Source organism: Carnobacterium inhibens subsp. inhibens DSM 13024 (assembly GCF_000746825.1).
Taxonomy (GTDB): Bacteria; Bacillota; Bacilli; order Lactobacillales; family Carnobacteriaceae; genus Carnobacterium_B; species Carnobacterium_B inhibens.
This window is the reverse complement of sequence record NZ_JQIV01000006.1, coordinates 1,671,154-1,728,824: the sequence shown is the minus strand read 5'-3', so window position 1 is coordinate 1,728,824 and position 57,671 is coordinate 1,671,154. Positions and strand designations below refer to the sequence as shown.

The following is a 57,671-nucleotide window of genomic DNA, read 5'->3' as shown; positions in this document are numbered from 1 at the left end:
GAAGAATCACAAGTTTTTCTTAAACAAGAAGAGGAAAGAAAAAAACGAATTATTGCAACGTTGGATAATTTTGATGAGCGCATATTTAATTTTCATTATGCTTTACTGGCATTAGGCGATACGATATCTGTGTTTGCTTGTGTTAATGAACCAGGAGCTACGCAAGAGACAATTCACCCATTCTTTAAAAAGGGTCTTTCATTATCTTCGGAACTGGGTTTAGCAGAGCCCACTATGAAACCTGTGTGGGTAGATGAACAGACGATTGCATTGGATGTTTTTCCTTTTGAAGCACCAATTACCAGTAAGTTGGTTCAAAAAATAGTTTCAAAAAAAGTTATTGCAGAAAAAGGTCTTTTAGATAGTTACGATCAAGCTGAATACGAAGAAATAACGATTAATATTCGACCAAAAGAGTAAGAGAGATTGACAACAAGAGTATAAAATAAATTCTGACGAAGTTATTGACAATTAGTTAGAGAACTTGTATAGTCTTAACGGAACAACAAATTAACTGAAACATTAAAAATTAAATAATCTTATCTGAATGATAAAAGTAGTCAAAGTGCTTTCCATTCCTTTTGTAAAGAGCAAAAGGGTGGAGTGGGCACTTTTTTCGTGCAAAAAAATAGAAGGAGTGAACGAGCTTGACATTAGAATTTGAAACAATTGCAGCCATTTCAACGCCTCCTGGTGAAGGAGCAATTGGAATAGTAAGGTTGAGTGGTGAACAAGCTATTGAAATAGCAGATCGTGTATATAGATCTGGTTCAAAAGCATTGACTGAACAACAAAGTCACACAATTCACTATGGTCACATTGAAAATCCTAAGACAAATGAAGTAATTGATGAAGTGATGGTATCGGTTATGCGTGAGCCAAAAACTTTTACTAGAGAAGATGTTGTTGAAATTAATTGTCATGGTGGTATTACATCTGTCAATCAAGTCTTGCAATGTGTTTTACAAAATGGAGCTCGCTTAGCAGAACCCGGTGAATTTACTAAACGGGCTTTCTTAAATGGACGAATTGATTTGTCTCAAGCAGAAGCAGTAATGGATTTGATACGTGCTAAAACAGATAGAGCTATGCATGTTGCGTTGAAGCAATTAGATGGGAACTTATCTCATTTGATTCGTAACTTACGTGTAGAAATATTAGATACCTTAGCTCAAGTAGAAGTAAATATTGATTATCCTGAATACGATGATGTTGAAGAAATGACGTCAAAATTATTGATTGAAAAAGCTAAAATAGTTAAAGCATCCATTCAACAATTATTGGAAACCGCTAGTCAAGGAAAGATTTTAAGAGAAGGATTGGCAACAGCAATTATTGGGCGGCCAAATGTTGGTAAATCTAGCTTATTAAATTATCTGTTAGATGAAGAGAAAGCTATTGTTACCGATATTGCCGGTACAACCCGAGATGTGATTGAAGAATATATCAGTGTTAGAGGCGTTCCGTTAAAACTTGTAGACACAGCAGGTATTCGTGAAACAGAAGATATTATTGAACGAATTGGTGTAGAACGAAGCCGCCAAGCCTTAAGTGATGCAGATCTAGTTTTATTAGTCTTTAATCAAAGTGAACCTTTAACAATAGAAGATAAAGCTTTAATTGAAGCAACGAATCACCATAATCGTATTGTTATTTTAAATAAAATCGATTTACCAAATAAATTAGATTTAAATGAATTAGAACAGTTAGTAGAACCAGAAAGTATTGTGAAAACCTCTATTTTATCTAAATCTGGTGTAGATGTTTTAGAAAAGAAAATAGCAGACCTCTTCTTTACAGGCCAAACAGGTGAGCGAGACGCTACTTATGTCTCTAATGTGCGTCATATCGCTTTATTAAACGATGCAGAAGCTGCATTAGATGAGGTTATCAGCGGAGTAGAAATGGGCATGCCAGTTGATTTGATTCAAATAGATATGACACGTTGTTGGGATCTATTAGGTGAAATCACAGGAGATAGCGTCCAAGATGAACTCCTAACTCAATTATTCAGCCAATTTTGTCTAGGAAAATAAGGATGCGGAGTGTCTCGTTTATCCTCGACAAGAAAACAGGAAAAATTCGTAGGGTTTTTTTCCCCCGAAGAAGTTTTATCTTTTTCTCGAGAGGATGAGACACGCAGCTCAACTAAAAGTCACTCAACTCAATGAATAAAACAAAAAATAAATTCGACATAAATAAACAAAGAGAAAGATACGAAAGAAAGGACTGTTTAAATGAATCATTACGAAGCTGGAGATTTTGATGTCATCGTTGTTGGTGCAGGTCATGCTGGATCAGAAGCAGCATTAGCCGCAGCAAGAATGGGAAGCCAAACGCTTTTAATTACCATTAATCTAGATATGGTTGCTTTTATGCCATGTAACCCATCAATCGGAGGTCCTGCTAAAGGAGTAGTAGTTCGAGAAATCGACGCTCTTGGCGGTGAAATGGGACGTAATATCGATAAAACGTATATCCAAATGAGAATGCTAAATACGGGTAAAGGACCCGCAGTTAGAGCTTTACGCGCTCAAGCGGATAAATTTATGTATGCAAATGAAATGAAAAAAACTATTGAAGAAACTAAAAACCTTGTTTTAAGACAAGGAATTGCTGAAGAATTGATTATTGAAGATGGTATTTGTAAAGGAATCATTACAAATACTGGTGCTATTTATCGTTCTAAGGCTGTTATTTTAACTGCAGGTACATCTTCACGTGGCCAAATCATTATCGGCGAACTGAAATATTCTTCTGGTCCAAACAATTCACAACCGTCTATTAAACTATCAGAAAGTTTATTAGAAAATGGATTTGAATTAAATCGTTTTAAAACTGGGACTCCTCCTAGAGTTAAATCCTCAACGATTGATTATAGCGTTACTGAAGAACAACCTGGGGATGAAAAACCAAATCATTTTAGTTACGAAACACCAAACAGTGCTTATTTAAAAGATCAATTATCATGCTGGTTAACGTACACGAATGAATCAACTCATCAAAAAATCCAAGACAACTTGCATCGTGCACCGATGTTTACCGGGATTGTTGAAGGAGTAGGCGCTCGTTACTGCCCATCAATTGAAGATAAAGTTGTCCGTTTTAGTGACAAACCAAGACATCAATTGTTTCTAGAACCTGAAGGACGCGACACAGAAGAAGTCTATGTCCAAGGTTTATCAACATCACTTCCAGAAGATGTTCAACAAGAGATTCTGCACTCCATTGAAGGATTAGAGAATGCTGAAATGATGCGTACAGGTTACGCAATTGAATATGATGTGGTTACGCCGCATCAATTGCGTCCCTCTTTAGAAACAAAAGTAGTTGAAAATCTATTCACTGCTGGACAAATGAATGGAACTTCTGGTTATGAAGAAGCTGCTGGACAAGGAATTATGGCTGGTATCAATGCAGCACTTAAAGTTCAAGGAAAAGAACCCTTTGTTATGAAACGTAGTGAAGGATATATCGGAGTTATGATTGATGATTTAGTGACTAAAGGAACGAATGAACCTTATCGTTTATTGACGTCTCGTGCAGAGTACCGGTTGCTTTTACGTCATGATAATGCAGATTTTAGATTAACTGAAATAGGGCATCAAATTGGATTGATTTCACAAGAACGTTACAATACATTCTTAGTGAAAAAAGCTCAGCTTGAAGGAGAACTAGAACGTTTAGGCTCTATTCGTTTGAAACCAACTACTGAGATTCAAACTTATTTAACTGAAAAAAATCAAGCGCCTTTGAAAGATGGTATTTTAGCTAAAGACTTCCTACGTCGTCCGGAAGTGTCTTACCAAGACCTTTTAGCATTTGTTCCTCGTGATTATGAACTGCCAATAGCTGTAGAAGAGCAAGTAGAAATTCAAGTGAAATACGAAGGATACATCGCTAAAGCTTCTCAAAAAGTGGATAAATTAAAACGTATGGAAAATAAACGTATACCGGAAAATATTGATTATGCTGCTATCAATGGTATCGCTACAGAGGCAAAGGAAAAGCTGATTAAAATTCAGCCTGAAACAATTGCCCAAGCTAGCCGTATTAGTGGTGTGAATCCAGCAGATATTTCGATTTTAATGGTTTATGTAGAACAAGGGAAAATAGCTAAAGTTTAATTTTTTAAGTAGCTATAAAAATGAAAAATAGCCTTACAATTAAGCAACATCTTAATTGTAAGGCTATTTTTGTATATATAATTAGTCGTGTTTTTCTATTAGTATTTCCTGGGAAATATAAATTCATAAAAATTGTTTTTGTAAATCTATATTTACGGAATGAATTATTTGAGGTATATTTATTAAAGATTGGTGTAGAAGTAAATAAAGGTTCCTTAGCTCAGTTGGGAGAGCACTACCTCGACAAGGTAGGGGTCGCTGGTTCGAGCCCAGTAGGGACCATCAAAAAAAGAGAGGAAAATCTGTAAAGGATTTTCCTCTCTTTTTACTTTTCATTGAGATGCAAATTTAGTAGTATCCATCAGATTATTCTACTACTAAAGCCATATCTCCTTTACGTAACCAACTAGCTTTTTCTAATACTTTATTCACTACTATAGTAATCGCGATAGGGACTAAACATGCAGTAATGATATAAATAGCAAAAGATCCGCTTCCTTGAGACACAAAAATGTTTAATGGAGCAATCAAAGAACAAAAACCTAATCCTCCTAAAGCACTCGGAGCTGTAAATCCTAGAGCAACAGTTGAAATAGGCGCAGCTACTGCAGCAGCAAGAGTGGGACCAATCAAAATTCGAGGGTTTTTAACAATATTTGGCAATTGTACTTTTGGCGTACAAACAAATTGGGCTAAGAATCCACCAAGGTTATTTTGACGCATAGAGACAAATGAAAAACCAATATACATACTAGTTGTTCCCACCAGCATAGCTGCACTTGAAACCGGATCAAGATTTAATGCGATAGCAATGGCAGCTGAAGAAGCTGGAGACATCAACACTAAGCCACCGACAACTGAAATAACAGCTGCACCAATAACCGGAGAATCAGCAACTGAAGCAGAGATAAAAGCACTAACGATATTTAAGAATGGAGCGATAACAAGATTTAAGTAATAACCAGCTATACCACCAGCTAAGACTGCAGTAATAGGAATAGCCATCATGTCTAATGGAGTTTTCCCTGAAATACGTTTTCCAACAAAAGTAGCGATCGTTGCGGCAAATAGACAGCCAATCGGTTCACCAGTGGCAATAGTGATCATGCCATCCGCGGTCGTTTGAATAGCTCCAGCACCGATTGCTCCAGCAGCCATAGCACTAAAGATCGTAAGAGTATTTCCCCCCAACATAACTGCAATACCAGCACCAATTGCAGGAGCCATCAACATTTTAACAGCTGTTCCGATAATAACTAAAATAGTAAGGCCAGTCATGTTTCCGATTGTTTCTAATAGTAGACCGATCCCAATCGTTACAAAAATAGCATTTGCGATCCCTGATGAAGCTTTATACATTCGATCTAATAGATAAGTTTTCATTTTTCCAGCCTCCAATAGTTTAGTTTTAATAGTCGTCTAACATTTTTTCTCTTTCAAAACAATCAAACAAAAAAGACAAGCCTTTGTATACAGGCTTGCCTCATCTAACCGATGATTGAGCCCGAGTACGCAAACGAGGACTCAACTAAATGAATAGTTCGAATCCTTTGCTAAATTAATAAGTTAATAATGACTAAAGAACCGTTCAATTGAAAACGAGTGTTGAATGAGTTAAAAGTTGTAGTTTTCATATTGAACATCTCCTTTTTATAAATTGTTTTCTGACTATTTCCAATATTCTAACAACCTTACGCGAGGATGTCAACGAATTTTATCATTTGTTTCTAATTTATTTTAACGTATTCTCATTTAATGTTTATTTTTTTAAAAGTTTATCTATTTAAGGAGCTTAAAAAGTGCGGTAAAGCATTGCACTTCTAGCCAATTTGTTATACAGTTAAAAAGATGGATTTGTGAAACATAAAAGTGTTTCACGATAGTAAAAAGGAGTTGAGTTAATGAATCCTGAAGAGTTTAAAAAAGCCCTTGAAGATAAGGGAATGACGGTTACTGAGAAGCAAATGGAACAATTTGATCAATACCTTAAACTACTACAAGAATGGAATGAAAAAATTAATTTAACTGCAATCACGCAAAAAGAAGAAGTGTATTTAAAACACTTTTATGATTCTATTACAGCTGGTTTGTATGTGGATTTTAAGAATGGGGTCCAAAGCCTATGCGATGTAGGTGCAGGTGCCGGGTTTCCAAGCATCCCCCTAAAGATTATGTTTCCTCAATTAGAAGTCACAATAGTAGATTCATTAAATAAAAGAATTCAATTTTTAACTTTATTAGCAGAAACACTAGGATTAGAAGGGGTTCACTTCTACCATGATCGAGCAGAAACATTTGGACAAAATAAACAATTTCGTGAATCATTTGATTTTGTAACAGCTAGAGCAGTAGCTCGTATGAGCGTGTTAGCTGAACTGTGCTTACCTTTAACTAAAAAAGGCGGATTATTTATTGCGCTTAAAGCAAGCAATACAAAAGAAGAAATGGACGAAGGACAAAAAGCCATTGCTACACTAGGCGGGAAATTTCGTGAAGAATTTGTATTTGAACTTCCACATGAAGCTGGAGAACGTCACATTGTATTAATTGACAAAAAGAAAGAAACACCTAAAAAGTATCCTAGAAAACCGGGAACACCAAATAAGAATCCACTATAGTAGAAACCGATAACTATCAGAGCGTTTCTATTCGGATTCAACTACTCAATAAGAACGTTTTTTGATACAATAGAATCAAAGGACTTAGAGGACTGAGGGAGAGAAAAAGAATGGCGTTGTCTGATTTATTTGGTTCAGGAAAAGCTAAAAAGAAAACTGAGAATGAAGAGGATACTCTGTTAGAGGAATTAAAAAACCAAAAACGAGTTCAACAGATTGCTGTTGAAAAGATTGTTCCTAATCGTTTTCAGCCAAGAAAAGTATTTGATGAAGAAAAATTAGATGAATTAGCTCGTACGATTCACATTCATGGTTTGATTCAACCCATTATTCTTAGGAAATATGAAGAAGACAAGTATGAAATCATTGCAGGAGAAAGACGTTTTCGCGCAATGCAAAAATTGACATGGACAGAAGTACCTGCAATTGTCCAAGAAATGTCAGATAATGAAACGGCTTCTGTAGCGTTGATTGAAAATTTGCAAAGGGAAGAATTGACTGCTATTGAAGAAGCTGAGGCTTATCAGGGGTTAATGGCTTTAAATGAATTGACGCAAGAAGCACTAGCGCAACGCATTGGTAAAAGCCAATCGTTCATAGCAAATAAATTGAGGTTGCTAAGACTAGCGGAGCCTTTAAAAGAAGCATTACTTAATAGAAAAATAACTGAGCGACATGGGCGCAGTATGTTAGCTTTATCGCATGAGGAACAAATTGCCCTATTAAGTAGTATTGTTGAAAAAAAATTAACGGTTAAAGAAACAGAACGTTTAGTAAAACAACAGTTGGCTGAGAAGAACAAGTCTCAAGAACAGCCTAAAAAACGTATCAGAAAAATCTCGAAAGATCTTCGTTTAGCTTTAAATACCATTAACAAGTCAGTTGATTTGATTAAGGAAACCGGTATGCCTTTAGAAGCAAAAGAAGAAGATCTAGGAGATGTTTACCGAATCACAATTGAAATCAAGAAAGATAAATAAATAAAGAGCGATAAATGAAACATTCATTTTGAACAAATGCGTAGGAGAAAAAATACGCATAGTGTAATTTTTCTCCTATTTTTTGTATGTTGTCGGTAAATGGACGTCAAGAAAATTAGTACAGGATACTAAAGACAGATGGAGGAAAAAGGATGGCACGAATTATATCAGTCGCAAATCAAAAAGGCGGAGTTGGGAAAACAACTACGACAGTCAACTTAGGTGCTTGTTTAGCTTATTTTGGAAAGAAAATTTTATTGGTTGATATTGATGCACAAGGAAATGCAACAAGTGGTTTAGGTGTACGAAAGTCAGATGTTGAAAAAGATATTTACGATATTCTAGTCAACGAAACACTAGTTAAGGAAGTAGTTCTGCCTTCTTCAAGAGAAAACTTATGGGTCGTTCCAGCTACTATCCAATTAGCGGGTGCAGAAATTGAATTAACTTCGCAAATGGCTAGAGAGTCTAGATTGAAACAAGCTTTAGAAAAAGTAAGAGATGACTATGATTATATTTTGATCGACTGCCCGCCATCATTAGGTCATTTGACCATTAATGCTTTTACTGCAAGTGACTCTATTTTGATTCCAGTTCAATGTGAGTATTACGCTTTAGAAGGATTGAGCCAATTGCTGAATACCGTTCGATTGGTTCAAAAACACTTTAATCCTGAATTGAAAATTGAAGGTGTCTTACTTACAATGTTAGATGCACGTACAAATTTAGGTTATGAAGTAGTCGATGAAGTAAAAAAATACTTCCGTGAAAGAGTTTATAAGACGATCATTCCACGGAATATTCGATTATCTGAAGCGCCAAGTCATGGATTGTCTATTATTGATTACGATGCACGTTCTAGAGGAGCAGAGGTTTATCTTGAATTAGCAAAGGAAGTGCTGGCAAATGGCTAACAAAAATAGCAAAGGGTTAGGAAGAGGAATCGACGCTCTTTTTGGAGACTATGCTGAATTGTCTAATATCGATGCTGCAAATGAACAAGTTCAACAAATACCATTAACGGATATCAGACCTAATCCTTACCAACCGAGAAAAACATTTGATGAAACGGCTTTAAATGAGCTAGCAGAATCTATTAGAATATCGGGAGTTTTTCAACCTATTATTCTTCGTGAGTCAAAAATCAAAGGATATGAGATTATAGCTGGAGAACGCCGTTTCAGAGCATCTAAATTGGCCGGAAAAGAAACGATCCCCGCTATTATTCGTGAATTTGATGAAGAGAAGATGATGGAAGTTGCTGTTTTAGAAAATCTCCAACGAGAAGATCTAACATCATTAGAAGAAGCAGAAGCTTACGAAATGATGATGAAAAAATTGAAATTAACGCAAGAAGAAGTGGCTACACGTTTAGGAAAAAGTCGCCCTTATATTGCGAACTATTTACGTTTGTTAGGTTTACCAGATGCTGTCAAAGAAATGCTTCAAAATGAGGATATCTCAATGGGGCAAGCAAGAACTTTGTTAGGATTGAAAGAAAAAAAACAAATTTCTAAATTAGCTAAACGAGTAGTCAGAGAACACTTAACAGTTCGTCAGTTGGAACAATTAGTGACTAAGATGAATCAACCTAAGGAAGAAGCAGAACAGCTTACAAAAAATAACAAAAAACCTTATTATATTCGTGAGAGTGAAGAACGGTTAATGGATAAATTTGGAACAAGTGTGTCTATTAACGAAAAGAATCAAAAAGGGAAAATTGAAATTGAATATCTTTCTACAGAAGATTTAACGCGCATCTTAGATATTCTTGAGATTCAATTTGATGATGAATAACGCTTAGGGAGAATGATGATGGAAAAAAATTATGCTTTGAATGATATTGTTGAAATGAAGAAACCTCATCCTTGTGGGGAAAATCGTTGGCAAATCATTAGAATGGGTATGGATATTCGAGTTAAGTGTACAAAATGTGGCCATATGGTCATGATGCCAAGAAGAGATTTTGAAAAGAAAATGAAAAAAGTTTTAGAGATAGCAGAAAAATAATTAAAAAAGAAACTATTAAAAAGGAAGAGTGAATTTAATCATGCCATTAACAGCCGGAATCGTAGGTTTACCTAATGTAGGTAAATCAACATTATTTAACGCCATTACAAAAGCAGGAGCAGAAGCTGCTAACTATCCATTTGCAACCATTGATCCAAATGTAGGAGTTGTAGAAGTTCCTGATTACCGTTTAACTCGTTTAACAGAATTAGTTTCTCCAAAGAAGACCGTTCCAACGACTTTTGAATTTACAGATATTGCTGGAATTGTAAAAGGAGCAAGTAAAGGTGAAGGTCTTGGAAACAAGTTTTTGGCTAATATTCGCCAAGTAGATGCAATTTGTCATGTTGTGCGTTGTTTTGAAGATGACAATATTATTCACGTTGAAGGAAAAGTTGACCCAATCTCAGATATCGAAACCATCAATTTAGAATTGGTTTTGGCTGATTTAGAGTCAGTTGAAAAACGCTATACTCGTGTATCAAAAGTTGCACGTACAAAAGATAAAGAAGCTGTTGCAGAATTAGCTGTATTGGATAAAATCAAACCCGTTTTAGAAGCTGGAAAATCAGCTCGTTCAATCGAATTTACAGAAGACGAAGAAAAAACCGTGAAAAGTTTATTCTTGCTAACAACAAAACCTGTTTTGTATGTAGCAAATGTTTCTGAAGACCAAGTTGCAGATACTGAAAATGATGAACTTGTCAATCAAGTACGTAAATTTGCCGCAGAAGAAAATGCAGAAGTAAATGTTATTTGTGCAAGAATTGAAGAAGAAATTGCAGAACTTGAAGATGAAGAAAAAGAACTATTTTTGGAAGAATTAGGAATTGAAGAATCAGGTTTAGATAAGTTGATTCGTTCAGCATACAATCTTTTAGGATTAGGCACTTACTTTACAGCAGGTGTTCAAGAAGTTCGTGCATGGACCTTTAAAAAAGGAATGAAAGCTCCACAAACGGCTGGAATCATCCATAGTGATTTCGAACGTGGATTTATTCGGGCAGAAACGATTTCTTATGAAGATTTTGATAAATATGAAAGCGAACATGCTGCAAAAGAAGCAGGTCGTATGCGCTCTGAAGGTAAAGAGTATGTGGTTAAAGATGGGGATATCATGTTATTTAGATTTAATGTGTAACTATCATCAATGACTAAATAAGTTTAAATCAAGGATTTGAAAGGGGCATTTCACCTGTGGAAGAAACACAAGGAAGCATAATTAAAACAAAAAAAGAAGAAAACAGTGAGTTGTTTAAAAAATTAACAAAAAGAAATGAACAATACATGATGAGTTTAAATAAAGCTCTAGTGGAAAGAAATGTATCTGAAGCTAAAAAAGAAGAAGTGTTTAATGATATGCTTCACAATCTAGTGGAGCGTCAAAAATCAGGAGAAACAGCTCGTCAATTGTATGGAACGGTTACTGAATGTGCGAATCAGTTAGTGGCTAAACCTGAGCCTTCTCAAGAAGGACCATCTGAGAATTGGAAAATCGCTTTAGACGGTGGATTAATGATCGGTGGATTGTTCTCTCTTATCACGGGGCTTTCTGGTCTATTCAACAACGTAGAAGGTTCATCAACGCTAGGCATCATCACAACTTTATTGAACTTTATCGTTGGGGGATTAGTTATTCTATGGATCTCTAAAAATATGCCGGACAGAAAAAATCCTAAAAAAGGCGGCATGTTCCGTTACATCCTGATTTCAACGATTGGAATGCTATCTTTAATGGTAGTGATGACTGGATCTATGATGGTTGTTCCATCATTTATTAATATTCCACTAAATGCTGTTGGCAATATAATAGTGGGTATTTTAGCCTTTGTCGCGAAATACTTTGCAAAACGTAAATTAAATATTCGAGGCGGATTATTCTAAAGAATTTAAAGCAACTAAATGAGAAGAACTTTCAATAGACTACAACTGATGTTGTTAATTGAAGGTTCTCTCATTTTTTTTTCATAAAAAACGCTTTAAGTGACAAAATAGTAAGGAAATAAAGATATAAAGAGTTAATTTAGCCCTATGCTCTTGACTAAGCAGGCTATCTCTGTTAATTTTGTAGATAAAATTATTGATCAAATCAATCGGTATAAAAAGGGAGCGGATGGTTGTAATGTCTAATTGGGAAACAAAATTTGCAAAAAAAGGTTTTACTTTTGATGATGTATTGTTGGTACCTGCTGAAAGCCATGTTTTACCAAATGAAGTGGATTTAAGTGTTCAATTAGCTAAAAATATTAAGTTAAATGTTCCAATAATGAGTGCTAGTATGGATACCGTTACGGATTCAAGAATGGCAATTGCAATGGCTCGCCAAGGTGGATTAGGTGTTATCCATAAAAATATGACCATACAACAACAAGCAGATGAAGTGAGAAAAGTAAAACGTTCTGAAAGTGGCGTTATACTTGATCCGTTCTTTTTAACGCCTACACATTCTGTCTCAGAAGCTGAACAATTGATGAGTCGTTACCGTATTAGCGGTGTTCCTATCGTGAATAGTATGGAAGAACGTACTTTAGTTGGGATTTTAACAAACCGTGACTTGCGTTTTGTAGCAGATTACTCAATTCAAATCGATGAAGTAATGACGAAAGAAAGCTTAGTTACTGCTCCAACAGGGACATCTTTGAAAGAAGCAGAACATATTTTACAACAGCATAAAATTGAAAAATTACCGATCGTTGATCAAGATGGACGCCTAAGCGGATTGATCACGATTAAAGATATCGAAAAGATTCTTGAGTTTCCTAATGCAGCAAAAGATTCTCATGGTCGTTTGTTAGTTGCAGCAGCAGTTGGAGTTACAAATGATACATTTGACCGCGCTCAAGCTTTGATTGATTCAGGAGCTGATGCAATTGTTATAGATACAGCTCATGGACATAGTGCAGGTGTGATACGTAAGATAAAAGAAATTCGCGAAAAATTCCCTAAAGCTACATTAATTGCTGGAAACGTAGCAACAGGTGCAGCTACTCGTGCATTATATGATGTGGGTGTGGATGTAGTAAAAGTAGGAATTGGTCCAGGATCAATTTGTACAACACGTGTCGTTGCTGGTGTCGGTGTACCTCAGATCACGGCTATCTATGATGCAGCAGAAATAGCACGTGAATACGGTCGTTCTATCATTGCAGATGGTGGGATCAAGTATTCAGGAGATATCGTAAAAGCATTAGCAGCTGGAGGCCATGCTGTTATGCTAGGAAGTATGTTAGCTGGAACAGATGAATCTCCAGGAGAATTCGAAATTTTCCAAGGCCGCCGTTTTAAAACTTATCGTGGAATGGGAAGTTTAGCTGCTATGGAAAAAGGTTCAAGCGATCGTTACTTCCAAGGTACTGTAAATGAAGCAAACAAACTAGTTCCAGAAGGTATTGAAGGTCGTGTTGCTTATAAAGGTGCAGTATCAGATATCGTCTTCCAAATGCTTGGCGGATTGCGCTCAGGTATGGGATATGTTGGAGCAGCAAACCTAGAACAACTACGTGAAGAAACGCAATTTGTTCAAATGAGTGGTGCAGGATTACGTGAGTCTCACCCGCATGATGTACAAATTACAAATGAAGCACCAAACTATTCTGTTCAATAAAATAAAAAGAAGCTCAATAAAGGTCACAATGATCTTTATTGAGCTTCTTTTTAACAAATTCTTTATTATTTTCTGATATGATAAGTAAAATCGAAAAAATACGTCTAAATGAGGGAAATAAAATGAAAATTTTAGTAGTGGATGACGATAAAGAAATTGTTGAACTCTTAAGTATCTATATTCAAAATGAAGGATATGAAGTAGAAAAAGCTTATAATGGAAAAGAAGCATTAACAAAAATCAAAACGATTAAAAATATTGATTTAATGGTACTAGATGTCATGATGCCTAATATGGATGGAAACCAAGTTTTGAAAGAAGTCCGTAAAGAATTGCAACTGCCCATCCTTATGCTAAGTGCTAAAACGACAGATATCGATAAAATAAAAGGTTTAGTGACAGGTGCAGATGATTATGTGGCTAAACCGTTTAATCCGCTAGAAGTGATGGCTAGAATCAAATCTTTATTACGTCGAAGCAATTATACGACTAATATGGAAGAACCTAATAAACTTGAGGTTGGACCATTGCTGATTGAAAAAGAATCCCATGAAGTTCGAACAATCAATGGTGAGTTTATTCAATTGACAGCTTTAGAATTTGGTATTTTATATTTGTTAGCCAGTCATCCGAATCGTGTATTTAGTGCAGATGAAATATTTGAACGAGTATGGCAACAAGAAAGTCTTGTTTCAGCTAAAACAGTGATGGTTCATGTGAGTCATTTAAGAGATAAGATCGAAGAGGCAACAGGCGGAGAAAAAGTGATCCAAACCGTTTGGGGAGTAGGATACAAAATAGGCGAACGATAATACTGTATAGAAACAATGAAAATAGGAGTTGACTGGTCAGTTGAAATTGACAAGAAAAGAAAAAAGCAAGTTGGTCATTGAAGGTTTTATTACCATTGTATTGATCTTGATCTTGTACTACGCGGCTTTTGTTATTTTTAATCGTATGCTTATGGATGCTCCTGCAATGATTCGAGAATATTGGATTTTTGGGGATGCAATCATTAGCATTCGCGGAAATCAAATTATTTCAGTCACACCATTTTTTATAATTTTTTTAACCATTATAGCTATAGCTACTATCTATTGGAGATTGAAAAGACGCTACAAGCAAATGCAGTTGAACCATATCATTAGTGAATTACACTATATTGCAGAAGGTCATTATGAACATCGGATCACTACTGTTTTTGGTGATGATATGGAAAAAGTAGTAGATAGTATCCATGTTTTGGTAGATAGTACAGTGCAAGCGATGGAAGAAGAACGACGAATCGAGCAGTCTAAAGATGAGTTGATCACGAATGTAAGTCACGATATCAGAACACCGTTAACGTCTATTATTGGTTATCTAGGACTGATTGAAGAAAGGCGTTACCAAAATGAAGAAGAATTACTGAAATACACGCATACGGCGTATACTAAAGCTAAGCAGATGAAAGTTTTGGTAGAAGATCTATTTGAATATACAAAAGTAAGGCAAACAACGACGCCTTTAAATTTAACCCAATTTGATATGGTCCAACTATTAGAGCAGTTAGTAGCCGATTTTGAACTAGAAGCTGAAAAAAGACATATGGAAATAGAAGTTATCACTTCTTATGAGACTGTCCAGATGGAAGCTGATACTGAAAAGTTAGTTCGTGTGTTCAATAACTTGCTTTCAAATGCTTTAAAATATGGGAAAGGCGGTAAAAAAGTGTACATTGAGGTTCAAAAAACTGGAAAAGAAGCCATTATTTCAGTTAATAATGATGGAGCACCAATTCCGGAAAAATCCTTGAATCAATTATTTGACCGCTTCTACCGTGTAGAAGAATCGCGTTCACAAGAAACAGGCGGCACAGGCTTGGGATTAGCCATTGCCCAAAGTATTGTAGCTCTTCATGGTGGGTATATTTATGCCTCTTCTGATGAGCGCTTAACGCGTTTTGTCATGCACTTGCCTTTAAAGCAATTAGCTGTAGAACAACTAATGAAATAGGTGGCTTTAACTAGATGTTTAATAAAACAACCGTCTTGTATTAGTTTTAAACAAAAGAGGGTTGTTTTTTTTGCTTTATTTCGCTAACATAGAAAAAGTGTGTAGTAATCGACTACTTAATAACTTTAAAAAATTAAATTAAATTTAAACTGACTGAGGAGACAATAAAAAAATGAAAAACATAAAAAGAATTAGTGCTGTATTTGCTACAACGCTAGTATTAGGAACATTTTCTCCACTAAATTTTATTAGCCCAATCACTGCAGAGGCAGCAGCAATAGAACAACCTACTATAGAAGCAGCCGCGGCATTTATTATTGAACCCACAACTGGAAAAGTTTTATTGAACCAAAATGGGGACGAAAAATTAGGTATTGCTTCAATGACTAAGATGATCACTGAATATATTTTATTGGAAGCAATTGAAAATGGCGATTTAGCATGGGATGACCAAATTTCTATTAGTGAATACGCTCATAAAATTAGTCAAAATTATGAACTGTCAAATGTCCCTTTAAGGGTAGATGAAACCTATTCAGTAGAGGAACTATACCAAGCAATGGCTATTTATTCAGCAAATGGAGCGACTATTGCTTTGGCAGAACATATTGCTGGAGATGAAAAAACATTTGTTGATATGATGCGTGAAAAAGTTGAAACATGGGGCATTACAAATTACGAATTGTATAATTCGACAGGGTTATCTAATTCTGATTTGTACGGAAATATATATCCAGGCAGTACCGAAGATAGTGAAAATACAATGACAGCAAGAGAAATGGCGATAGTTGCTCAACGTTTGTTAATTGATTTCCCTGATGTGCTAAAAACATCTAGTATTAGCGAGCAAAAATTTAGAGAAGGTACATCTGATGAAATTAAGATGACCAACTTTAACTGGATGTTGCCAGGTCTAATTTTCGAACGCGAAAATGTTGACGGATTAAAAACCGGAACGACTGATTTTGCTGGGGCTTCAATGACCGGAACAGCTGAAGAAGAAGGCATGCGTATTATTACAATCGTAATGAATGCAACGAACGGACAAGAAGACGAGAGCAAACGGTTTGTTGAGACAGACAAAATGATGGACTGGGCTTTTGAAAACTGGGAAATGGTTCCAGCTTTTGAAGAAAACCAAGTAATTGAAAACATAGATCCGGTAGCTGTAGACGATGGAAAAGAAGATATGATTGAGTTAGCTGTGAAATCAGATGTATCTCTTCTAGTTCCTAAAAATACAGACATCAAAAATACTTCTGTAACTATTCAATTGCAAAAAGATTTATTAAATGAATCAGATCATTTAACAGCACCAATTGAAAAAGGAACTGAAGTAGGAACGGCACAAGTCATCAGTGAAGGTGACGAGCTAGGGTATGTTAATGGAGAAGAAGGCGAAGAAGTTACCGTTGTAGCTGCCTCAACTATAGAAAAAGCGAATGTATTTGTTTTAGGTGGACGCTGGGTGAAAGATTTCATAAGCAACTTATTTTAATCGCAGCTTGATACTTGCGACATATACGATTGTTCAAGGTACAAAACTAAACACTTTATGTTACGAAAGGCTGGATGAACCAGCCTTTTTTTTATTGACTTAAAGGAACGGATTGGGTAGAATGTAAGCATATTAACTGAATGAACACGAACGTTAGTAATGCGAGATAGTAAATTGTATTAAATACCCAAAGAGAGTCAGTGGTTGGTGAAAACTGATGGTTTAATCTTTTGAATCCATCGCATGAAGTAAGCAATGAACTCACTACTTGTGATAAAATTGTTTCGGATCCAGACCGTTATCTGATGTAAAGTGTAGAAGATTCTAAGGCAATCTTCTAAAGTTGGGTGGTACCGCGAACGTTGAGGCCATTTCGTCCCATATTATAGGGATGGAATGGCTTTTTTTGTCCAATTTAATAAAAAATAGAGTCAGAAAGGATGATAAAAATGTTAGACATTAAACAGTTAAGAACAGATTTTGATGTTATTGCTAAAAAATTAGAAACACGTGGGGTTAATGGCGAGGTATTAGAAGACTTCATTAGTTTGGATAAAGAAAGACGTTCATTAATTGTAACAACAGAAGAATTAAAGAGTTACCGTAACGAAGTATCTGGTGCGATTGCAACATTGAAACGAAATAAAGAAAATGCAGACGAAAAAATAAAAGAAATGCGTGAAGTTGGAGAAAAGATAAAAGCTTTAGACGAACAATTAGCACAAATTGATGAAAAAATTGAAACAATCGCAACTGGATTGCCTAATTTACCACACGAATCTGTTCCAGTAGGGGCGGATGAAGCAGACAATGTTGAAGTTCGTAAATGGGGTAAACCTGTTGAAATGGACTTCGAAGCTAAAGCTCACTGGGAGATTGCAGAAGAGTTGGATATTTTAGATTTTGAACGAGGAGCAAAAGTATCTGGAAGTCGTTTTGTTTACTATAAAGGATTAGGGGCAAGATTAGAACGTGCAGTATACAACTTTATGTTGAACTTGCATACAGAAGAACACGGCTATACTGAAATGATGACACCTTATTTAGTTAATAGCGATTCAATGTTTGGTACAGGACAATTTCCGAAGTTTAAAGAAGATGTTTTCCAAATTGAAGGAACCGATTTAACATTGATACCAACAGCTGAAGTTCCCTTAACAAACTATTACCGCAATGAAATTTTAAAAGAAGAACAATTACCTGTCTACTTTACGGCCCTAAGTCCTTCATTCAGATCAGAAGCCGGAAGTGCAGGAAGAGATACGCGAGGTTTGATCCGTTTGCACCAATTCAACAAAGTTGAGATGGTTAAATTCAGCAAACCAGAAACGTCTTATGATGAATTAGAAAAAATGACAAACAATGCTGAAGCAGTATTGCAAAAATTAGATTTGCCTTATCGTGTTTTGGCATTATGTACCGGTGATATGGGCTTCTCAGCAGCAAAAACGTATGATTTGGAAGTATGGATTCCTGCTCAAGAAACATATCGTGAAATCAGCTCTTGTTCAAATACTGAAGCATTTCAAGCAAGAAGAGCAAAAATCCGTTACCGTAATGAAGAAAGTGGCAAATTAGAATACGTTCATACCTTGAATGGTTCTGGATTAGCGGTTGGAAGAACAATAGCAGCTATTTTAGAAAATTGCCAACAAGCGGATGGATCTGTAAAAATACCGGATGTATTAATACCTTATATGGGTGGCGTAACAGAGATTCGTAAACAAAATTAAAAAGACGCAAACAGATTAATGTTAACTATTAAGTTTGAGTGCTATACTTTAATAAGTAAGAAAATAAGGGGGAATCGATAGTGAGTGAACAAAAATTTGAAAAAGCAACATTTGCCGGAGGTTGTTTTTGGTGCATGGTAAAACCTTTTGAAACACAGCCAGGTATCGAATCGGTCGTTTCAGGTTATACAGGAGGTCACACGGTTAACCCAACTTATGAAGAAGTATGCACTGAAACAACAGGCCATACAGAAGCTGTTCAGATTACGTTTGATCCTGAAAAATTTAGCTATAAAGATTTAGTAGAAGTTTACTGGCAACAAACAGATCCAACCGATGCCGGAGGACAGTTTGCTGATAGAGGTTCATCGTATCGTCCTGTGATTTTCTATCATAGTGAAGAGCAAAGACAAATAGCAGAAGCTTCTAAAGAAGCATTACAAAATAGTGGTCGGTTTAAACAACCCGTGGTAACGGAAATTCAACCTGCAGAACCTTTTTATCCAGCAGAAGAATATCACCAAGGGTTCTATAAAAAGAATGCTGCTCATTATGCAAGGTACAGGCAAGGATCTGGAAGAGCAGGCTTTATTGAATCAAATTGGGCAAATAACTAAATAATAATTAAAAAAAAGAGATTCTCCACAGTAATAATGGAGAATCTCTTTTTTTAAAAATATAAAATATAGGCTTTTATTCATAAAAAAACAATATACTGCATAATGATTATTTAACTAAAGGTTAGGTTTTTGAAATAAAGTTCGGTTTTTTTAAGGTTAAACATGATTTTGTACCTTTTTTAAAAAAAATGTTCAGTTTTGAAAAAATGTTTATTTTATTTATCAAAAATGATTGACGAAACGCCAAAACCTTGGTATATTTATATACGTCGCTGAGACAGGTTGAAACAAACCGACACAGCGAAAAAGAAAATTTAAAAAGTTGTTGACAAGCGATATCGAACGTGATATTATTAGTAAGTTGTCACAAACGAAACATTCAACTTTAGACCTTTGAAAACTAAACAAAGTAAGACGAACCAAATGTGAGGGTGACTCAGCAGTGCTGAGTCAACAGTAACAAATATAGTGAATAATTATTCGCTAGCAATCAATAATGAGCTTCAAGCATCATTTTATATGAGAGTTTGATCCTGGCTCAGGACGAACGCTGGCGGCATGCCTAATACATGCAAGTCGAACGCTTTTGTTTCACCGGGTGCTTGCACCCACCGAGACAAAAGAGTGGCGGACGGGTGAGTAACACGTGGGTAACCTGCCCATAAGAGGGGGATAACATCCGGAAACGGATGCTAATACCGCATATTTCCAATTGTCTCCTGACAGATGGAAAAAAGGTGGCTTCGGCTACCGCTTATGGATGGACCCGCGGCGTATTAGCTAGTTGGTGAGGTAATGGCTCACCAAGGCGATGATACGTAGCCGACCTGAGAGGGTGATCGGCCACACTGGGACTGAGACACGGCCCAGACTCCTACGGGAGGCAGCAGTAGGGAATCTTCCGCAATGGACGAAAGTCTGACGGAGCAATGCCGCGTGAGTGAAGAAGGTTTTCGGATCGTAAAACTCTGTTGTTAGAGAAGAACAAGGATGAGAGTAACTGCTCATCCCCTGACGGTATCTAACCAGAAAGCCACGGCTAACTACGTGCCAGCAGCCGCGGTAATACGTAGGTGGCAAGCGTTGTCCGGATTTATTGGGCGTAAAGCGAGCGCAGGCGGTTCTTTAAGTCTGATGTGAAAGCCCCCGGCTCAACCGGGGAGGGTCATTGGAAACTGGAGAACTTGAGTGCAGAAGAGGAGAGTGGAATTCCACGTGTAGCGGTGAAATGCGTAGATATGTGGAGGAACACCAGTGGCGAAGGCGACTCTCTGGTCTGTAACTGACGCTGAGGCTCGAAAGCGTGGGGAGCAAACAGGATTAGATACCCTGGTAGTCCACGCCGTAAACGATGAGTGCTAAGTGTTGGAGGGTTTCCGCCCTTCAGTGCTGCAGCTAACGCATTAAGCACTCCGCCTGGGGAGTACGACCGCAAGGTTGAAACTCAAAGGAATTGACGGGGACCCGCACAAGCGGTGGAGCATGTGGTTTAATTCGAAGCAACGCGAAGAACCTTACCAGGTCTTGACATCCTTTGACCACTCTAGAGATAGAGCTTTCCCTTCGGGGACAAAGTGACAGGTGGTGCATGGTTGTCGTCAGCTCGTGTCGTGAGATGTTGGGTTAAGTCCCGCAACGAGCGCAACCCCTATTATTAGTTGCCAGCATTCAGTTGGGCACTCTAGTGAGACTGCCGGTGATAAACCGGAGGAAGGTGGGGATGACGTCAAATCATCATGCCCCTTATGACCTGGGCTACACACGTGCTACAATGGATGGTACAACGAGTCGCAAGGTCGCGAGGCCAAGCTAATCTCTTAAAGCCATTCTCAGTTCGGATTGCAGGCTGCAACTCGCCTGCATGAAGCCGGAATCGCTAGTAATCGCGGATCAGCACGCCGCGGTGAATACGTTCCCGGGTCTTGTACACACCGCCCGTCACACCACGAGAGTTTGTAACACCCGAAGTCGGTGAGGTAACCCTTTTGGGAGCCAGCCGCCTAAGGTGGGACAGATAATTGGGGTGAAGTCGTAACAAGGTAGCCGTATCGGAAGGTGCGGCTGGATCACCTCCTTTCTAAGGAATATAACGGAAACCCACACATTCGTACTTACTTTGTTTAGTTTTGAGAGGTCTAATCTTCTCAATAAATAGATGTTGTTCTTTGAAAACTGGATAAAGTTAAAAATTGTAATTCAAGTAAGAAACCAGAAACACACCGAAAAGTTTTAAAAATGAGTTTTTTTAAGGTTCTCATCGTAAGATGAGTATTGAACATTAACGATTAACCATAGGTTAAGTTAATAAGGGCGCACGGTGAATGCCTTGGCACTAGGAGCCGATGAAGGACGGGACTAACGCCGATATGCTTTGGGGAGCTGTAAGTAAGCTTTGATCCAAAGATTTCCGAATGGGGGAACCCAGCATCTTTGATAGGATGTTACTGCTAACTGAATACATAGGTTAGTAGAGGTAGACGCAGAGAACTGAAACATCTAAGTACCTGCAGGAAGAGAAAGAAAAATCGATTCCCTGAGTAGCGGCGAGCGAAACGGGAATAGCCCAAACCAGAAAGCTTGCTTTCTGGGGTTGTAGGACTGAACACATAGAGTCATAAATGGATTTGGTAGGAGAAGCGACCTGGAAAGGTCTGCCGAAGAAGGTAAAAGCCCTGTATCCGAAACCACATCCACTCTGATCAGTATCCTGAGTACGGCGGAACACGAGAAATTCCGTCGGAATCCGGGAGGACCATCTCCCAAGGCTAAATACTCCCTAGTGACCGATAGTGAACCAGTACCGTGAGGGAAAGGTGAAAAGAACCTCGGAAGAGGAGTGAAATAGCCCCTGAAACCGTGTGCCTACAAATAGTTAAAGCCCGTTAATGGGTGATAGCGTGCCTTTTGTAGAATGAACCGGCGAGTTACGATCCCATGCGAGGTTAAGTTGATGAGACGGAGCCGTAGCGAAAGCGAGTCTGAATAGGGCGAATGAGTATGTGGTCGTAGACCCGAAACCAAGTGATCTACCCATGTCCAGGTTGAAGGTGCGGTAATACGCACTGGAGGACCGAACCCACGTATGTTGAAAAATGCGGGGATGAGGTGTGGGTAGCGGAGAAATTCCAATCGAACTTGGAGATAGCTGGTTCTCTCCGAAATAGCTTTAGGGCTAGCCTCGGAATTAGAATCATGGAGGTAGAGCAACTGTTTGGACTAGGGGCCCTTCTCGGGTTACCGAATTCAGATAAACTCCGAATGCCATTGATTTATATCCGGGAGTCAGACTGCGAGTGATAAGATCCGTAGTCGAAAGGGAAACAGCCCAGACCACCAGCTAAGGTCCCAAAGTTTATGTTAAGTGGAAAAGGATGTGGAGTTGCTTAGACAACTAGGATGTTGGCTCAGAAGCAGCCATCATTTAAAGAGTGCGTAATAGCTCACTAGTCGAGTGACCCTGCGCCGAAAATTTACCGGGGCTAAACATAACACCGAAGCTGTGGATAGAACCATTGGTTCTATGGTAGGAGAGCGTTCTAAGGGCGTTGAAGCTAGATCGTGAGGACTAGTGGAGCGCTTAGAAGTGAGAATGCCGGTATGAGTAGCGAAAGACGGGTGAGAATCCCGTCCACCGAATGACTAAGGTTTCCTGGGGAAGGCTCGTCCTCCCAGGGTTAGTCGGGACCTAAGTCGAGGCCGAATGGCGTAGACGATGGACAACAGGTTGAGATTCCTGTACCAGTTTGTTTTGTTTGAACAATGGAGGGACACAGTAGGCTAAGGAATACGCGCTGTTGGATATGCGCGTCCAAGCAACAAGTTTTGAAGTGAGTCAAATGCTTGCTTCTTTAAGAACAAGTTGTGATGGGGAGGGAAATTAAGTACCGAAGTTCCCGATGTCACACTGTCAAGAAAAGCTTCTAGTTAGAAACAAACTGCCCGTACCGCAAACCGACACAGGTAGTCGAGGAGAGAATCCTAAGGTGTGCGAGAGAACTCTCGTTAAGGAACTCGGCAAAATGACCCCGTAACTTCGGGAGAAGGGGTGCTGACCAATTGGTCAGCCGCAGTGAATAGGCCCAGGCGACTGTTTATCAAAAACACAGGTCTCTGCAAAATCGTAAGATGACGTATAGGGGCTGACGCCTGCCCGGTGCTGGAAGGTTAAGAGGATGGGTTAGCTCTCGGGCGAAGCTCAGAATTGAAGCCCCAGTAAACGGCGGCCGTAACTATAACGGTCCTAAGGTAGCGAAATTCCTTGTCGGGTAAGTTCCGACCCGCACGAAAGGCGTAACGATCTGGGCACTGTCTCAACGAGAGACTCGGTGAAATTATAGTACCTGTGAAGATGCAGGTTACCCGCGACAGGACGGAAAGACCCCATGGAGCTTTACTGCAGTTTGATATTGAGTGTTTGTACAGCTTGTACAGGATAGGTAGGAGCCATTGAAGCCAGGACGCCAGTCTTGGTGGAGGCGTTGGTGGGATACTACCCTTGCTGTATGACCACTCTAACCCACAGCCCTTATCGGGCTGGGAGACAGTGTCTGACGGGCAGTTTGACTGGGGCGGTCGCCTCCTAAAGTGTAACGGAGGCGCCCAAAGGTTCCCTCAGAATGGTTGGAAATCATTCGCAGAGTGTAAAGGCATAAGGGAGCTTGACTGCGAGACCTACAAGTCGAGCAGGGACGAAAGTCGGGCTTAGTGATCCGGTGGTTCCGCATGGAAGGGCCATCGCTCAACGGATAAAAGCTACCCTGGGGATAACAGGCTTATCTCCCCCAAGAGTCCACATCGACGGGGAGGTTTGGCACCTCGATGTCGGCTCATCGCATCCTGGGGCTGTAGTCGGTCCCAAGGGTTGGGCTGTTCGCCCATTAAAGCGGTACGCGAGCTGGGTTCAGAACGTCGTGAGACAGTTCGGTCCCTATCCGTCGCGGGCGTAGGAAATTTGAGAGGAGCTGTCCTTAGTACGAGAGGACCGGGATGGACACACCTCTGGTGTACCAGTTGTTCTGCCAAGGGCATTGCTGGGTAGCTATGTGTGGACGGGATAAACGCTGAAAGCATCTAAGCGTGAAGCCCCCCTCAAGATGAGATTTCCCATCACGTAAGTGAGTAAGACCCCTGAGAGATGATCAGGTTGATAGGTTGGAAGTGGAAGTCTAGCGATAGATGGAGCGGACCAATACTAATCGGTCGAGGACTTAACCAAAGAATAAACGGTGTACGACGGTTTCTAAACGAAGAACAAACTTTTAACTTATCCAGTTTTGAGAGAACAACGTTCTCTAGATTGAAATTTGTGTGGTGGCGATGGCAAGAAGGTCACACCTGTTCCCATGCCGAACACAGCAGTTAAGCTTCTTAGCGCCGATGGTAGTGAAGGGTTTCCCTTTGTGAGAGTAGGACGCTGCCACGCAAACAAAAAGACATCATCTTCGGATGGTGTCTTTTTTTGTGTTCGAATAAGAATGTTAAATAGAATATCATAGATAAAATAATAACCAAGCCTTTCAAGAGATCTAGAATTGTGTCACGTGAAACAATTCAAAAATAAGTTGATAAAATAAAGAGCTGAAACGGTTCAAATTTTTATCTAAATATTCCAATGGTTATGCGTATTAGATAGACTTAACAATTTTTCTTCAAATGGTAAGTAAATAGAAATTAAGTCTAAGAAAAATAAAATGATTAAATAGTATTAATGGGTAAGGTTGTATTCTTAAGTATAAAAATACACTCCGAAAGTTCGAACTTTTGGAGTGTACCTCACTATATCTATTAGATAAGATAAGTAGATTTAAATTACTTAATTACTTCTTGAGTTTCTGGATCAAAGAAGTGACATTTGTTTAAGTTGAAGGATAGGTCAATAAATTCTCCAGGTTCATGGAAATCTCTAGCATCAACTTTTGAAATAAATTCAGTACCATCAACTTTAGTATAAAGCATAGTTTCAGCTCCAAGTAATTCTGATACCACTACTTCAGCATGAACGATACTATCAGGATTAGCATCTAAAACAATTTGTTCGCTATGAATATCTTCTGGACGAATACCGAAAATCAATTTCTTACCATCATAACCTTTAGATATAAGATTTTTTGCATTTCTTTCATCAACTTTGATAGACAATCCTTGACCATTAGAAATAATATTATTATTTAAAGTAACATCAAAGAAATTCATTGCTGGAGAACCAATAAATCCTGCAACAAAGACATTAACTGGTGTATTGTAAACTTCTTTAGGAGTACCGATTTGTTGAACAAATCCATCTTTCATGATAACAATACGGTCTGCCATAGTCATCGCTTCTGTTTGGTCATGAGTAACATAGATAGTAGTTGTATCTAGACGACGGTGCAGTTTTGCAATCTCTGCACGCATAGCTACACGTAACTTAGCATCTAAATTTGATAAAGGTTCGTCCATTAAGAATACTTTGGCATCACGAACGATAGCACGTCCTAATGCAACACGTTGACGTTGTCCACCAGATAATGCAGCAGGTTTACGTTTTAAGTAATCAGTTAAACCTAAAATCTCAGCAGCTTCTTCAACACGTTGTTTAATTTCTTCTTTTTTGTATTTACGTAATTTTAAACCAAAAGCCATATTATCGTATACAGTCATATGAGGGTATAAGGCATAGTTTTGGAAAACCATCGCAATATCGCGGTCTTTTGGAGCAACATCATTGACTAATTTGTCTCCAATGTATAATTCGCCTTCTGAAATGTCTTCAAGTCCAGCAACCATACGTAATGTAGTTGATTTCCCACAACCAGAGGGACCAACAAATACAATAAACTCTTTATCTTTAATATCTAAATTAAAGTCTGTTACAGAAAGAAAATCATTATTTTCATATTTTTTATTAATATTTTTTAGTGCGATTTCTACCATTTTTTTCACTTATCCTCTCTTAAATAGCTAAGTTATTATAAAACAATCATAATGTAAACGCTGTTTTAACGAAAGGGGAATCTGCACAAAACTTTTTGTAAATAGTTGTGCATGTTGCACATACAAAGAAAAATTGAGGAAAGAGGAGTAGAATATTCAATAGTAAATCGCTAGTTGAATCATTTTTTGTTATAATCAAAGAGTTAATGAATAGTATGCGAAATGAGGAAATTTAAAGATATGGAAAAGAAACGCGGATTTGAAATAGTAACAGCTTATAAAACAAAAGGTATAAACTTACCAGTAAGAGCAACCAATCATGCAGCAGGCTATGATTTTGAAGCTGCTGAAGATACGATCGTACCTTCAATTTGGAAAGTTTTGTTTAAAGGTATGACTCGAGAAATAAAACAAAAAGAAAATGAAGCTTCACTTTTAGAACAAAATAAAAAATATTTAAAACCCACACTTGTACCAACAGGCATCAAAGCGTATATGGGAGAAGATGAATACTTGCAATTAGCAAATCGTTCAAGTAATCCAATCAAACACCAATTGGTTTTACCGAATGGGGTAGGGATTATTGATTCAGATTACTACAACAATGAAAACAACGAAGGTCACATATATTTTCAATTTATTCATTTTGGTTTAACAGACCATGTAGTGAAGAAAGGTGACCGAATTGGCCAAGGAATTTTTATACCATTCTTGAAAGCAGATGTGGATAAAGAAAGCGGAAAAGTCCGTTCTGGTGGTTTCGGTTCTTCTGGAAGATAAAATTCATGTTATTCCTTACTCTACCGTTCAATTCATTAGTTGAAATCCGGATTGGAACTAAATTGAAGAATGACAGAAATTTAATTTTGATTTTTTAGTGAACTTAGTTTGAATTAACTGGCTTTTAATGCTTTCAACGCCTATTCTAATCGCTTTTATGTTAAAATAAAACTAAATCGTTTTTTAAAACTCTGAAGGTGAGGCTGAATAGGTGGCAAAAAAGAAAACAACAAAGTTTGTCTGCCAAGCATGTGGTTATGAATCACCTAAATGGATGGGTCGTTGTCCAAATTGCGGCAGTTGGAACCAAATGGAAGAAGAAATCGTTGCAGATAAAAATGATCGTAGAAGTCGTGTCAGTATGACAGGTAAAACGGCTAAGGCTGAAGCAATTCAAGACATAAATGTATCTAAAGTTCCCAGAGTCAAAACAGAATTAAAAGAGTTGAATCGTGTTTTAGGCGGTGGAGTAGTTCCAGGCTCATTAGTTTTGATCGGAGGAGATCCTGGTATCGGAAAATCAACTCTCTTACTGCAAGTTTCCGCTCAACTGAATCTAGCAGGTGGAAAAGTGTTATACGTAAGTGGTGAAGAGAGCGCTAGCCAGATTAAAATGCGGGCGAATCGATTGGGTGTTAAAGGTGCTGACTTTTATATTTATCCAGAAACGGATATGGGTGCTATAAGACAAACAATTGAAGATTTGAAACCTGATTATGTTATTATTGATTCTATTCAAACTATGAATCAACCAGATATCACTGGAGTAGTAGGAAGTGTTTCTCAAGTTAGAGAAAGCACAGCTGATTTAATGAAAATTGCAAAAACGAATAATATTGCTATTTTTATAGTGGGACATGTTACAAAAGAAGGGGCTATCGCTGGTCCACGTATGTTGGAACATATGGTAGACACCGTATTGTATTTTGAAGGAGAAAGGCATCATACTTTCCGTATTTTAAGAGCTGTTAAAAACCGATTTGGCTCTACCAATGAGATTGGGATCTTTGAAATGCGTGAAGGTGGGTTAGTTGAAGTGTTAAACCCTTCAGAAATGTTTCTAGAGGAACGGTTATCTGGAGCTACAGGATCTGCTGTAGTGGCTTCAATGGAAGGATCGCGACCAATTTTAGCTGAAATCCAGTCGTTGATCACACCGACTGCTTTTGGGAATGCTAAGCGAACAGCAAGTGGCTTAGATCATAATCGTGTATCGTTGATTATGGCGGTGTTGGAAAAAAGAGCAGGATTGTTGTTGCAAAACCAAGATGCCTATTTAAAATCAGCAGGTGGCGTAAAATTAGATGAACCTGCGATCGACTTAGCGATCGCCATCAGTGTCGCTTCTAGTTACCAAGAAAAAGAAACAAAAGAAACCGACTGTTTTATCGGAGAAATCGGCTTGACCGGAGAAATCAGACGTGTGAGCCGAATTGAACAAAGGGTAAATGAAGCGACTAAACTAGGGTTTAAACGCATCATGATTCCGAAAAATAATATTGGCGGATGGGAATTCCCTAGTAATGTAGATATTATTGGAGTGACAACTATTTCTGAAGCAATAAAGAAAGCTTTTTCTTAAATAAAGCAAAATAAAATGAGAAAGTTCCTGTTCTTTTTGTAGAACAGGAGCCCCATTTATAAAGGAGGAATACTTTTGGTAAAAAAAATTATAACCGGTATATTCATATTGATCGGTGGAAGTATTGGAGCAAGTTTGATGCCGATTGCCTGGGATATGGCAGGGGTTGAAAATCTTTACATCAACAATGTAGTCACAAATATTCTGATTGGTGCTATTATATTTTTATTTATTTCTTTTTTATCAGTGACATACATTGAACAAGCCTTTAAAAAAATCGAAACTTTTTTAAGTCAACAAAGTGTGACCTATTTATTATTTGGGAGTTTAGGAACGATCATAGGATTGGTGCTGGCTTGGCTAATTAGTGTGGTCCTAATTGGTATGAATATTCGAGTTATTAGTGATGTAATACCTTTTATACTTGTTATTGGTTTTGCTTACTTAGGGTTTCGTGTTGGAACAACACGTAGAGACGAGTGGCGTAAGCTTTTTCAACCGAAGGTAAAAAAGAATACGGAAGATGAAGATGGAAAAGTTTTAGAGCGTAGAGCAGATGAGACTTTTCGTAAATATAAAATATTAGATACAAGCGTTATTATTGATGGAAGAATCTATGATATTGCAAAAACAGGTTTTCTTGAAGGAACGATTTTGATTCCTAATTTTGTTTTACAAGAATTGCAGTACATTGCAGATTCCTCTGATAGTTTAAAACGAGTACGTGGACGTAGAGGATTAGATATCTTGAATGCATTGCAAAAAGAAAATGACATGCAAGTTGAAATGTACGACGGAGACTTTGAAGACATTACAGAAGTAGACAGCAAATTAATTAAACTAGCTAAATTATTAGACGGTGTTGTGGTAACAAATGACTACAACTTAAACAAAGTGAGTGAGTTCCAAAATGTACCGGTATTAAACATAAACGAATTGGCTAATGCTGTGAAGCCAGTCGTTATTCCAGGCGAAAACATGACGGTCATGATCGTTAAAGCTGGAACAGAACGCAGTCAAGGAGTAGCATACTTAGATGACGGAACCATGATCGTTGTTGAAGAAGGACAACACTTTATGAATAAAACAATTGAAGTTGTCGTAACCAGTGCGCTTCAAACAGCTGCTGGACGTATGATTTTTGCAAAACCGGTTCATTCTCAAAAAGGCATTAAAGATAGAGAGTAGGAAGTGATGCGATGAATAAGGACTATGAGCTGATTTTATTGGCAGCTGGTCATGGGAGACGCATGAGATCTTCTAAGAATAAAATTTTATTGCCTTTACTAGATAAGCCGTTGATTGAATACCCATTGAATATTTTTTTAAAAGATGAGTATTGCAGCCACATCATTTTAGTTGTAAAAGAAGATGAAGTTGAATTGATCAATGATTTATTGCGACAAGAGCAGATGTTCAGTGGAAAAAAAATCACCATAGCAATAGGCGGAACGGAACGACAGCATAGCGTCTACAATGGATTGAAAAAATTGAATAATAAAATATCGGGTATCGTAATGATCCATGATGGTGCAAGGCCTTTTATTGAACTGGAAGCTGTTCATCGATTGTACAAAGAAGTTCAAAAGATGGGGGCTGCTATTTTAGGAGTACCTGCTAAAGATACGATTAAAGCTGTTTACCCAAACCAGACTGTCAAGGTGACTTTGCCCAGAAGTGAATTATGGCAGATACAGACTCCCCAAGCGTTTAAAAGCTCCATAGTTCTGCAAGCTCATGAAAAAGCTAAAGAAGATCATTTTTTAGGCACAGATGATGCTTCATTAGTAGAACGAATAGAAAAAGAAATAGTAGTAATAGAAGGGTCCTATGATAATATAAAGATAACGACTCCTGAAGATATGGTAACTGGAAAAGCTATTTTGCTCCATAGAAAACAGCAAAAGAAGTAAAGGGAGGTTAGCTTATGATTCGCGTAGGACAAGGTTATGATGTTCATCAATTGGTAAGGGATAGAAGCTTAATCATTGGTGGAGTAACAATTCCTTATGAATATGGATTGTTGGGTCATTCTGATGCTGACGTGTTGCTTCATGCTATTATTGATGCCTTATTAGGGGCTGCTGGCAAAGGAGATATAGGCTATCATTTTCCGGATACAGATGAACAATTTAAAAATGTCGATTCAAGAGAGTTATTACGTAAGGTATGGCGTTTGTTAAAACAAGAAGGTTATACGATTGGAAATATTGATGCAACTGTTTTAGCTGAAAGGCCGAAATTAGCTCCTTATTTAGCTGAAATGAAAGAAAACATAGCTTATGATTGTCAAACTAGTATCCAGCATGTTAACGTAAAGGCGACAACTTCAGAAACAATGGGTTTTATTGGTCGAAAAGAAGGCCTTGCAGCTATGGCTGTTTGTTTATTAGAGAAACAAGATAGAACCCCTTCGCCTATTTAATAAGAATAAGTGAGCTTAGAGTTAACCTAATAGAGAATAAAAAAACTATAAGAAAAGAGGAAATAAATTATGACAAAAAAAATTCGTGTACGTTATGCGCCAAGCCCAACAGGATATCTACATATAGGAAACGCGCGTACAGCGTTATTTAACTATTTATACGCACGACACAATGGTGGAGACTTCATTATCCGTATTGAAGATACAGACCAAAAACGAAATATTGAAGGCGGAGAAACTAGCCAATTAGAAAACTTGAAATGGTTAGGGATGGATTGGGATGAAAGCCCTAATAATCCTGGAGACTTTGGTCCGTATCGTCAATCTGAACGTAGAGAGATCTATGATCCATTAGTAGAACAATTATTATTAAGCAATCGTGCGTACAAATGTTACTGTTCTGAAGAAGAGTTAGAAGAAGAACGTGAAGCCCAAAGAGCTAGAGGAGAAATGCCTCATTACGGTGGTAAATGTGCTCATTTAACAGCTAAAGAAAAACAAGAAAAAGAAGCAGCTGGAATTGAACCAGTTATTCGTTTCCGTGTGGTTAAAGAAAACACGTATAGTTTTGAAGACATCGTGAAAGGCCCTATCTCATTTGAAGCAGAAAGTATAGGAGGAGACTTTGTTATCGTGAAACGCGATGGCATGCCAACATACAATTTTGCTGTTGCCGTAGATGACCATTTTATGGAAATTACTCATGTTTTACGTGGAGATGACCATATTGCCAATACGCCAAAACAATTAATGATCTATGAAGCTTTTGGTTGGGAAGCTCCTCAATTTGGACACATGACATTGATCATCAATAGTGAAACAGGTAAAAAATTAAGCAAACGTGATGGAAACATCTTACAATTTATCGAACAATACCGTGAACTAGGCTATTTACCTGAAGCAATGTTTAACTTTATCTCATTATTGGGATGGTCACCGGTTGGAGAAGAAGAAATCTTTGATCATGATACATTCGTAGAAATGTTTGATCCTAACCGTTTAAGCAAATCTCCAGCTGCATTTGACGCTAAAAAATTGGAATGGATCAACAACCAATACATGAAACAAGCTGATTTAGAAACCGTAACAAAATTAGCTTTGCCGCATTTAATCAAAGCTGGATATGTTGAAGAAGATGCATCTCCAGAGAAAAAAGAATGGGTTCAAAAAGTAGTTGGATTATACCATGAACAAATGAGTTATGGTGCAGAGATCGTTGAATTATCAAGTTTATTCTTTAGTGAAGAACCAGCGATAGACAGCGTAGCAAAAGAAGTTTTAGAAGGCGAAACAGTATCAGAAGTATTAACGGCCTTTTCTAAACAATTAGAAGAAATTCAACCTTTTGATGCAGATGAAATCAAAAAAGCAATCAAAGCTGTTCAAAAAGAAACAGGAATTAAAGGGAAAAATCTCTTTATGCCGATTCGTGTAGCTGTTACAGGGCAATCACACGGACCAGAAATCGGACCAACCATTGAACTTCTTGGCCGAGAAAAAGCGCAAGCTCATTTACAAGCTGCATTAGCAAAACTATAGAATTAAGAAGTAGAGCACAAAAATTTTAGTCAAAAAATGCTGAGTTAAATAATAGTAAAGACGATGACGAGAAAGAGTAACCCTATCAACATCCAAAGAGAGTCTGTGCTGGTGGAAGCAGATGGTGGTGATCGGGTGAAGTGCATCTCTGAGTTAGAGAGTTGAATAAAGTAGACTCTTATCGGTTAACACCCGTTAGCGTGTCAAAGGTCGTTTGTTCTATTCAGTAGGAAGAAGACGATAAAGAAAAGTGGAACCACGCAGTAGCGTCTTTTATATATAAGACGCTACTTTTTTTGTAAAGTAAATTAATTGCAGAAAGAAACCAATAAGGTGGAATAATCTATGAGGAGATTAAGAGAAGACATTCAAACAATCAAAAAGAATGATCCCTCAGTAAAAAGTACAATTGAAATTCTATTAACGTATCCTAGTTTTTACGCGATTTTATTTCATCGATGGGCCCATTTTTTATACCAACGTAACGGCTTTTTGATCAGTCGTGTCTTAGCTAATTTTTCTCGCTTTTTAACCGGCATTGAAATCCATCCTGGAGCAGTATTAGGCAGAAGAGTGTTCATTGATCATGGTATGGGTGTTGTCATTGGAGAAACAGCTGAAGTGGGTGATGAAGTTGTTATTTTTCATGGTGTGACATTAGGTGGAACTGGGAAAGATAAAGGAAAACGTCATCCTACGATTGGAAACAATGTTTTATTGTCAGCCCATGTACAAGTTTTGGGTCCTATTAGGATTGGAGATAATTCAAAAATTGGCGCATCAGCAGTAGTTTTAGAAGAGATACCGGCTAATTCAACTGCAGTTGGGATTCCTGCTAAAGTAGTCAAATTAAATGGAGAAAAACTTTCCCATTAAAAATCTGTCTTTAAATAGAAAAGGAGAGCAGCTATGCTAAAAATCTATAATACATTAACGAGAAAAAAAGAAGAGTTTGTTCCAATAGAAGAAGGCAAAGTATCAATGTATGTTTGTGGACCAACAGTTTATAATTATATTCATATTGGTAATGCTCGCAGTACAGTTGCTTTTGATACCGTTAGAAGATATTTGGAGTACCGAGGCTATGATGTAGCATATGTGTCCAATTTTACAGATGTAGACGATAAAATTATTCGTACAGCAAAAGAAATGAATCTAACAGCTCCAGAAATAGCGGATAAGTTTATTGCAGCTTATCATGAAGATACCCATGCATTAGGAGTAGAAGAAGCAACACATTATCCTCGTGTAATGGAAAATATGTCTGAAATCATTGATTTTATAGCAGTATTGATAAAAAAAGGGTATGCTTATGAAGCAGAAGGTGATGTTTACTACCGCACTAGAAAATTTAAAGAGTATGGAAAATTAAGTGATATCTCAATCGATGACCTAGAAGTTGGAGCAAGCAATCGTTTAAATGACCAAGAAAATAATAAAAAAGAAGATCCGCTAGACTTTGCTTTATGGAAATCGGCTAAAGCAGATGAAATTTCTTGGGAATCTCCTTGGGGAGCAGGGCGTCCAGGCTGGCATATTGAATGTTCTGTAATGGCCACAAAATATTTAGGCGATACAATCGATATTCATGCCGGCGGACAAGACTTAGCCTTCCCACATCATGAAAATGAAATTGCCCAAAGCGAAGCTAAAACAGGTCATCCCTTTGCACATTATTGGATGCATAATGGATTTGTAACGATGGATAATGAAAAAATGAGTAAATCACTTGGCAATTTTGTATTGGTTCACGATATGATCAAACAAATAGATCCCCAAATTTTACGTTTCTTTATGGCAACGACTCAATACCGCAGACCCATTAGTTACAATGATACGACCATTGAAGAAGCTAAAGCTAATTTAACGAAAGTAAGAATGGCTTATGACAACGTCAACTACCGTTTAAAAGATGCAGCTGCAACAAGCGAAGATGATGAAAAAATGCTAAAACAGATCAAATCATTTAAAGCAGATTTTATTAAAGAAATGGACGATGATTTTAATTCTGCTAATGGCATTACAGTCGTTTACGAAATGGCAAAAGCTATGAATATTTATAGCGAACGTGCGTTTGTTTCTAAAGCTGTTCTAGAAGCTATGTTGGATCAGTATCAGGAATTAATTCAAGTATTTGGTATCACTTTTGGGGAAACTGAATTGTTAGATGAAACCATTGAACAATTGATTGAAGAAAGAAATACAGCACGTGCGATGAAAAATTTCCAACGTAGTGATGAGATTAGAGATCAGTTGAAAGAAGAAGGCATTATTTTAGACGATACACCGCAAGGAACAAGATGGAGAAGAGGATAATAAAGATATGACGGAAAAAAACTGGGCATTATTAAATGGGCTAGCATTAGCTTATGTAGGAGATGCCATATACGAAATCTATATTCGCGATTATTTAGTAGGACAAGGATACACAAAGCCAAGTCAATTGCATAAAACAGCGACACATTTTGTATCAGCCAAAGCACAAAGTTTCTTGATGCATGAAATGCTAGCAGTAGAAGGCTTTTTAACGGAAGAAGAAGTAACGATGTACAAACGTGGCCGAAACTCTAAAAGTTATACTTCAGCCAAAAATGCAGATATCACGACTTATCGTGTAGCTACTGGATTTGAATCACTGATGGGATACTTACATTTAGCAAAACAAACCGAGCGTATGGAAGAATTGATCCGTTGGTGTATTAAGAAAGTGGAGGATACAAAAGATGACAAGAGATAATAAAAATTTTGGTAAACGCAACAGCCAGCCTAAAAAGCCGTCTTTTTCAAAAAAACCAGCCCGACAAGCTGTTAAACCAGTTAAAGATGAAGTAGAAGAGCAAGAAACAGATCGTGATTTAGTTGCAGGACGCTTGCCAGCTATTGAAGTATTGAAATCTGAACGTGATATTAATAAAATTTTTCTACAAGAAGGTTTAAGCGGAGCTAAGATGGAAGAAATCCAAAATTTAGCTAAAAAACGCAGTGTTCAAATTTCGTTTGTGCCCAAAACTAAATTGGATCAGTTAGTAGATGGAATGAATCACCAAGGTGTAGTTGTAGCAGCTTCTGCTTTCCAATATGCGACAATTGATGATCTATTCGCAGTAGCAGCTCAAAAAAATGAAGATCCGTTTTTCATTCTTTTAGACGGAGTTGAAGATCCGCATAATTTAGGTTCCATTATGAGAACAGCTGATGCTATCGGAGCACATGGTATCATTATTCCAAAAAGACGTGCTGTAGGATTGACAGCTACGGTAGCCAAAGCTTCTACTGGAGCAATCGAACATGTTCCTGTTGCACGAGTAACGAACCTGGTTCAAGCAATTAAAGAATTAAAAGAACGCGGATTGTGGTTGTATGGAACAGACATGGAAGGTCAAGATTACCGTCAATGGGAAACAACATTGCCAATTGGACTAGTAATGGGCAACGAAGGAAAAGGGATTTCTCGTTTAGTAAAAGAACAAATGGATGGCATGATTACCATACCGATGACTGGTCATGTTCAAAGTCTGAACGCAAGTGTAGCGGCAAGCTTATTAATGTATGAAGTCTATCGTGGAAGAAATAAAATCTAGCTAATGGAATAAAGGAAAGGGGGTCAAATGCTATGAAAAAAGAATTATTGATCGTTGATGGATACAATATTATTGGAGCATGGCCACACTTGGTGAAATTAAAAAATCAAGATAAGATGGAAGATGCTCGAGATGCGTTGTTACATGAACTTTCTAATTACCAAAAGTATACAGGTATAGAAATTCGCGTAGTATTTGACGCTCAATTTGTTCCTGGAATTCAACAGTCGTATCAAAAATATCAATTATCAGTTATTTTCACAAAAGAAGGAGAAACTGCGGATAGTTATATTGAACGGATTGTTGGAATAGAGAGTACCTTGATTATGCAAGTGACCGTTGCAACAAGTGATCTGGCGGAACAATGGGTCGTTTTTCAAAAAGGAGCTTTACGAAAATCAGCTAATGAACTTTTTAGTGACGTTAAACGTGTAAAAAAAGCAATAGAGGCTGACGCAAAAGCTTACCACTTACAGGATTATAGAAGAAACTCACCTTGGACTCACCATCAAATGGACAGATTAGAAAAATTAAGAGATGATCTAACGAAGTACTAAAGTGACTGTTTGTTATTTTGAGAGTTTTCGAGAATGGTAGACAATTGAAATAACTCGCGTTAGGTATCTAATCTTACTAATTTAGCCATTAAAGGAGGAAAAGGTTTGGCAGATGAAGAAGAGACACTCTCTCTTATGAGCGATGAAGAACTGATTCGCAAAATCAAACATGGAGATGGGTATCCGTTCAAAATTTTATTTGAGCGTTATCATCCTCTAGTAATCAAATTAACAAAAGAGTACTATCTTAAAAGTTATGAATCAGAAGATCTTTGGCAAGAAGCACGGATGGTCTTTCATAAAACGATACAAACATACGATTCAGATAAAGGACATACATTTGGAAATTTCTATAAATTAAATTTCAAACACCATATCTTCAGTTTGATTCGAAAAGATATGGCAAAGAAAAGAAGAATTGAAAAAATTGTTGAGTCATTAGATAGTATGCTAGAAAAGGGAATGAGTCCTCAATACATAACGAACGCAAAAGAAGGACTATCCGCACTGGATATTTTACAAGTTAAAGAAAAATTAGAGGGCTATCACCATGCATTGTCTAAGTTAGAGCAGCAGGTCTTTTCTCTTTATCTTAATAATAAAGAAATAGACGAGATTGCTGAACAACTGAATTGTGATAGTTTGCAAATAAAAAATGCGTTAGACCGGTGCAAACGTAAAATGAAGCAAACGTTAGATTCTTAACGATTCTATCTAGTTAGTTGTACTTATAGTAGTTTTAAGTAAATAAAAATGAAAGCGGATTCTTTATCTGCTTTAATTCTTAAAAGTAGAAATAGTCTACCATTCTCGTAAGGTTTTAAAATAAAAAGACAAGAATTAGGCTTTAGCCTGTTCTTGTCTTTTTATTTGAATTAGGTGTTTATTTACGATCCGCTAAATATTACGGTTTAATAGTGACTCCGTTACGTCGCGAATAATTTCTTTTTCTGGAGTATTTGGTAATTGATCAATACGTTTTAAAGCCTTTTCTGTGTACTTATGGGCTAAACGTTCAGCTTCCTTTAATCCGCCTAAATCAATCACTAATTGTCGCACTTTCTTTGTGTCCTCGTTGGTCATCTGATCTTTTTTATTAAGCAAGTCTTTAAAAGCAGCATTATTTTTCCGCATAGCATAAATGAGAGGCGAAGAATAAACACCTTGTTTAACATCCTCTAGCACGGGTTTTCCAAATGTATCAGCTGTCTGGGAGTAATCTAAAATATCATCTTTAATTTGAAAAGCCATACCAATATGACTTCCGATATAATAGCAATGTCTAGCAAATCTTTCGTCTTGTCCACTTTCCAAGGCGCCTGAGTAACAAGCTAAAGCAAATAATTGAGCTGTTTTACCAGAGATCTGAGTTAAATAATTTCGAATGGTTATTTTTTTATTGTATCTAAGATGCATTTGATCAATTTCACCCATTAGGATGCGTTCCATCCCTTTAGTGTTGATTTGCATTTGTTTCATAGAATTAGAATAATCTGTTATCAGTTTGAATGACACGGTAAAGAGATAATCACCAGCATATACAGCTACATCTTTGCCGTATTTTGATTGAATGGTTTTTTGACCACGTCGTTTAGGTGAATCATCAATGACATCATCATGGATCAACGTAGCCATATGCAATACTTCAATAGCAGCAGAAAAAGCCCGTGCCCGGCTAGGATCATGATCATCCCCGAATGAGGAAAACAATAGGGTATAAGCTGGCCGAATCAATTTACCTCCTGTATGCATCATATCGACTATAGCGTTCTCGATAGGCTTATTTCTAAGATGGATTTTTGAATCCATCAATTCGATCGTTTGTATCAATTCAGAGTGCAGTTCAGGGTAGGCTTCCCACATAGGATGGATCTGCATGTGTATTCCCCTTTCGTTTCATAAAGTTATGGCGGTAGTATTTAAGAATTTGCATAAGTAGTTTTACGACTACTTTTTTTACTATGGTGTTGAGTATGACTTTGGAAATCTTTTAATGTTCTTACATGAGTCATTAGATAATTAGCAGCAATACCAATAGCAATACCAGACAAAATACCCATGAAGGATAAAATAGGCAAGTAAAGCATAACGGTCCACGTTTGAGCGATCCAACTAGCAACTGCTAATTGGCCAACATTATGCAAGATACCACCTGTAGCACTTATTCCGATAATGCTGACACGTTTTGGCCCCAACATTTTTACGATTAGCATGCCAACATAACTCAATAGAGCTCCGGCACAACTGTACATAAAAGTAGACAAGGTGCCTCCGAGGAGAGTAGTCATAATGAGTCTCATCCAGACTACTGTAAAACTGTCTTTTAAAGGTAACGTAAATATAGCCACAATTGTAATAAGGTTAGCAATTCCAAGTTTTGCACCTGGAGCAAAGGCAAAGGGAAAAGGAATGCTTCTTTCAACTAAACTTAAAATAACAGCTTGAGCTGCCAATAATGCAATATATACAAGTTTTTGGTTTCTATTCATATACACCAGCCCTTATTTAATAAACTCAATGAATTAAGTTATCGCTTGTTTTGATCATTCAGTAAAAATAACAAGAGACAAAGAAGAAAAAATACTGAATTCTTCTTTCTATCTTAACATTTTTTTCTCTTTCATACATGAAGTTTAGTGCCCTTTAAGCCATAAGAAAATGAGTGGAGGTAGAGAGACCTACCTTCACTCACCCATTTATACTATAGTAAACTTAAATTTTTATTTATATAAAGACCTTGGTGTACCATACCACCATTTACCGGCAACTTTTTGAATCCATGGAATCACGTAGTAGTCTAAACCAAACGCACGACCAGAACCATTCATCAAAGCGATAGCTGCGAAGACAAACCAAATGTTGACCCAGTAGAACATACCAGATAAAGCAAAGCTGACAACTAAAGCAACAGTAGCAGCACTAGCTAACCAAGTGAATAAGCCGGCAATTAAAGCCAAACCAATAGCAATTTCCACACAAGTCATGAACTTTTGGAAAATTAGAGCTACTTCAGGAGTAGGAATCATAAATTCCATAATACTGTTAAACCAGCCAGGAGCATGAGATAAAACCATCATGGGTTCTTCACCGTATACGTAGCTCAGACCAAAGATAGGTTTTGCAACTTCCGTAACTTCGTCCACTACTTCTGAAGCTCCACTAGTTACGTCTTGCAACCAAGAGAACGGTAAAGCTACATTATCGCCAAACCAGCTTTGAGAACCAAATAAACCAAAGGCTTTTTTGACCCCTTCAAAACACCACATACTACCGTAAAAGACTCTTAAAGGAACACTCCATAAGACATTTCCGTACCGAGAAAGATGACCGCGGAAAATATTTCTTTGGTTTTTGATGTGGAAGAATTCATGGAATATATATTGTACCATGTAGTAGCCAGAACGAATATCAAGGAAGTATTTCAAATTCACAATGTGTTTCATTAACATAGCGAAGAATCCGCTAAGGTGGAATTTATCCATCAAATAAGCAACACCATATTTCGAACCGATAGAAACCATTGTTCCTTGGTAATTTGATTCGAATTTGTGTTTTTCTTTACCTTCAATGGCTGCAATCACGTTAACAGCAGCAGTGTGTCCAGTTTGTTCAGCAGCTTGTACGATTTGAGGAGTTGGTTTACCTTCTTCTTCTTCGTAGTAGACAAGATCACCAATAACATAAACATCTTTTAGATCTTTTGCTTCCATAAATTCATTAGCAACTAGGCGTCCTGCGCGTGCTTGTTCCATTCCAAATTCTGCTGTATCTGTGTTCGCTTTAACACCAGCAGTCCAGACTAATGTTTTCGTAGCAATTTCTTCTCCAGATTTTAATAGAACAGAATCTGAACCAACGCTAACAATTGGAGCATCTTTCATAATCTTGATGCCTTTTTTCGTCATGAATTTTTCAGCTTTATCGGCATCTTGACGAGGAAGTGTGTTTAAGATAGTAGGAGCAGCTTCAACAACGATCAATTCGATCTCAGAAGCGTCAAATTTGTATTCTTTAGCTAAAACATCTTTCCAATCTAATAATTCTCCGACCATTTCGATACCCGTAAATCCAGAACCACAAATCACAAAACGCATCATAGCTGCACGTTTCTCAGCATCGTGTTCAATTGCTGCAGCAGCAACAGTAGTTTCAATGTGATGACGTAAACGAACAGCGTCTTCTAATGACCAAAGAGTGAAGCCGTGTTCTTTAACTCCAGGTGTTCCAAAGTCATTTGGTTCTCCACCCATACCTAAAACTAAATAATCATAGTTGTAAGATCCGTTTTCAGTTACAACAACCTTTTTATCGTGGTCAACAGCAGTAACGGTATCTGTTACCAAGTTAACATTTTTTTTGCGAGCGAATAAACGTTGTAAATCATATTGAATAGCTTCAGGCTCAACACGTCCCCCAGCCACTTCGTGCAATTCGGTCATATAAGTAAGGTAAGAGTGACGATCGATTAACGTGATCGTTACATCTTTATTTTTCTTAAGTTTCTTTGCTAATTGTTTCGTAGCAGCAACTCCTGCAAAACCAGCACCAACAACAACTACATTTGTTTGAGTCATTTTTTCTAGCTCCTTTTTAAAAACTTTTTTTTAAATAGAATAATAATTGCAAGTTTCATCAAGTTAGTTAAAAGTTTCACAACAATCTGATGAATTTATTATACAAAATAAAAATGAATATGTCTACATTTTAAAAGATTCTTTTGAAAAAAGGTATACAGAACTGGGTATATACAGTTTGAAAAAGAAAGTATTCGTTAAAATATATACAAAACAGTGTTGAAAAAAGGATTAAATCAAGGAAAATGATAATGCAAAAAAGCACAAACGGTTGTCACATTATCGACAAATTCCAGTTTTCATCAAGAAACAAAGGGTATTTTAAAGAAAATAGAAATTTCGAGATTGTAAAAAGAGAGTTTGTGATGTAAAAAATAATTTATATTGAAGAAAAATTCCACTATTAAAAAAGACTTAGAAAGATATACCACCATTAAATGTTTATAAATAAGCATATTTGGGTTGCGTGGCTGTTGGTAACGTGTTGTCTCAGTGTATATTATAAGAATATCATGTGAAAATATAGACAATATATGTGTAAGTCGTTATACTGATAGTAGATGATCAGCCAAATGAAATAGCCGGGTTGTTCTTTCGTTAGGAAGATCAGACTATAAAAATAGGGTGGGTATATATTATGGAATTTAAAAAAGGTTTGAAAATGGCATCAGTTGTTTTTGCTTCAACATTTGTATTGGCAGCATGTGGGTCAGATGATTCAACTACTGAAGAGAGTTCTGCTGTAGAAAGTTCAGCAGTTGTTGAATCAGAAAAGACAAGCTCTGAGTCAATGAGCTCAACTGAAGCAGTAGCGTTACAAGATGGTTCATACTTATTAGAAGAAAAAAATCTTGATGACAATGGTTGGCGTGTTGTTTTTAATATGACTGTTAAAGACGGACAAATTACAGAATCAAACTATGACTATGTTAATGATGCTGGAGAATTAAAATCAGAAAGCGAAGAATACCAAAAAGCAATGAAAGAAAAAGTTGGAACTGGCCCTGCAGAGTACATTCCTGAATACAACCAAGCTTTAGTAGATGCACAAGATCCTTCAGCTGTTGAAGTTGTGTCGGGCGCAACTCATTCTCATGAATTGTTTGTTGAATATGCACAACAACTCGTTGATGCAGCAGCGGAAGGTAAAACAGATAAGATTGAAATAGATAACTAATCCCTTTGAAATTGTTTTTTGCTAGGGCTATTCCTTTAGCAAATATTGAAAAGGTTAAGGTAAAATGACATAATATAGAGGTCTTAGATTAATTTCTAAGGCCTGTTTATTTTTAATGGAATTTGGATAAAAATTGATAACAAACAAGGGGTCTTTTTGATGAGAAAAAAATGGGCAGGCAAGATAATGGTTTCGTTAATTGCTGGACTTTTCTTGCTTGCAGGTTGCGGAAAAGAAACGAGCACAAAAGAGCGGTCGTTAGCTAAGGAACCGTTTGAAAGAACTGAATTTTTAATGGGTACGGTAGTGAAGGTAACGATTTATAATCAAGACAAACAAGAAGCGTTAGATTCAGCTTTTGAACGGATCGAAGAACTTGCAGGCTTGATTACCGTTGATGAAGCCAGCGGAGATTCAGAAGTTGAAAAAATCAATAGCCAAGCTGGTATAAAACCAGTCGAGGTATCTGATGATTTATATTACTTGTTGCAAGCAGCCTTTGACTACAGCGATACTACTGCTGGGAGTTTTGATATGACAATTGGGCCAATTACTGAATTGTGGCACATTGGTTTTGATGACGCTAGGAAGCCGGAGCAATCTGAAATTGATAAAGCTTTAGCTTTAGTTGATTATACAAAAGTTCAGTTTGATGATGAAGCCCAAACAGTTTACCTTCCAGAAAAAGACATGCGAGTCGATTTAGGGGCAATCGCTAAAGGTTTTATTACAGATGAAGTAGTGGAAGTGTTAGAGGAACATGAAGTAGATACAGCTATTATTGATCTAGGTGGTAACGTTTATGTATTAGGAGATAGTGCAAGAGGTGAAGGTGTGGCTTGGAATGTTGGAATCCAAGATCCGTTTGAAACGCGAGGAACGATTTTAGGTTCTTTAGCTTTAAGCGACCGTTCAATTGTTACTTCCGGAATCTATGAACGATTTCTTGAAGTGGATGGAGAAACTTACCATCATTTGATGAATCCTGAAACAGGGTATCCTTTTAATAATGAACTAGCTGGAGTAAGTGTAGTCACAGAGAAGTCTATTGATGGAGATGGATTGTCAACATCACTTTTCTCTAAAGGATTGGTAGAAGGGTTAGAATATGTTAATACCTTAGAAAACGTTGACGCAATATTTGTTACTAAAGATAAAGAAGTTTATTTATCTGATGGTTTAAAAGATACCTTTAAATTGACGAATGATGATTTCACATTGAAAAATTAGCGAAGAGGGATAAGCGATGTCGATAAATACATTTTTGAAATTAGTGGAGATCCAAACGAAGTTAGCGAGCCTTTTTCCTTTTCTGCTAGGAACATTGTTTGCAACTTATTATTTTGATTCTTTTAGTCCAATCAATACACTTCTTTTCTTTTTGAGTATGATTATTTTTGATATGACAACAACAGCCATCAATAATTTGATGGATTACCAGAAAGCTAAAGACGAAGGGTACAAAGATGAAGTAAATATTATCGGACAAGAAAAACTATCAGAGAAATTAGTTGTTCGCCTAATCGTGGCTATGCTGGTTATCGCGTTTCTTTTAGGAATTATACTTGTATTTAGAACAAATATTATTTTATTACTGATCGGAGCTGTTTGCTTTTTTATTGGGATTTTTTATACTTTTGGACCAGTCCCAATTTCAAGAATGCCGTTAGGAGAACCTATTTCTGGGCTAACAATGGGATTTGGGATCTTTTTTATTGCAGCCTTCGTAAATGTTGAGCCAGGAACCTTATTAAGCTTAGCGTTTGAAGGAACACGATTTATAGTAGAAGGAGATATGGTGCTCATCTTGTCGTTGTTCCTTGTTTCTCTGCCTGCTGTATTTTTAATTGCAAATATTATGCTGGCAAATAATACGTGTGATTTGGAACAAGATATTTTAAATCACCGTTATACACTGCCTTTCTATATTGGTAAAAAAAGAGCCGTTCAATTGTTTAATGGGCTGGTTTACTCAAGTTATGCTGTCGTTGTGATAGCAATTATTTTAGGTTTGTTGCATCCTATATTATTACTTCTAGTAGTAACGATCTTGCCTATGCGAAAAAATCTAGCTGTTTATAACGCGAAACAAGTAAAATCAGAAACTTTTGTGATTGCTATAAAAAATATTGTTTTATTTTGTAGTAGCGAAGTTGTGTTGTTAGCTATAAGCTTATTGTTTCGATAAGATCAAAAACAGCAATTGACATGTTTCACGAGTGATGGTAAATTTAGTAAGATGTCATTCGTCCGTCCGTTTAGGAGAAAGAATAGGTGAAAAAATGAGTGGTAAAAAAACATCTCTAGCTTGTTCTGTTTGTGGATCTAGAAATTACTCTAAAAAAGTGAATGAAGGAAATCGCACAGAACGCTTAGAAGTAAAAAAATTCTGTAAATATTGCAATCAACATACATTGCATCGTGAAACAAAATAAAAAGAAGTCTCAATGCCAATTTGGAGGGAATAAAAAATGAAGAAAATAAAAAACTTTTTTGGTAATGTACGCCAAGAAATTAAATCAGTCACATGGCCTACTGGTAAAGAACTTAGAAAATATACATTGACTGTTTTTGTCGTCTGTCTATTATTTGTTCTTTTCTTTGCAGTTGTTGATTTCGGTATAGATGCAATCTTAGACTTGGTTCTATAAAAGGTGTTAAACAGAAACCACTAGCGTGAAAGAACACATGGTGGTATAATAAGTTCAACAATAAATGCACAAAACCTTCTTTAAAAGTAAATGAAGGTTTTTTTGTATGTCATAAAAAGTAGTCAACTAGCCAATAACAAAAAACAAACATCAATAATAAAATGAATAGGAGTGATACAGGTGGAAGAAATAGAAAGTGCAAAACAGTGGTATGTCTTACACACATATTCCGGATATGAGAACAAAGTAAAACAAAACATCGAGTCTAGAGCTAACAGTATGGGTATGGGGGATTATATTTTTCGAGTAGTTATCCCTGAAGAAGAAGAAAAAGAAGTGAAAAACGGTAAAGAAAAAACAAATATGAAAAAAACATTTCCTGGATACGTTCTAGTTGAAATGATCATGTCTGATGATTCTTGGTACGTTGTTCGTAACACTCCAGGTGTAACAGGGTTTGTTGGCTCACATGGAGCAGGTAGCAAGCCGGCACCTCTTTTAAACTCAGAGATCGAAGTTATTCTACGCCGTATCGGTATGAGTGCTCGTCATCAAGAAATCAACTTTGAAGTTGGCGAAACCGTTACAATCATTGAAGGTGCATTTAGCGGCCTTACAGGTAAAATTACTGAGATTGAATTGGAAAAAGCAAAACTTAAAGTTAACGTTGAGATGTTTGGTCGTGAAACAAGTACAGAACTAGACTTTGAACAAGCAGATAAACTGTAAACAAAGATTTGTTTTAATAGTATTGAAAGAAGTGGGGCAAGCTGTTCCCACTTTTTTTGTGTAGTTGGATTATAGGGTACTAAGACTTGAATCTTCTGGTAACTGCGGTACTGTTATCCTCTTGTTTACAACCGATGATGCATTGAGAAGCATCAATAAAAGTCACAAGCCTGTGGTATACTAAATTCAAGATGAACTAAGTAGGTGAATAATGAATGAAAGAACTTATTTTAATATTGGCAGCTATTGTAAATGAAATTCATGACACCCTTAATCAGCTGTTCGGTATGAATATGTCTGATAAAGATCTGCATTTCTGGGTGATGGGCATTATAGGGATTGTTTTCTTTATAGGGGTCTATATCCTATTCAAAATTGTTGGAAAATGGAAATTTAGTACAACGATTCTTTCTTTTATTTATACTTTTACGATGATGACGGTATTGGTTTTTGCTATTGAAATTCAACAAGCCATTACGAATAGGGGTAATATGGAATTTGCTGATGCTGCAGTAGGGTTGTGGGGATTTATTGTGTTTTTTGCTGTCTATGCTGTTATTGTAGGTGTGATTTACACCATATATTCTCGTATTAGAAAGAAAAAAATGAAGAAGGTTTCTAAAAAATCAGTAGAAGAACAAGCGTTGATGCCAGAGAAACAGATAAAAGAACCAATAAAAGAAACAGCGGTTTATCGCTCTCAAGCCAAAAAATCGAATAAGTTTAAAAAGTAGTTGCAAAATTGAATTTCAGATGGTATAGTATCTTGGTACGTTTTACGTATGCGTCAAATGTGGGAGGGGAAATATTAACCCCATTAACCACATCACGGACTCAATCAAGGAGGTATGTCTCGTGGCTAAGAAAGTTGTTAAATTAGTTAAATTACAAATTCCTGCAGGAAAAGCAACTCCAGCTCCACCGGTAGGTCCAGCTTTAGGGCAAGCACAAATCAACATTATGGGGTTCTGTAAAGAATTCAACGCTCGTACTGCTGATCAAAACGGAATAATCATTCCCGTTGTAATTTCTGTATATGAAGATCGTTCATTTACATTTGTTACAAAAACACCACCTGCTGCTGTTTTACTTAAAAAAGCTGCTGGTGTTGAATCTGGTTCTGGTGAACCAAACACTAAAAAAGTTGCAAAAGTAACTCGCGACCAAGTTAGAGAAATTGCAGAATCAAAAATGGCTGACTTAAACGCTGCAGATGTTGATGCTGCTATGTTAATGATCGAAGGTACTGCACGAAGCATGGGATTCACTGTAGAAGGTTAATTCTATATTCCGCTTCTCAGTATCCCTTATAGATAACTTTATAAGGATTAAGTGGGAGGTAAAACCGTTATAACCACAATCAAGGAGGAAAAAATTATGGCTAAAAAAAGTAAACAATATTTAGCAGCGGCTGAAAAAGTTGATGTTTTAAAAGCTTATTCATTAGAAGAAGCTGTAGCATTAGTTAAAGAAGTTGACTACGCTAAATTTGATGCAACTGTAGAAGTTGCTTATAGACTTGGCGTTGACCCTAAGAAAGCTGATCAACAAATTCGTGGAGCAGTTGTTCTTCCAAATGGAACAGGGAAAACTCAAAAAGTATTAGTATTCGCTAAAGGTGAAAAAGCTAAAGAAGCTGAAGCTGCTGGTGCAGACTACGTAGGAGAAGCTGAATTAGTTCAAAAAATCAATGGCGGATGGTTTGATTTCGACGTTGTTGTAGCAACTCCAGACATGATGGCTGAAGTTGGACGTCTTGGACGTGTTTTAGGACCTAAAGGCTTAATGCCAAACCCTAAAACAGGTACTGTTACAATGGACGTTGCTAAAGCAATCAACGAAATTAAAGCAGGTAAAGTGACTTACCGTGTTGACAAAGCAGGAAATGTTCATGCTCCAATCGGTAAAGTATCATTTGACAATGCTAAATTAGTTGAAAACTTCAAAACTATTAACGAAACAATGCTAAGAGTTAAACCTTCAACTGCAAAAGGCGAATACATCAAAAACATTACAGTAACAACTACTTTTGGACCTGGTGTTAAAGTTGATGCAGGATCGTTTTAATAAATAATTATTAATAGTCTTGACCTGGGCGATATAAATTGTTAAAATCGTCTAGGTTGAGAAATATTACCGAAGACAGTAGGTGGCGAGTGCCTTAATTTCCTACCGAGGATGAATATGTGAGAACATACGATTATCCCTCTATGTCTAAGGTGACATAGAGTTTTTTGCATTTATAGGACTTTAAGTTCATAAAAACAAGAAATTCTAGCCAATCGATCAGGAGGTGAAAAATTTATGAGTCAAGCAGCTATCGCAAAAAAACAAGATTTAGTTGATTTAGCATCAACTAAATTTAAAGAAGCAGCTTCAGTAGTTGTAGTAGACTACCGTGGATTAACTGTTGAAGAAGTGACTAATTTACGTAAACAATTACGTGATGCAGGAATTCAAATGAAAGTTATCAAAAATTCTGTTTTGAGCCGTGCAGCACAAGCAGCAGGTTTAGAAGGAATGGACGATGTTTTCAAAGGACCTACAGCCGTTGCATTTAGTAACGATGACGTTGTAGCACCTGCAAAAATTATCGCTGAATTTGCTAAAGAAGCTTCAGCTTTAGAAATCAAAGGTGGCGTAATTGAAGGACGTGTTTCTTCAGCCGCTGAAATGAATTCTCTTGCAACTATGCCAGACCGCGACGGTCTATTGTCAATGTTGTTATCTGTACTTCAAGCACCAGTTCGCAATACTGCACTTGCTATCAAAGCAGTTGCAGAATCAAAAGAAGAAGTAGCTTAATCAAACAATCTCTTTTTGAAAGAAAAGTAAGTTAAACCAAAAAAAACTAACCAATAATGGAGGAAACCAACAATGGCATTAAACATTGAACAAATCGTTGCTGACTTGAAAGAATCAACGATTTTAGAATTAAACGACTTAGTAAAAGCAATCGAAGAAGAATTTGGCGTAACTGCAGCAGCTCCTGTAGCAGCAGCAGGTGCTGGTGAATCATCAGCAGCTGAACAAACTGAATTTACAGTAGAATTAACTTCTGCTGGAGACTCAAAAATTAAAGTTATCAAAGCTGTACGTGAAGCTACAGGCCTTGGCTTGAAAGAAGCTAAAGGATTAGTTGATGGAGCACCAGCAGCAATCAAAGAAAACGTTTCTAAAGAAGAAGCTGAAACTTTGAAAGAAGCTTTAGAAGCAGCTGGAGCATCTGTAGAAGTTAAATAATTTTAACCCTACTAATGCTTTTAAGAAAGAGGCTGGGACAAAAGGTCTCTCAAAAAAATACACTCCCAAAACTATGAACTATTTTGTTCAGTAGTGGGAGTGTATTTTTCTATATCTCTATCAAAACAAACGAAAGTGGGACTACTTTTTTCACAAAAGTAGTTTTGTCCCAGCCTCTTTTTATCTTTAGTGAGTTTTTTTGAAAGACAATTAAATGGATAGAACGTTAAAGTGAAACCAGATAAAGGAGGAACGAGCATGTCAGATCATTATTTTACTAATAGACCTCAAACGGCCAGTGAAACTTCTGCTTGGACGTATACTTTACGAGGGAAAGAATTTAAATTTGTAACAGATACAGGCGTTTTTTCTAAAAAGACAGTTGATTTTGGTTCGCGTTTGCTGATTGAAACCCTTGATTTTTCTGAAATGGTTCCCGGTAATCTGTTAGATATTGGTTGTGGGTATGGTCCGATAGGGTTATCTTTAGCTAAAGAAGATGCGGAACGAAAAGTAGAGATGGTCGATGTAAACGAAAGAGCTTTAGGGTTAGCGAAGCAAAATGCATCTAATAACCGGTTGGCAAATGTATTGATCCATACATCTGATATTTATGAATCAGTAGAAGGTAAGGACTTTGCGGCTATTGTTAGTAATCCTCCTATACGGGCAGGTAAACAAGTGGTTCATGGAGTTTTGACCGGAGCTTACGATTTGCTTAAACATGGGGGTACGTTAACTGTGGTCATCCAAAAAAAACAGGGAGCGCCAAGTGCAAAAGCTAAAATGGAAGAAACGTTCAGAAATGCAGAAGTCATCGCTAAAGACAAAGGCTATTGGATCATTCAAAGTGTAAAACAAGAGGATTAATAATTTTTGTTGACTTATAAGTAAATTTAGTGTAAAATAATCTAATGCATATAGTGTGTCTTAAAGAAGAAAAATTTGTTCTGAAATATTGTCCAGAGCAGATTTAAAGAAGAAAACAAAAGGAAATGGATTTTTATTTTAAAAGTTCACGAATCTTTTGGTTTTTTTTTGCCAAAAAATAGGTAGATATTCAGTTTGTTATGCATCTTTAATAAAAGTAACACAAATGAAACATGTTGATTTACCTAGAACGACCACACTAAAAACAGTTTGAGGGGTGAACAGGTTGGCAGGCCATTTAGTAAATTACGGTAAGCACCGTACACGTAGAAGTTTTTCACGTATCCATGAGGTTTTAGAACTTCCAAATTTAATTGAAATTCAAACTGATTCTTACCAATGGTTCTTAGATGAAGGGTTACGTGAAATGTTTAAAGACATTTCTCCAATTGATGACTTTGCTGGGAATTTATCACTAGAATTTGTCGATTATCAATTGCAAGAACCTAAATATACCGTTGAAGAAGCTCGCTCACATGACGCAAATTATTCAGCTCCTATCTATGTTAAATTACGTTTGATCAACAAAGAAAGCGGAGAAGTTAAAGAACAAGAAGTCTTCTTTGGAGATTTCCCGCTAATGACTGAAATGGGTACATTTGTTATCAACGGAGCGGAACGAGTAATTGTTTCTCAATTGGTTCGTTCTCCAGGAGTTTATTTCCACGGAAAATTAGACAAAAATGGAAAAGAAGGATTTGGTTCAACGCTTATTCCAAACCGTGGAGCATGGCTTGAATTTGAAACTGACGCAAAAGACCTTTCTTATGTTCGTATTGACCGTACACGTAAAATACCATTGACTGTATTGGTTCGTGCATTAGGATTTGGTTCGGATGATCAAATTTTTGAAATCTTTGGAGACAACGAAAGTCTTCGTTTAACAATGGAAAAAGATTTACACAAAAATGCAAGTGACTCTCGTACAGAAGAAGCCTTAAAAGATGTTTATGAACGTCTTCGTCCAGGTGAGCCTAAAACAGCAGATAGCTCAAGAAGTTTGTTAACAGCTCGTTTCTTTGATCCAAAACGTTACGACTTAGCTAACGTTGGTCGTTACAAAGTAAATAAAAAATTAAACTTGTCTACTCGTTTATTCAACCAAACATTGGCTGAAACGTTAGTAGATCCTGAAACAGGTGAGATTATTGCTGAATCAGGTACGTTCTTAGACCGTGATCAAATCGATAAGTTAACACCGTATTTGAATGCTGGTATCAATAGCGTAACTTATTACCCTTCAGACGACAGTGTCGTTCCAGAACCTGTAGAATTACAAGTTGTAAAAGTCTTTTCTCAAAAAGACTCTGAACGTGTTGTAAACATGATTGGAAATAAAATTATTGCTGATGAAACTAAAAATGCTACACCAGCTGATATCTTAGCTTCAATGAGTTACTTCTTTAACTTACAAGAAGGCATCGGAAACGTAGACGATATTGACCACTTAGGAAACCGTCGTATTCGTTCTGTTGGTGAATTGTTGCAAAACCAATTCCGTATTGGGTTGTCTCGTATGGAACGTGTGGTTCGTGAACGTATGTCTATCCAAGATATGGCTACAGTAACACCACAACAATTGATCAATATTCGTCCAGTTGTAGCATCAATCAAAGAATTCTTTGGTTCGTCTCAATTGTCTCAATTCATGGACCAAACAAACCCATTAGGTGAGTTGACTCATAAACGTCGTTTATCTGCATTAGGACCCGGTGGTTTAACAAGAGACCGTGCTGGATATGAAGTTCGTGACGTGCATTACTCCCATTATGGCCGTATGTGTCCGATCGAAACTCCAGAAGGTCCAAACATTGGACTGATCAACAGTCTATCAAGTTACGCTAAAGTAAATAAATTTGGTTTCATTGAAACACCTTACCGTCGTGTTAACCGCGAAACAGGTGTTGTTACGGATCAAATCGATTACTTAACAGCTGATGAAGAAGATAACTATGTTGTTGCACAAGCAAATGCTCCATTAAATGAAGATGGCACATTTACAAATGATATTGTACTTGCTCGTTACGTGGAAGAAAACTTAGAAGTCCCTATCAGTCGTGTTGACTATATGGATGTTTCTCCTAAACAAGTAGTTGCAGTAGCGACAGCTTGTATTCCTTTCTTAGAAAATGATGACAGTAACCGTGCCCTTATGGGAGCCAACATGCAACGTCAAGCTGTTCCATTGATCCATCCTCAAGCTCCGCTTGTAGGAACAGGTATGGAACACGTAGCTGCTCGAGATTCAGGAGCTGCATTGATCTGTAAAAATGACGGTGTCGTTGAATACGTAGATGCAAATGAAATCCGCGTACGTCAAGATAACGGTGCTTTAAATAAATATGCTGTAACAAAATTCCGTCGTTCAAACTCAGGTACTTGTTACAACCAACGCCCAATCGTTGAAAAAGGCGATCGCGTTGAAAAAGGCGAGATATTAGCAGATGGTTCTTCTATGGAACAAGGCGAAATGGCTTTAGGACAAAACCCATTAGTAGCCTTCATGACATGGGAAGGGTATAACTATGAAGATGCTATTATCATGAGCGAACGTTTAGTTAAAGATGATGTATACACTTCTATTCATATTGAAGAATTCGAATCAGAAGCACGTGATACAAAACTTGGGCCTGAAGAAATCACTCGTGAACTTCCAAACGTCGGAGATGACGCTTTGAAAGATTTAGATGAAATGGGTATTATCCGTATCGGTGCTGAAGTAAAAGATGGCGACTTGTTAGTTGGTAAAGTAACTCCTAAAGGGGTAACCGAATTATCAGCTGAAGAACGTCTATTGCATGCGATCTTTGGTGAAAAAGCTCGTGAAGTTAGAGATACATCTCTTCGTGTGCCACATGGTGGCGGCGGAACAGTTCATGATGTTAAAATCTTTACTCGTGAAGCTGGGGATGAATTATCACCAGGCGTAAATATGCTTGTTCGTGTCTATATCGTTCAAAAACGTAAAATCAACGAAGGGGATAAAATGGCCGGACGTCATGGTAACAAAGGGGTTGTCTCTTTGATCATGCCGGAAGAAGATATGCCATTTATGCCTGACGGAACTCCAGTAGACATCATGTTGAACCCATTAGGGGTACCATCACGTATGAATATTGGACAAGTACTAGAATTGCACATTGGTATGGCTGCTCGTCAATTGGGTATTCATATTGCAACTCCAGTATTTGATGGAGCTTCAGATGAAGACGTATGGGATACTGTTAAAGAAGCTGGAATGGCTGCTGATGCGAAAACCGTATTATACGATGGACGTACAGGAGAACCTTTCGATAACCGTATTTCTGTTGGAGTTATGTACATGATCAAATTGGCGCATATGGTCGATGATAAATTACATGCTCGTTCAACAGGACCTTACTCATTAGTTACACAACAACCGTTGGGTGGTAAAGCTCAATTTGGTGGACAACGTTTTGGTGAAATGGAAGTTTGGGCACTTGAAGCATATGGGGCAGCTTATACGCTACAAGAAATCTTAACTTACAAATCGGATGATGTTGTTGGTCGTGTGAAAACTTATGAAGCAATTGTTAAAGGTGAAAAAATTCCAAAACCAGGTGTTCCAGAATCATTCCGCGTGTTAGTAAAAGAATTACAATCATTAGGTTTAGACATGAAAGTGTTGAATGAAGATGATGAGTTGATTGAATTACGTGACATGGATGATGACGATGATATCGTGAACCCTGATGCATTAAACAAATATGCTGAAGAACAAGAAAAAATCCGTGCTGAAGCAGCTGAACAAGAACGACTAAAAGAAGATTAAACCAGGTATCTCGATTGGCCTCTGAATTAGAACTAATAAATGGGCCTTTCGAGCATCCTTTAAAACGAATCAACGTACAAAGTAGTTTATTGAACCAAAGATAGATACCACTATCTATAAATAAAACAATAGAGCAGGTAGGGCAGCTCAACAAAAATAAAGGGAGGTTAGCCCCTTGATAGACGTTAATAATTTTGAAAGCATGCAAATTGGTTTAGCTTCTCCAGATAAAATCCGTAGTTGGTCATATGGTGAAGTAAAAAAACCAGAAACCATTAACTACCGTACCTTAAAACCTGAACGTGATGGTTTATTCTGCGAACGTATTTTTGGACCTTCTAAAGACTGGGAATGTGCTTGTGGAAAATACAAACGTATCCGCTATAAAGGAATTGTTTGTGACCGTTGTGGAGTAGAAGTTACTCGCTCTAAAGTACGTCGTGAACGTATGGGTCATATTGAATTAGCAGCACCAGTTTCTCATATTTGGTACTTCAAAGGTATTCCAAGTCGTATGGGTCTTGTATTAGATATGAGTCCACGTGCGCTGGAAGAAATCATTTACTTTGCTTCTTATGTGGTTATCGAACCAGGTAGCACACCGTTAGAAAAGAAACAATTATTAACAGAAAGAGAGTACCGTGAAAAACGTGAACAATACGGCAATGAGTTCCAAGCTGAAATGGGAGCAGAAGCGGTTAAACAACTCTTGAATGATGTTAAATTGGATCAAGAAGTAGAAGAACTAAAAGAAATTTTAAAAACAACTACTGGTCAAAAACGTACACGTGCTATTCGTCGTTTAGACATTTTAGAAGCATTCCGTAATTCTGGCAACCAACCTTCATGGATGGTAATGGATGTTATTCCTATTATTCCGCCAGAAATTCGTCCAATGGTTCAATTAGAAGGTGGACGTTTCGCTACAAGTGATTTAAATGACTTGTACCGTCGTGTGATCAACCGTAATAACCGTTTGAAACGTTTATTAGACTTAAATGCACCAAACATTATTGTGCAAAATGAAAAACGTATGTTGCAAGAAGCAGTAGATGCTTTGATCGATAATGGTCGTCGCGGACGTCCAGTAACTGGACCAGGTAACCGTCCATTGAAATCATTGTCTCATATGCTTAAAGGGAAACAAGGGCGTTTCCGTCAAAACTTGCTAGGTAAACGTGTTGACTATTCAGGTCGTTCAGTTATCGTTGTTGGACCGTTCTTGAAAATGTATCAATGTGGACTGCCAAAACAAATGGCGATTGAATTGTTCAAACCTTTTGTAATGAAAGAGTTGGTTGCACGCGATATCGCAAGCAACATCAAAAACGCTAAACGTAAAATTGATCGCCAAGATGATTCAATCTGGCCAATTTTAGAAGAAGTTATTCGTGAACATCCAGTTCTATTGAACCGAGCACCTACTTTGCATAGATTAGGGATCCAAGCATTTGAACCTGTTCTTGTAGAAGGTAAAGCTATCCGTCTTCACCCATTAGTATGTGAAGCTTATAATGCCGATTTCGATGGTGACCAAATGGCTGTCCATGTACCTTTAAGTGATGAAGCACAAGCTGAAGCACGTATGTTGATGCTAGCTGCCCAAAACATTTTAAATCCAAAAGATGGTAAACCAGTTGTTACACCTTCTCAAGATATGGTCTTAGGTAACTACTACCTAACTATGGAAGAAGAAGGACGCGAAGGTGAAGGAATGCAATTTAGTAGTTTAAATGAAGCAATGCTTGCTTACCAAAGCGGCTATGTACATTTACACTCTAGAATCGCAATCAAACCATCTGATATTCCAAACAAACCATTTACTCAAGGGCAAAAAGATAAATTGATGATTACCACTGTTGGTAAACTGATCTTTAACGATATTATGCCGAATGAATTCCCGTATTTGAATGAACCAACACAAAGCAATTTGGAAGTTCAAACACCTGATAGTTATTTTGTTGATGCTGGTATTGATGTTCTTGAACACATTCAAGCTCAAGAATTGATTAAACCATTCAAGAAGAAAAACCTTGGAAACATCATTGCTGAAGTATTCAAACGATTCAAAATCACTGAAACGTCTAAAATGCTAGACAGAATGAAAGACCTAGGATACAAATACTCAACAAAAGCTGGTATTACAGTTGGTATCGCCGATATCGTAGTATTAGAAGAAAAACAAGAAATTTTAGATAACGCTCATGAACAAGTTGAAAAAGTAACGAAACAATTCCGTCGTGGTTTAATCACGGATGAAGAACGTTATGAACGTGTTATTGATATCTGGAACAAAACAAAAGATCACATTCAAATCCGCCTAATGGAAAGTTTGAATGACCTTAACCCAATCTTCATGATGAGTGACTCTGGTGCCCGTGGTAACATTTCCAACTTTACTCAGCTTGCTGGTATGCGTGGATTGATGGCTGCACCGAATGGCCAAATCATGGAATTACCGGTAACATCTAACTTCCGTGAAGGTTTGTCAGTTTTAGAGATGTTTATCTCTACCCATGGAGCTCGTAAAGGGATGACCGATACAGCCTTGAAAACAGCTGACTCAGGTTACTTGACTCGTCGTTTAGTTGACGTTGCACAAGATGTTATCATTCGTGAAACAGACTGTGGTTCTGATCGTGGATTAGTGATTCATGCAATTAAAGAAGGAAACGAAGTTATTGAACCACTTGAAGAACGTTTATTAGGACGTTACACTCGTAAAACAGTCTTTAACCCTGAAGATGGAACAGTTATTATTGGTGAAAACCAAATCATTACTGAAGACATTGCTAGAGAAATCGTAGCTGTTGGGATTGAAGAAGTAACGATCCGTTCCGTATTTACATGTAATACTAAACATGGTGTATGTAAACATTGTTATGGACGTAACTTAGCAACAGGCTCTGAAGTTGAAGTTGGGGAAGCAGTTGGAACAATTGCCGCTCAATCAATCGGAGAACCAGGTACTCAATTAACAATGCGTACGTTCCATACCGGTGGGGTTGCCGGAGACGATATTACTCAAGGGCTTCCTCGTATCCAAGAAATTTTTGAAGCACGTCACCCTAAAGGTCAAGCTGTGATTACTGAAGTTACTGGGGAAATTATCTCAATCGATGAAAATCCAGCAGCTCGTACAAAAGAAGTTACCATTAAGGGAGAAACAGATACACGTTCTTATCAAGTTCCATATACAGCACGTATGAAAGTAGCTGAAGGAGATATCATCCACCGTGGTGAAGCATTAGACCAAGGTTCAATTGATCCTAAAGAACTATTGCGTGTTCGTGATGTACTTGCTGTTGAAAACTACTTGTTACGCGAAGTACAAAAGGTATACCGTATGCAAGGGGTAGAAATCGGCGACAAACATATCGAAGTTATGGTACGTCAAATGTTGCGTAAAGTACGTGTAATGGACCCAGGTGAAACAGATATCTTACCAGGTACACTAATTGATATTCATGACTACACAGATAAAAACTTTGATACATTGGTATCTGGCGGAATTCCTGCAACAGCTCGTCCTGTATTGCTTGGAATTACAAAAGCTTCCCTTGAAACAAACAGCTTCTTATCTGCCGCATCATTCCAAGAAACAACGCGTGTCTTAACAGATGCTGCTATTCGCGGAAAACGCGATCCTCTATTAGGATTGAAAGAAAATGTTATCATTGGTAAAGTAATTCCAGCTGGTACTGGGATGGCTAAATACCGTAAGATGGAACCTAAAGGTGTTGGCGTTGTAAGCGAGAATGTTTACAGTATCAATGACCAAGTGGAACCTAAATAATATGGAAAGAACTCCTCGTTAGGCGAGGGTTCTTTTTTTTGTATCTAAAAACGAAAAGAGCAAATAATTTAGAAATTTAAAAATGATATGTTAAGGTGGAAGAGGAAAAAGAAAACAGACACCAAAATTTGAAGGAGTGATTTTAGTGGTAAAAACACGAGAAAAATTACCAAAAATTCAAACAGGACTTTACATCAACGGTCAATGGGTAGAAGGA

General features: G+C 37.3%; 48 protein-coding genes, 1 tRNA gene, 3 rRNA genes and 3 other annotated features (2 of these 55 only partly in view). Of the genes, 47 read left to right on the top strand and 5 right to left on the bottom strand.

Annotation, left to right across the window (positions count from 1 at the left end; translation table 11 throughout):
• The 4 genes from BR65_RS09495 to BR65_RS09480 form a co-directional block, all read left to right on the top strand.
• On the top strand, positions 1 to 420 hold the 3' portion of the coding sequence (locus BR65_RS09495; RefSeq protein WP_034537996.1) for a DUF3891 family protein. The gene continues 348 nt to the left of window position 1, outside the view; only the last 420 of its 768 coding nucleotides appear in the window; its start codon lies off the left edge, out of view; its stop codon occupies positions 418 to 420.
• 227 nt (positions 421 to 647) lie between these two features.
• Positions 648 to 2,036, top strand: coding sequence for a tRNA uridine-5-carboxymethylaminomethyl(34) synthesis GTPase MnmE (gene mnmE, locus BR65_RS09490; protein WP_034537995.1), 1,389 nt, complete (start codon positions 648 to 650; stop codon positions 2,034 to 2,036).
• Positions 2,037 to 2,237: 201 nt separating this feature from the next.
• Positions 2,238 to 4,127, top strand: a complete 1,890-nt coding sequence (gene mnmG / locus BR65_RS09485; protein WP_023179661.1) for a tRNA uridine-5-carboxymethylaminomethyl(34) synthesis enzyme MnmG — start codon at positions 2,238 to 2,240, stop codon at positions 4,125 to 4,127.
• A 209-nt stretch (positions 4,128 to 4,336) separates the two neighbouring features.
• Positions 4,337 to 4,409: transfer RNA gene (locus BR65_RS09480), tRNA-Val, on the top strand.
• An 84-nt stretch (positions 4,410 to 4,493) separates the two neighbouring features.
• Here the strand turns inward: BR65_RS09480 and BR65_RS09475 are convergent.
• Entirely contained in the window at positions 4,494 to 5,510 is a 1,017-nt protein-coding gene (locus tag BR65_RS09475) for a PTS sugar transporter subunit IIC (protein ID WP_034537994.1), read from the bottom strand.
• A 518-nt stretch (positions 5,511 to 6,028) separates the two neighbouring features.
• On the opposite strand from BR65_RS09475, the gene rsmG reads away from it, so the two are divergent.
• The 16 genes from rsmG (at position 6,029) to rrf (ending at position 24,607) form a co-directional block, all read left to right on the top strand.
• The gene (gene rsmG, locus BR65_RS09470) at positions 6,029 to 6,745 is read left to right on the top strand and encodes a 16S rRNA (guanine(527)-N(7))-methyltransferase RsmG (RefSeq protein WP_023179657.1); all 717 of its coding nucleotides are present in this window, start codon (positions 6,029 to 6,031) and stop codon (positions 6,743 to 6,745) included.
• Between the two features lie 110 nt (positions 6,746 to 6,855).
• Positions 6,856 to 7,725: a nucleoid occlusion protein gene (noc, locus tag BR65_RS09465; RefSeq protein ID WP_023179656.1), complete on the top strand. Its 870-nt coding sequence runs from the start codon at positions 6,856 to 6,858 to the stop codon at positions 7,723 to 7,725.
• A 152-nt stretch (positions 7,726 to 7,877) separates the two neighbouring features.
• Positions 7,878 to 8,639, top strand: a complete 762-nt coding sequence (locus BR65_RS09460; protein WP_023179654.1) for a ParA family protein — start codon at positions 7,878 to 7,880, stop codon at positions 8,637 to 8,639.
• Positions 8,632 to 9,522, top strand: a complete 891-nt coding sequence (locus BR65_RS09455) for a ParB/RepB/Spo0J family partition protein (protein WP_023179652.1) — start codon at positions 8,632 to 8,634, stop codon at positions 9,520 to 9,522. The genes BR65_RS09460 and BR65_RS09455 overlap by 8 nt, the downstream gene beginning before the upstream one ends.
• A gap of 18 nt (positions 9,523 to 9,540) precedes the next feature.
• The gene (locus BR65_RS09450; protein ID WP_023179650.1) at positions 9,541 to 9,735 is read left to right on the top strand and encodes a DUF951 domain-containing protein; all 195 of its coding nucleotides are present in this window, start codon (positions 9,541 to 9,543) and stop codon (positions 9,733 to 9,735) included.
• Between the two features lie 40 nt (positions 9,736 to 9,775).
• Complete coding sequence (gene ychF, locus BR65_RS09445) at positions 9,776 to 10,876, top strand: redox-regulated ATPase YchF (RefSeq protein ID WP_023179649.1); 1,101 nt, start codon at positions 9,776 to 9,778, stop codon at positions 10,874 to 10,876.
• 56 nt (positions 10,877 to 10,932) lie between these two features.
• On the top strand, positions 10,933 to 11,619 hold the full coding sequence (locus BR65_RS09440) for a DUF1129 domain-containing protein (protein WP_034537993.1): 687 nt from the start codon (positions 10,933 to 10,935) through the stop codon (positions 11,617 to 11,619).
• Between the two features lie 238 nt (positions 11,620 to 11,857).
• A complete protein-coding gene (gene guaB, locus BR65_RS09435) occupies positions 11,858 to 13,339 on the top strand; it encodes an IMP dehydrogenase (RefSeq protein ID WP_023179644.1) in 1,482 nt (493 codons plus the stop codon).
• A 122-nt stretch (positions 13,340 to 13,461) separates the two neighbouring features.
• Positions 13,462 to 14,151 (top strand): response regulator transcription factor CroR, encoded by a 690-nt coding sequence (gene croR, locus BR65_RS09430; protein WP_023179642.1) that lies wholly within the window; start codon positions 13,462 to 13,464, stop codon positions 14,149 to 14,151.
• 40 nt (positions 14,152 to 14,191) lie between these two features.
• A complete protein-coding gene (locus BR65_RS09425) occupies positions 14,192 to 15,334 on the top strand; it encodes a sensor histidine kinase (RefSeq protein WP_023179640.1) in 1,143 nt (380 codons plus the stop codon).
• A gap of 172 nt (positions 15,335 to 15,506) precedes the next feature.
• Complete coding sequence (locus BR65_RS09420) at positions 15,507 to 16,832, top strand: serine hydrolase (protein WP_023179638.1); 1,326 nt, start codon at positions 15,507 to 15,509, stop codon at positions 16,830 to 16,832.
• A 147-nt stretch (positions 16,833 to 16,979) separates the two neighbouring features.
• Positions 16,980 to 17,216, top strand: a binding site (T-box leader).
• Positions 17,217 to 17,281: 65 nt separating this feature from the next.
• Positions 17,282 to 18,565, top strand: a complete 1,284-nt coding sequence (serS, locus tag BR65_RS09415; protein ID WP_034537991.1) for a serine--tRNA ligase — start codon at positions 17,282 to 17,284, stop codon at positions 18,563 to 18,565.
• An 80-nt stretch (positions 18,566 to 18,645) separates the two neighbouring features.
• The gene (gene msrA / locus BR65_RS09410; RefSeq protein WP_023179634.1) at positions 18,646 to 19,182 is read left to right on the top strand and encodes a peptide-methionine (S)-S-oxide reductase MsrA; all 537 of its coding nucleotides are present in this window, start codon (positions 18,646 to 18,648) and stop codon (positions 19,180 to 19,182) included.
• A gap of 518 nt (positions 19,183 to 19,700) precedes the next feature.
• Positions 19,701 to 21,262: ribosomal RNA gene (locus BR65_RS09405) — 16S ribosomal RNA — on the top strand.
• A gap of 217 nt (positions 21,263 to 21,479) precedes the next feature.
• A 23S ribosomal RNA gene (locus tag BR65_RS09400) occupies positions 21,480 to 24,400 on the top strand.
• A 91-nt stretch (positions 24,401 to 24,491) separates the two neighbouring features.
• Positions 24,492 to 24,607, top strand: a 5S ribosomal RNA gene (gene rrf / locus BR65_RS09395).
• Together the 16S, 23S and 5S rRNA genes form the textbook arrangement of a ribosomal RNA operon.
• Positions 24,608 to 24,993: 386 nt before the next feature.
• Here the strand turns inward: rrf and BR65_RS09390 are convergent.
• On the bottom strand, positions 24,994 to 26,097 hold the full coding sequence (locus tag BR65_RS09390) for an ABC transporter ATP-binding protein (RefSeq protein WP_034538760.1): 1,104 nt from the start codon (positions 26,095 to 26,097) through the stop codon (positions 24,994 to 24,996).
• 240 nt (positions 26,098 to 26,337) lie between these two features.
• Between BR65_RS09390 and BR65_RS09385 the strand changes: the two genes are divergently transcribed.
• The 12 genes from BR65_RS09385 to BR65_RS09330 all read left to right on the top strand — a co-directional run bounded on the left by BR65_RS09385 (position 26,338) and on the right by BR65_RS09330 (position 37,266).
• Positions 26,338 to 26,877 carry a dCTP deaminase/dUTPase family protein gene (locus BR65_RS09385; RefSeq protein ID WP_034537990.1) on the top strand — a complete coding sequence of 180 codons (540 nt, stop codon included), beginning with the start codon at positions 26,338 to 26,340 and terminating at the stop codon, positions 26,875 to 26,877.
• Positions 26,878 to 27,088: 211 nt separating this feature from the next.
• The gene (gene radA, locus BR65_RS09380) at positions 27,089 to 28,459 is read left to right on the top strand and encodes a DNA repair protein RadA (RefSeq protein WP_023179629.1); all 1,371 of its coding nucleotides are present in this window, start codon (positions 27,089 to 27,091) and stop codon (positions 28,457 to 28,459) included.
• Between the two features lie 75 nt (positions 28,460 to 28,534).
• A complete protein-coding gene (locus BR65_RS09375; protein WP_023179627.1) occupies positions 28,535 to 29,647 on the top strand; it encodes a PIN/TRAM domain-containing protein in 1,113 nt (370 codons plus the stop codon).
• 11 nt (positions 29,648 to 29,658) lie between these two features.
• Positions 29,659 to 30,372, top strand: a complete 714-nt coding sequence (gene ispD, locus BR65_RS09370; RefSeq protein ID WP_034537989.1) for a 2-C-methyl-D-erythritol 4-phosphate cytidylyltransferase — start codon at positions 29,659 to 29,661, stop codon at positions 30,370 to 30,372.
• A gap of 14 nt (positions 30,373 to 30,386) precedes the next feature.
• A complete protein-coding gene (gene ispF / locus BR65_RS09365; RefSeq protein ID WP_034537988.1) occupies positions 30,387 to 30,884 on the top strand; it encodes a 2-C-methyl-D-erythritol 2,4-cyclodiphosphate synthase in 498 nt (165 codons plus the stop codon).
• Between the two features lie 69 nt (positions 30,885 to 30,953).
• Positions 30,954 to 32,423 (top strand): glutamate--tRNA ligase, encoded by a 1,470-nt coding sequence (gene gltX / locus BR65_RS09360; RefSeq protein WP_023179622.1) that lies wholly within the window; start codon positions 30,954 to 30,956, stop codon positions 32,421 to 32,423.
• A 54-nt stretch (positions 32,424 to 32,477) separates the two neighbouring features.
• Positions 32,478 to 32,700, top strand: a binding site (T-box leader).
• Between the two features lie 68 nt (positions 32,701 to 32,768).
• Positions 32,769 to 33,299 carry a serine O-acetyltransferase EpsC gene (gene epsC, locus BR65_RS09355; protein ID WP_023179620.1) on the top strand — a complete coding sequence of 177 codons (531 nt, stop codon included), beginning with the start codon at positions 32,769 to 32,771 and terminating at the stop codon, positions 33,297 to 33,299.
• Positions 33,300 to 33,332: 33 nt separating this feature from the next.
• Positions 33,333 to 34,739, top strand: coding sequence for a cysteine--tRNA ligase (gene cysS, locus BR65_RS09350; RefSeq protein WP_023179618.1), 1,407 nt, complete (start codon positions 33,333 to 33,335; stop codon positions 34,737 to 34,739).
• 7 nt (positions 34,740 to 34,746) lie between these two features.
• Positions 34,747 to 35,160 (top strand): Mini-ribonuclease 3, encoded by a 414-nt coding sequence (locus BR65_RS09345; RefSeq protein WP_023179616.1) that lies wholly within the window; start codon positions 34,747 to 34,749, stop codon positions 35,158 to 35,160.
• Positions 35,147 to 36,004: a 23S rRNA (guanosine(2251)-2'-O)-methyltransferase RlmB gene (gene rlmB / locus BR65_RS09340; protein ID WP_034537987.1), complete on the top strand. Its 858-nt coding sequence runs from the start codon at positions 35,147 to 35,149 to the stop codon at positions 36,002 to 36,004. Before BR65_RS09345 ends, rlmB begins: the two co-directional genes overlap by 14 nt.
• Positions 36,005 to 36,036: 32 nt before the next feature.
• Positions 36,037 to 36,561: an NYN domain-containing protein gene (locus tag BR65_RS09335; protein WP_023179613.1), complete on the top strand. Its 525-nt coding sequence runs from the start codon at positions 36,037 to 36,039 to the stop codon at positions 36,559 to 36,561.
• Between the two features lie 105 nt (positions 36,562 to 36,666).
• A complete protein-coding gene (locus BR65_RS09330) occupies positions 36,667 to 37,266 on the top strand; it encodes a sigma-70 family RNA polymerase sigma factor (RefSeq protein ID WP_023179611.1) in 600 nt (199 codons plus the stop codon).
• 192 nt (positions 37,267 to 37,458) lie between these two features.
• On the opposite strand, the gene BR65_RS09325 is transcribed toward BR65_RS09330, so the two are convergent.
• From BR65_RS09325 to BR65_RS09315, 3 genes are all read right to left on the bottom strand, one after another.
• Positions 37,459 to 38,439: a polyprenyl synthetase family protein gene (locus tag BR65_RS09325; RefSeq protein WP_023179609.1), complete on the bottom strand. Its 981-nt coding sequence runs from the start codon at positions 38,437 to 38,439 to the stop codon at positions 37,459 to 37,461.
• Positions 38,440 to 38,480: 41 nt separating this feature from the next.
• Positions 38,481 to 39,050, bottom strand: a complete 570-nt coding sequence (locus BR65_RS09320) for a Gx transporter family protein (RefSeq protein WP_034537986.1) — start codon at positions 39,048 to 39,050, stop codon at positions 38,481 to 38,483.
• Positions 39,051 to 39,281: 231 nt separating this feature from the next.
• Entirely contained in the window at positions 39,282 to 41,135 is a 1,854-nt protein-coding gene (locus BR65_RS09315) for an FAD-dependent oxidoreductase (RefSeq protein WP_023179606.1), read from the bottom strand.
• Positions 41,136 to 41,772: 637 nt separating this feature from the next.
• Between BR65_RS09315 and BR65_RS09310 the strand changes: the two genes are divergently transcribed.
• The 15 genes from BR65_RS09310 to BR65_RS09240 all read left to right on the top strand — a co-directional run.
• Complete coding sequence (locus BR65_RS09310) at positions 41,773 to 42,312, top strand: FMN-binding protein (protein ID WP_034537985.1); 540 nt, start codon at positions 41,773 to 41,775, stop codon at positions 42,310 to 42,312.
• Between the two features lie 159 nt (positions 42,313 to 42,471).
• Positions 42,472 to 43,542 (top strand): FAD:protein FMN transferase, encoded by a 1,071-nt coding sequence (locus BR65_RS09305; RefSeq protein ID WP_023179602.1) that lies wholly within the window; start codon positions 42,472 to 42,474, stop codon positions 43,540 to 43,542.
• A gap of 16 nt (positions 43,543 to 43,558) precedes the next feature.
• A complete protein-coding gene (menA, locus tag BR65_RS09300; protein WP_034537984.1) occupies positions 43,559 to 44,500 on the top strand; it encodes a 1,4-dihydroxy-2-naphthoate polyprenyltransferase in 942 nt (313 codons plus the stop codon).
• A 94-nt stretch (positions 44,501 to 44,594) separates the two neighbouring features.
• Positions 44,595 to 44,747, top strand: a complete 153-nt coding sequence (gene rpmG, locus BR65_RS09295; RefSeq protein WP_013712055.1) for a 50S ribosomal protein L33 — start codon at positions 44,595 to 44,597, stop codon at positions 44,745 to 44,747.
• A 36-nt stretch (positions 44,748 to 44,783) separates the two neighbouring features.
• On the top strand, positions 44,784 to 44,963 hold the full coding sequence (secE, locus tag BR65_RS09290) for a preprotein translocase subunit SecE (RefSeq protein WP_023179598.1): 180 nt from the start codon (positions 44,784 to 44,786) through the stop codon (positions 44,961 to 44,963).
• Positions 44,964 to 45,152: 189 nt separating this feature from the next.
• Positions 45,153 to 45,692 carry a transcription termination/antitermination protein NusG gene (nusG, locus tag BR65_RS09285; protein ID WP_407371964.1) on the top strand — a complete coding sequence of 180 codons (540 nt, stop codon included), beginning with the start codon at positions 45,153 to 45,155 and terminating at the stop codon, positions 45,690 to 45,692.
• Positions 45,693 to 45,907: 215 nt separating this feature from the next.
• A complete protein-coding gene (locus BR65_RS09280) occupies positions 45,908 to 46,426 on the top strand; it encodes a hypothetical protein (protein ID WP_034537983.1) in 519 nt (172 codons plus the stop codon).
• A 121-nt stretch (positions 46,427 to 46,547) separates the two neighbouring features.
• A complete protein-coding gene (gene rplK, locus BR65_RS09275; RefSeq protein ID WP_023179593.1) occupies positions 46,548 to 46,973 on the top strand; it encodes a 50S ribosomal protein L11 in 426 nt (141 codons plus the stop codon).
• Positions 46,974 to 47,069: 96 nt separating this feature from the next.
• Positions 47,070 to 47,759 carry a 50S ribosomal protein L1 gene (gene rplA / locus BR65_RS09270; protein WP_034537982.1) on the top strand — a complete coding sequence of 230 codons (690 nt, stop codon included), beginning with the start codon at positions 47,070 to 47,072 and terminating at the stop codon, positions 47,757 to 47,759.
• 51 nt (positions 47,760 to 47,810) lie between these two features.
• Positions 47,811 to 47,938: a sequence feature (ribosomal protein L10 leader region), on the top strand.
• A 58-nt stretch (positions 47,939 to 47,996) separates the two neighbouring features.
• Entirely contained in the window at positions 47,997 to 48,497 is a 501-nt protein-coding gene (gene rplJ / locus BR65_RS09265; protein ID WP_023179590.1) for a 50S ribosomal protein L10, read from the top strand.
• A gap of 72 nt (positions 48,498 to 48,569) precedes the next feature.
• Positions 48,570 to 48,935, top strand: a complete 366-nt coding sequence (rplL, locus tag BR65_RS09260; RefSeq protein ID WP_023179588.1) for a 50S ribosomal protein L7/L12 — start codon at positions 48,570 to 48,572, stop codon at positions 48,933 to 48,935.
• 258 nt (positions 48,936 to 49,193) lie between these two features.
• Positions 49,194 to 49,805: a class I SAM-dependent methyltransferase gene (locus BR65_RS09255; protein ID WP_023179586.1), complete on the top strand. Its 612-nt coding sequence runs from the start codon at positions 49,194 to 49,196 to the stop codon at positions 49,803 to 49,805.
• A 286-nt stretch (positions 49,806 to 50,091) separates the two neighbouring features.
• Positions 50,092 to 53,658 carry a DNA-directed RNA polymerase subunit beta gene (rpoB, locus tag BR65_RS09250; protein WP_023179584.1) on the top strand — a complete coding sequence of 1,189 codons (3,567 nt, stop codon included), beginning with the start codon at positions 50,092 to 50,094 and terminating at the stop codon, positions 53,656 to 53,658.
• A 175-nt stretch (positions 53,659 to 53,833) separates the two neighbouring features.
• Positions 53,834 to 57,454, top strand: a complete 3,621-nt coding sequence (gene rpoC, locus BR65_RS09245) for a DNA-directed RNA polymerase subunit beta' (protein WP_034537981.1) — start codon at positions 53,834 to 53,836, stop codon at positions 57,452 to 57,454.
• A gap of 136 nt (positions 57,455 to 57,590) precedes the next feature.
• A protein-coding gene (locus tag BR65_RS09240; protein ID WP_081901374.1) for an NAD-dependent succinate-semialdehyde dehydrogenase crosses the window boundary here: on the top strand, positions 57,591 to 57,671 show its start. Its footprint extends 1,392 nt past the window's final position; only the first 81 of its 1,473 coding nucleotides appear in the window; its start codon is at positions 57,591 to 57,593; its stop codon lies beyond the right edge, outside the window.

What these genes read in the sequence shown, in the direction of transcription:
- guaB (WP_023179644.1), top strand. Translation starts at nt 11,858, where the DNA reads ATGTCTAATTGGGAAACAAAATTTGCAAAAAAAGGTTTTACTTTTGAT.
- gltX (WP_023179622.1), top strand. Translation starts at nt 30,954, where the DNA reads ATGACAAAAAAAATTCGTGTACGTTATGCGCCAAGCCCAACAGGATAT.
- BR65_RS09320 (WP_034537986.1), bottom strand. Translation starts at nt 39,050, where the DNA reads ATGAATAGAAACCAAAAACTTGTATATATTGCATTATTGGCAGCTCAA.
- BR65_RS09420 (WP_023179638.1), top strand. Translation starts at nt 15,507, where the DNA reads ATGAAAAACATAAAAAGAATTAGTGCTGTATTTGCTACAACGCTAGTA.
- ychF (WP_023179649.1), top strand. Translation starts at nt 9,776, where the DNA reads ATGCCATTAACAGCCGGAATCGTAGGTTTACCTAATGTAGGTAAATCA.
- rplL (WP_023179588.1), top strand. Translation starts at nt 48,570, where the DNA reads ATGGCATTAAACATTGAACAAATCGTTGCTGACTTGAAAGAATCAACG.
- rpmG (WP_013712055.1), top strand. Translation starts at nt 44,595, where the DNA reads ATGAGTGGTAAAAAAACATCTCTAGCTTGTTCTGTTTGTGGATCTAGA.
- BR65_RS09335 (WP_023179613.1), top strand. Translation starts at nt 36,037, where the DNA reads ATGAAAAAAGAATTATTGATCGTTGATGGATACAATATTATTGGAGCA.
- cysS (WP_023179618.1), top strand. Translation starts at nt 33,333, where the DNA reads ATGCTAAAAATCTATAATACATTAACGAGAAAAAAAGAAGAGTTTGTT.
- ispD (WP_034537989.1), top strand. Translation starts at nt 29,659, where the DNA reads ATGAATAAGGACTATGAGCTGATTTTATTGGCAGCTGGTCATGGGAGA.
- BR65_RS09325 (WP_023179609.1), bottom strand. Translation starts at nt 38,439, where the DNA reads ATGCAGATCCATCCTATGTGGGAAGCCTACCCTGAACTGCACTCTGAA.
- BR65_RS09255 (WP_023179586.1), top strand. Translation starts at nt 49,194, where the DNA reads ATGTCAGATCATTATTTTACTAATAGACCTCAAACGGCCAGTGAAACT.
- BR65_RS09460 (WP_023179654.1), top strand. Translation starts at nt 7,878, where the DNA reads ATGGCACGAATTATATCAGTCGCAAATCAAAAAGGCGGAGTTGGGAAA.
- BR65_RS09385 (WP_034537990.1), top strand. Translation starts at nt 26,338, where the DNA reads ATGGAAAAGAAACGCGGATTTGAAATAGTAACAGCTTATAAAACAAAA.
- BR65_RS09450 (WP_023179650.1), top strand. Translation starts at nt 9,541, where the DNA reads ATGGAAAAAAATTATGCTTTGAATGATATTGTTGAAATGAAGAAACCT.
- rsmG (WP_023179657.1), top strand. Translation starts at nt 6,029, where the DNA reads ATGAATCCTGAAGAGTTTAAAAAAGCCCTTGAAGATAAGGGAATGACG.
- secE (WP_023179598.1), top strand. Translation starts at nt 44,784, where the DNA reads ATGAAGAAAATAAAAAACTTTTTTGGTAATGTACGCCAAGAAATTAAA.
- BR65_RS09315 (WP_023179606.1), bottom strand. Translation starts at nt 41,135, where the DNA reads ATGACTCAAACAAATGTAGTTGTTGTTGGTGCTGGTTTTGCAGGAGTT.
- mnmG (WP_023179661.1), top strand. Translation starts at nt 2,238, where the DNA reads ATGAATCATTACGAAGCTGGAGATTTTGATGTCATCGTTGTTGGTGCA.
- epsC (WP_023179620.1), top strand. Translation starts at nt 32,769, where the DNA reads ATGAGGAGATTAAGAGAAGACATTCAAACAATCAAAAAGAATGATCCC.
- BR65_RS09310 (WP_034537985.1), top strand. Translation starts at nt 41,773, where the DNA reads ATGGAATTTAAAAAAGGTTTGAAAATGGCATCAGTTGTTTTTGCTTCA.
- BR65_RS09280 (WP_034537983.1), top strand. Translation starts at nt 45,908, where the DNA reads ATGAAAGAACTTATTTTAATATTGGCAGCTATTGTAAATGAAATTCAT.
- BR65_RS09305 (WP_023179602.1), top strand. Translation starts at nt 42,472, where the DNA reads ATGAGAAAAAAATGGGCAGGCAAGATAATGGTTTCGTTAATTGCTGGA.
- serS (WP_034537991.1), top strand. Translation starts at nt 17,282, where the DNA reads ATGTTAGACATTAAACAGTTAAGAACAGATTTTGATGTTATTGCTAAA.
- croR (WP_023179642.1), top strand. Translation starts at nt 13,462, where the DNA reads ATGAAAATTTTAGTAGTGGATGACGATAAAGAAATTGTTGAACTCTTA.
- menA (WP_034537984.1), top strand. Translation starts at nt 43,559, where the DNA reads ATGTCGATAAATACATTTTTGAAATTAGTGGAGATCCAAACGAAGTTA.
- BR65_RS09345 (WP_023179616.1), top strand. Translation starts at nt 34,747, where the DNA reads ATGACGGAAAAAAACTGGGCATTATTAAATGGGCTAGCATTAGCTTAT.
- ispF (WP_034537988.1), top strand. Translation starts at nt 30,387, where the DNA reads ATGATTCGCGTAGGACAAGGTTATGATGTTCATCAATTGGTAAGGGAT.
- BR65_RS09475 (WP_034537994.1), bottom strand. Translation starts at nt 5,510, where the DNA reads ATGAAAACTTATCTATTAGATCGAATGTATAAAGCTTCATCAGGGATC.
- noc (WP_023179656.1), top strand. Translation starts at nt 6,856, where the DNA reads ATGGCGTTGTCTGATTTATTTGGTTCAGGAAAAGCTAAAAAGAAAACT.
- rplJ (WP_023179590.1), top strand. Translation starts at nt 47,997, where the DNA reads ATGAGTCAAGCAGCTATCGCAAAAAAACAAGATTTAGTTGATTTAGCA.
- BR65_RS09455 (WP_023179652.1), top strand. Translation starts at nt 8,632, where the DNA reads ATGGCTAACAAAAATAGCAAAGGGTTAGGAAGAGGAATCGACGCTCTT.
- rlmB (WP_034537987.1), top strand. Translation starts at nt 35,147, where the DNA reads ATGACAAGAGATAATAAAAATTTTGGTAAACGCAACAGCCAGCCTAAA.
- rplA (WP_034537982.1), top strand. Translation starts at nt 47,070, where the DNA reads ATGGCTAAAAAAAGTAAACAATATTTAGCAGCGGCTGAAAAAGTTGAT.
- BR65_RS09390 (WP_034538760.1), bottom strand. Translation starts at nt 26,097, where the DNA reads ATGGTAGAAATCGCACTAAAAAATATTAATAAAAAATATGAAAATAAT.